This window comes from Alteraurantiacibacter aestuarii (genome assembly GCF_039523595.1).
GTDB lineage: Bacteria > Pseudomonadota > Alphaproteobacteria > Sphingomonadales > Sphingomonadaceae > Alteraurantiacibacter > Alteraurantiacibacter aestuarii.
The window spans coordinates 1-54,031 of the sequence record NZ_BAAAFP010000002.1 but is presented as its reverse complement, the minus strand read 5'-3'; the positions used below and the strand labels follow the sequence as shown (position 1 = coordinate 54,031).

62 protein-coding genes (1 of these 62 cut by a window edge) are annotated in these 54,031 nt (G+C 62.8%); 32 read left to right on the top strand and 30 right to left on the bottom strand.

All coding sequences use genetic code 11. The features are described from left to right. Nucleotides 1-730 carry the 5' portion of a histidine--tRNA ligase gene (gene hisS, locus ABDZ98_RS03965; RefSeq protein ID WP_160589148.1) on the bottom strand. It extends 554 nt beyond the left edge of the window, so the window shows 730 of its 1,284 coding nt (coding positions 1-730); the start codon lies at nt 728-730; the stop codon falls past the left edge of the window. Between the two features lie 49 nt (nt 731-779). After that, nucleotides 780-1,889 carry an LLM class flavin-dependent oxidoreductase gene (locus ABDZ98_RS03960; protein WP_160589147.1) on the bottom strand — a complete coding sequence of 370 codons (1,110 nt, stop codon included), beginning with the start codon at nt 1,887-1,889 and terminating at the stop codon, nt 780-782. A 211-nt stretch (nt 1,890-2,100) separates the two neighbouring features. On the opposite strand from ABDZ98_RS03960, the gene ppa reads away from it, so the two are divergent. Next, nucleotides 2,101-2,673 carry an inorganic diphosphatase gene (gene ppa, locus ABDZ98_RS03955; protein WP_160589146.1) on the top strand — a complete coding sequence of 191 codons (573 nt, stop codon included), beginning with the start codon at nt 2,101-2,103 and terminating at the stop codon, nt 2,671-2,673. A gap of 3 nt (nt 2,674-2,676) precedes the next feature. Here the strand turns inward: ppa and ABDZ98_RS03950 are convergent, their stop codons facing one another. Further along, nucleotides 2,677-4,086, bottom strand: a complete 1,410-nt coding sequence (locus ABDZ98_RS03950) for a mechanosensitive ion channel family protein (RefSeq protein WP_160589145.1) — start codon at nt 4,084-4,086, stop codon at nt 2,677-2,679. A 162-nt stretch (nt 4,087-4,248) separates the two neighbouring features. Further along, nucleotides 4,249-4,644 (bottom strand): hypothetical protein, encoded by a 396-nt coding sequence (locus ABDZ98_RS03945; protein WP_160589144.1) that lies wholly within the window; start codon nt 4,642-4,644, stop codon nt 4,249-4,251. A 223-nt stretch (nt 4,645-4,867) separates the two neighbouring features. Here ABDZ98_RS03945 and lptB point away from each other — a divergent pair, with 223 nt between their 5' ends. The 5 genes from lptB to ABDZ98_RS03920 all read left to right on the top strand — a co-directional run bounded on the left by lptB (nt 4,868) and on the right by ABDZ98_RS03920 (nt 9,792). Then, entirely contained in the window at nt 4,868-5,629 is a 762-nt protein-coding gene (gene lptB, locus ABDZ98_RS03940; RefSeq protein WP_160589540.1) for an LPS export ABC transporter ATP-binding protein, read from the top strand. 23 nt (nt 5,630-5,652) lie between these two features. Then, nucleotides 5,653-7,125 (top strand): RNA polymerase factor sigma-54, encoded by a 1,473-nt coding sequence (rpoN, locus tag ABDZ98_RS03935; RefSeq protein WP_160589143.1) that lies wholly within the window; start codon nt 5,653-5,655, stop codon nt 7,123-7,125. 235 nt (nt 7,126-7,360) lie between these two features. After that, nucleotides 7,361-8,062 (top strand): response regulator transcription factor CtrA, encoded by a 702-nt coding sequence (ctrA, locus tag ABDZ98_RS03930; protein ID WP_160589142.1) that lies wholly within the window; start codon nt 7,361-7,363, stop codon nt 8,060-8,062. A gap of 157 nt (nt 8,063-8,219) precedes the next feature. Next, entirely contained in the window at nt 8,220-8,921 is a 702-nt protein-coding gene (gene trmB, locus ABDZ98_RS03925) for a tRNA (guanine(46)-N(7))-methyltransferase TrmB (RefSeq protein WP_160589141.1), read from the top strand. 109 nt (nt 8,922-9,030) lie between these two features. Then, complete coding sequence (locus tag ABDZ98_RS03920) at nt 9,031-9,792, top strand: sulfite exporter TauE/SafE family protein (protein WP_160589140.1); 762 nt, start codon at nt 9,031-9,033, stop codon at nt 9,790-9,792. 120 nt (nt 9,793-9,912) lie between these two features. On the opposite strand, the gene ABDZ98_RS03915 is transcribed toward ABDZ98_RS03920, so the two are convergent. Beyond that, nucleotides 9,913-12,186 carry an NADP-dependent malic enzyme gene (locus ABDZ98_RS03915; protein ID WP_202385874.1) on the bottom strand — a complete coding sequence of 758 codons (2,274 nt, stop codon included), beginning with the start codon at nt 12,184-12,186 and terminating at the stop codon, nt 9,913-9,915. A gap of 280 nt (nt 12,187-12,466) precedes the next feature. Between ABDZ98_RS03915 and mutS the strand changes: the two genes are divergently transcribed. Together mutS and ABDZ98_RS03905 are read left to right on the top strand one after the other, a co-directional pair. Further along, nucleotides 12,467-15,073 carry a DNA mismatch repair protein MutS gene (gene mutS / locus ABDZ98_RS03910; protein ID WP_160589138.1) on the top strand — a complete coding sequence of 869 codons (2,607 nt, stop codon included), beginning with the start codon at nt 12,467-12,469 and terminating at the stop codon, nt 15,071-15,073. A 17-nt stretch (nt 15,074-15,090) separates the two neighbouring features. Then, on the top strand, nt 15,091-15,519 hold the full coding sequence (locus ABDZ98_RS03905) for a YidH family protein (protein WP_160589137.1): 429 nt from the start codon (nt 15,091-15,093) through the stop codon (nt 15,517-15,519). On the opposite strand, the gene ABDZ98_RS03900 is transcribed toward ABDZ98_RS03905, so the two are convergent. Genes ABDZ98_RS03900 through gluQRS form a run of 5 tightly spaced genes read right to left on the bottom strand, consistent with a single transcriptional unit; the run spans nt 15,520 to nt 18,597 of the window. Continuing rightward, the gene (locus ABDZ98_RS03900) at nt 15,520-15,894 is read right to left on the bottom strand and encodes a hypothetical protein (RefSeq protein ID WP_160589136.1); all 375 of its coding nucleotides are present in this window, start codon (nt 15,892-15,894) and stop codon (nt 15,520-15,522) included. A 51-nt stretch (nt 15,895-15,945) separates the two neighbouring features. Further along, nucleotides 15,946-16,851, bottom strand: coding sequence for a 3-hydroxyacyl-CoA dehydrogenase NAD-binding domain-containing protein (locus ABDZ98_RS03895; protein WP_160589135.1), 906 nt, complete (start codon nt 16,849-16,851; stop codon nt 15,946-15,948). 45 nt (nt 16,852-16,896) lie between these two features. Further along, nucleotides 16,897-17,463 carry a cob(I)yrinic acid a,c-diamide adenosyltransferase gene (locus ABDZ98_RS03890; protein ID WP_160589134.1) on the bottom strand — a complete coding sequence of 189 codons (567 nt, stop codon included), beginning with the start codon at nt 17,461-17,463 and terminating at the stop codon, nt 16,897-16,899. A 28-nt stretch (nt 17,464-17,491) separates the two neighbouring features. Continuing rightward, nucleotides 17,492-17,725, bottom strand: a complete 234-nt coding sequence (locus ABDZ98_RS03885) for an HIG1 domain-containing protein (protein WP_160589133.1) — start codon at nt 17,723-17,725, stop codon at nt 17,492-17,494. Beyond that, nucleotides 17,722-18,597, bottom strand: a complete 876-nt coding sequence (gene gluQRS, locus ABDZ98_RS03880) for a tRNA glutamyl-Q(34) synthetase GluQRS (protein WP_160589132.1) — start codon at nt 18,595-18,597, stop codon at nt 17,722-17,724. The genes ABDZ98_RS03885 and gluQRS overlap by 4 nt, the downstream gene beginning before the upstream one ends. Before the next feature lie 122 nt (nt 18,598-18,719). On the opposite strand from gluQRS, the gene ABDZ98_RS03875 reads away from it, so the two are divergent. Further along, entirely contained in the window at nt 18,720-19,328 is a 609-nt protein-coding gene (locus tag ABDZ98_RS03875; RefSeq protein ID WP_160589131.1) for an HNH endonuclease, read from the top strand. 4 nt (nt 19,329-19,332) lie between these two features. Here the strand turns inward: ABDZ98_RS03875 and kynU are convergent, their stop codons facing one another. The 5 genes from kynU to dksA all read right to left on the bottom strand — a co-directional run bounded on the left by kynU (nt 19,333) and on the right by dksA (nt 23,497). Beyond that, nucleotides 19,333-20,553: a kynureninase gene (gene kynU / locus ABDZ98_RS03870; protein ID WP_160589130.1), complete on the bottom strand. Its 1,221-nt coding sequence runs from the start codon at nt 20,551-20,553 to the stop codon at nt 19,333-19,335. Next, complete coding sequence (locus tag ABDZ98_RS03865) at nt 20,550-20,966, bottom strand: DUF4112 domain-containing protein (protein WP_160589129.1); 417 nt, start codon at nt 20,964-20,966, stop codon at nt 20,550-20,552. Before ABDZ98_RS03865 ends, kynU begins: the two co-directional genes overlap by 4 nt. A gap of 23 nt (nt 20,967-20,989) precedes the next feature. Continuing rightward, nucleotides 20,990-22,474, bottom strand: coding sequence for an ABC transporter substrate-binding protein (locus ABDZ98_RS03860; RefSeq protein ID WP_202385872.1), 1,485 nt, complete (start codon nt 22,472-22,474; stop codon nt 20,990-20,992). 64 nt (nt 22,475-22,538) lie between these two features. Continuing rightward, complete coding sequence (locus ABDZ98_RS03855; protein ID WP_160589128.1) at nt 22,539-22,910, bottom strand: PilZ domain-containing protein; 372 nt, start codon at nt 22,908-22,910, stop codon at nt 22,539-22,541. Between the two features lie 128 nt (nt 22,911-23,038). Continuing rightward, nucleotides 23,039-23,497, bottom strand: a complete 459-nt coding sequence (gene dksA / locus ABDZ98_RS03850) for an RNA polymerase-binding protein DksA (RefSeq protein WP_160589127.1) — start codon at nt 23,495-23,497, stop codon at nt 23,039-23,041. 284 nt (nt 23,498-23,781) lie between these two features. On the opposite strand from dksA, the gene ABDZ98_RS03845 reads away from it, so the two are divergent. Beyond that, a complete protein-coding gene (locus ABDZ98_RS03845; RefSeq protein WP_160589126.1) occupies nt 23,782-24,114 on the top strand; it encodes an SEL1-like repeat protein in 333 nt (110 codons plus the stop codon). Here ABDZ98_RS03845 and ABDZ98_RS03840 read toward each other — a convergent pair whose 3' ends face one another. Genes ABDZ98_RS03840 through ABDZ98_RS03820 form a run of 5 tightly spaced genes read right to left on the bottom strand, consistent with a single transcriptional unit; the run spans nt 24,115 to nt 27,342 of the window. Further along, entirely contained in the window at nt 24,115-25,251 is a 1,137-nt protein-coding gene (locus ABDZ98_RS03840; protein WP_160589125.1) for a GNAT family N-acetyltransferase, read from the bottom strand. A gap of 28 nt (nt 25,252-25,279) precedes the next feature. Further along, complete coding sequence (locus ABDZ98_RS03835; protein WP_160589124.1) at nt 25,280-26,053, bottom strand: glycerophosphodiester phosphodiesterase family protein; 774 nt, start codon at nt 26,051-26,053, stop codon at nt 25,280-25,282. After that, nucleotides 26,025-26,486 (bottom strand): RidA family protein, encoded by a 462-nt coding sequence (locus ABDZ98_RS03830; protein ID WP_202385871.1) that lies wholly within the window; start codon nt 26,484-26,486, stop codon nt 26,025-26,027. Before ABDZ98_RS03830 ends, ABDZ98_RS03835 begins: the two co-directional genes overlap by 29 nt. Then, nucleotides 26,486-27,112, bottom strand: coding sequence for a 5'-nucleotidase (locus ABDZ98_RS03825; RefSeq protein WP_160589123.1), 627 nt, complete (start codon nt 27,110-27,112; stop codon nt 26,486-26,488). The genes ABDZ98_RS03830 and ABDZ98_RS03825 overlap by 1 nt, the downstream gene beginning before the upstream one ends. Then, the gene (locus ABDZ98_RS03820) at nt 27,109-27,342 is read right to left on the bottom strand and encodes a DUF3572 family protein (protein ID WP_160589537.1); all 234 of its coding nucleotides are present in this window, start codon (nt 27,340-27,342) and stop codon (nt 27,109-27,111) included. The genes ABDZ98_RS03825 and ABDZ98_RS03820 overlap by 4 nt, the downstream gene beginning before the upstream one ends. A gap of 108 nt (nt 27,343-27,450) precedes the next feature. Here ABDZ98_RS03820 and ABDZ98_RS03815 point away from each other — a divergent pair, with 108 nt between their 5' ends. Then, nucleotides 27,451-27,819 (top strand): response regulator, encoded by a 369-nt coding sequence (locus tag ABDZ98_RS03815; protein WP_160589122.1) that lies wholly within the window; start codon nt 27,451-27,453, stop codon nt 27,817-27,819. A gap of 35 nt (nt 27,820-27,854) precedes the next feature. Here ABDZ98_RS03815 and ABDZ98_RS03810 read toward each other — a convergent pair whose 3' ends face one another. Next, the gene (locus tag ABDZ98_RS03810; RefSeq protein WP_160589121.1) at nt 27,855-28,397 is read right to left on the bottom strand and encodes a Pycsar system effector family protein; all 543 of its coding nucleotides are present in this window, start codon (nt 28,395-28,397) and stop codon (nt 27,855-27,857) included. 155 nt (nt 28,398-28,552) lie between these two features. Between ABDZ98_RS03810 and ABDZ98_RS03805 the strand changes: the two genes are divergently transcribed. Both ABDZ98_RS03805 and spt read left to right on the top strand, forming a co-directional pair. After that, nucleotides 28,553-28,795: an acyl carrier protein gene (locus tag ABDZ98_RS03805; RefSeq protein WP_160589120.1), complete on the top strand. Its 243-nt coding sequence runs from the start codon at nt 28,553-28,555 to the stop codon at nt 28,793-28,795. Nucleotides 28,796-28,802: 7 nt separating this feature from the next. Then, nucleotides 28,803-30,053, top strand: a complete 1,251-nt coding sequence (spt, locus tag ABDZ98_RS03800) for a serine palmitoyltransferase (protein WP_160589119.1) — start codon at nt 28,803-28,805, stop codon at nt 30,051-30,053. On the opposite strand, the gene ABDZ98_RS03795 is transcribed toward spt, so the two are convergent. After that, entirely contained in the window at nt 30,050-30,721 is a 672-nt protein-coding gene (locus ABDZ98_RS03795; RefSeq protein ID WP_160589118.1) for an aquaporin, read from the bottom strand. The two genes, spt and ABDZ98_RS03795, sit on opposite strands and share 4 nt — an antisense overlap. Before the next feature lie 93 nt (nt 30,722-30,814). Then, complete coding sequence (locus ABDZ98_RS03790; protein WP_160589117.1) at nt 30,815-31,471, bottom strand: YqaA family protein; 657 nt, start codon at nt 31,469-31,471, stop codon at nt 30,815-30,817. 213 nt (nt 31,472-31,684) lie between these two features. On the opposite strand from ABDZ98_RS03790, the gene ABDZ98_RS03785 reads away from it, so the two are divergent. The 18 genes from ABDZ98_RS03785 (at nt 31,685) to ABDZ98_RS03700 (ending at nt 46,268) form a co-directional block, all read left to right on the top strand. Beyond that, nucleotides 31,685-32,188, top strand: coding sequence for a hypothetical protein (locus ABDZ98_RS03785; protein WP_160589116.1), 504 nt, complete (start codon nt 31,685-31,687; stop codon nt 32,186-32,188). Continuing rightward, nucleotides 32,175-33,506, top strand: a complete 1,332-nt coding sequence (locus tag ABDZ98_RS03780) for a DNA-packaging protein (RefSeq protein ID WP_160589115.1) — start codon at nt 32,175-32,177, stop codon at nt 33,504-33,506. The genes ABDZ98_RS03785 and ABDZ98_RS03780 overlap by 14 nt, the downstream gene beginning before the upstream one ends. 23 nt (nt 33,507-33,529) lie before the next feature. Next, the gene (locus ABDZ98_RS03775) at nt 33,530-34,693 is read left to right on the top strand and encodes a phage portal protein (RefSeq protein WP_160589114.1); all 1,164 of its coding nucleotides are present in this window, start codon (nt 33,530-33,532) and stop codon (nt 34,691-34,693) included. Beyond that, nucleotides 34,690-34,998 carry a DUF6127 family protein gene (locus ABDZ98_RS03770; protein WP_160589113.1) on the top strand — a complete coding sequence of 103 codons (309 nt, stop codon included), beginning with the start codon at nt 34,690-34,692 and terminating at the stop codon, nt 34,996-34,998. Before ABDZ98_RS03775 ends, ABDZ98_RS03770 begins: the two co-directional genes overlap by 4 nt. 2 nt (nt 34,999-35,000) lie before the next feature. Then, nucleotides 35,001-35,405 carry an HK97 family phage prohead protease gene (locus tag ABDZ98_RS03765; protein ID WP_237437327.1) on the top strand — a complete coding sequence of 135 codons (405 nt, stop codon included), beginning with the start codon at nt 35,001-35,003 and terminating at the stop codon, nt 35,403-35,405. 98 nt (nt 35,406-35,503) lie between these two features. Then, nucleotides 35,504-36,634 (top strand): phage major capsid protein, encoded by a 1,131-nt coding sequence (locus ABDZ98_RS03760; RefSeq protein ID WP_425543028.1) that lies wholly within the window; start codon nt 35,504-35,506, stop codon nt 36,632-36,634. Nucleotides 36,635-36,782: 148 nt separating this feature from the next. Next, nucleotides 36,783-37,331, top strand: coding sequence for a head-tail connector protein (locus ABDZ98_RS03755; RefSeq protein ID WP_160589110.1), 549 nt, complete (start codon nt 36,783-36,785; stop codon nt 37,329-37,331). A 167-nt stretch (nt 37,332-37,498) separates the two neighbouring features. Continuing rightward, nucleotides 37,499-37,891, top strand: a complete 393-nt coding sequence (gene gp17, locus ABDZ98_RS03750; RefSeq protein WP_160589109.1) for a tail completion protein gp17 — start codon at nt 37,499-37,501, stop codon at nt 37,889-37,891. 25 nt (nt 37,892-37,916) lie between these two features. Beyond that, nucleotides 37,917-38,324 (top strand): phage tail tube protein, encoded by a 408-nt coding sequence (locus ABDZ98_RS03745; protein WP_160589108.1) that lies wholly within the window; start codon nt 37,917-37,919, stop codon nt 38,322-38,324. Next, nucleotides 38,321-38,656 (top strand): gene transfer agent family protein, encoded by a 336-nt coding sequence (locus tag ABDZ98_RS03740; protein WP_160589107.1) that lies wholly within the window; start codon nt 38,321-38,323, stop codon nt 38,654-38,656. The genes ABDZ98_RS03745 and ABDZ98_RS03740 overlap by 4 nt, the downstream gene beginning before the upstream one ends. After that, nucleotides 38,653-38,850, top strand: coding sequence for a phage tail assembly chaperone (locus ABDZ98_RS03735; protein WP_160589106.1), 198 nt, complete (start codon nt 38,653-38,655; stop codon nt 38,848-38,850). Before ABDZ98_RS03740 ends, ABDZ98_RS03735 begins: the two co-directional genes overlap by 4 nt. After that, nucleotides 38,843-39,421, top strand: coding sequence for a tail tape measure protein (locus tag ABDZ98_RS03730; protein WP_160589105.1), 579 nt, complete (start codon nt 38,843-38,845; stop codon nt 39,419-39,421). Before ABDZ98_RS03735 ends, ABDZ98_RS03730 begins: the two co-directional genes overlap by 8 nt. 11 nt (nt 39,422-39,432) lie before the next feature. After that, nucleotides 39,433-41,775: a DUF2460 domain-containing protein gene (locus ABDZ98_RS03725; protein ID WP_160589104.1), complete on the top strand. Its 2,343-nt coding sequence runs from the start codon at nt 39,433-39,435 to the stop codon at nt 41,773-41,775. Continuing rightward, a complete protein-coding gene (locus tag ABDZ98_RS03720; protein WP_160589103.1) occupies nt 41,772-42,593 on the top strand; it encodes a DUF2163 domain-containing protein in 822 nt (273 codons plus the stop codon). The genes ABDZ98_RS03725 and ABDZ98_RS03720 overlap by 4 nt, the downstream gene beginning before the upstream one ends. Next, nucleotides 42,497-43,000 carry an NlpC/P60 family protein gene (locus ABDZ98_RS14980; protein ID WP_419866753.1) on the top strand — a complete coding sequence of 168 codons (504 nt, stop codon included), beginning with the start codon at nt 42,497-42,499 and terminating at the stop codon, nt 42,998-43,000. Before ABDZ98_RS03720 ends, ABDZ98_RS14980 begins: the two co-directional genes overlap by 97 nt. Nucleotides 43,001-43,012: 12 nt before the next feature. Next, complete coding sequence (locus ABDZ98_RS03710) at nt 43,013-45,196, top strand: phage tail protein (protein WP_160589101.1); 2,184 nt, start codon at nt 43,013-43,015, stop codon at nt 45,194-45,196. 24 nt (nt 45,197-45,220) lie between these two features. After that, nucleotides 45,221-45,679, top strand: a complete 459-nt coding sequence (locus ABDZ98_RS03705; RefSeq protein WP_160589100.1) for a DUF2793 domain-containing protein — start codon at nt 45,221-45,223, stop codon at nt 45,677-45,679. 58 nt (nt 45,680-45,737) lie between these two features. After that, on the top strand, nt 45,738-46,268 hold the full coding sequence (locus tag ABDZ98_RS03700) for a superoxide dismutase family protein (protein ID WP_160589099.1): 531 nt from the start codon (nt 45,738-45,740) through the stop codon (nt 46,266-46,268). Here the strand turns inward: ABDZ98_RS03700 and ABDZ98_RS03695 are convergent, their stop codons facing one another. The 7 genes from ABDZ98_RS03695 to ABDZ98_RS03665 all read right to left on the bottom strand — a co-directional run bounded on the left by ABDZ98_RS03695 (nt 46,269) and on the right by ABDZ98_RS03665 (nt 53,048). Continuing rightward, nucleotides 46,269-47,840 carry a spinster family MFS transporter gene (locus ABDZ98_RS03695; RefSeq protein WP_160589098.1) on the bottom strand — a complete coding sequence of 524 codons (1,572 nt, stop codon included), beginning with the start codon at nt 47,838-47,840 and terminating at the stop codon, nt 46,269-46,271. It abuts the gene before it with no gap. Next, a complete protein-coding gene (gene queC / locus ABDZ98_RS03690; RefSeq protein ID WP_160589097.1) occupies nt 47,840-48,538 on the bottom strand; it encodes a 7-cyano-7-deazaguanine synthase QueC in 699 nt (232 codons plus the stop codon). The genes ABDZ98_RS03695 and queC overlap by 1 nt, the downstream gene beginning before the upstream one ends. Nucleotides 48,539-48,595: 57 nt before the next feature. Continuing rightward, a complete protein-coding gene (locus ABDZ98_RS03685; RefSeq protein WP_160589096.1) occupies nt 48,596-48,997 on the bottom strand; it encodes a DUF3617 domain-containing protein in 402 nt (133 codons plus the stop codon). Between the two features lie 83 nt (nt 48,998-49,080). After that, nucleotides 49,081-49,986: an Hsp33 family molecular chaperone HslO gene (hslO, locus tag ABDZ98_RS03680; RefSeq protein WP_160589095.1), complete on the bottom strand. Its 906-nt coding sequence runs from the start codon at nt 49,984-49,986 to the stop codon at nt 49,081-49,083. Nucleotides 49,987-50,018: 32 nt separating this feature from the next. Continuing rightward, on the bottom strand, nt 50,019-50,966 hold the full coding sequence (argF, locus tag ABDZ98_RS03675; RefSeq protein ID WP_160589094.1) for an ornithine carbamoyltransferase: 948 nt from the start codon (nt 50,964-50,966) through the stop codon (nt 50,019-50,021). Then, nucleotides 50,963-52,153, bottom strand: coding sequence for an aspartate aminotransferase family protein (locus tag ABDZ98_RS03670; RefSeq protein WP_160589093.1), 1,191 nt, complete (start codon nt 52,151-52,153; stop codon nt 50,963-50,965). The genes argF and ABDZ98_RS03670 overlap by 4 nt, the downstream gene beginning before the upstream one ends. A gap of 130 nt (nt 52,154-52,283) precedes the next feature. After that, entirely contained in the window at nt 52,284-53,048 is a 765-nt protein-coding gene (locus ABDZ98_RS03665) for a cold-shock protein (RefSeq protein ID WP_160589092.1), read from the bottom strand. Nucleotides 53,049-53,349: 301 nt separating this feature from the next. Here ABDZ98_RS03665 and ABDZ98_RS03660 point away from each other — a divergent pair, with 301 nt between their 5' ends. Then, nucleotides 53,350-53,796, top strand: coding sequence for a protein tyrosine phosphatase family protein (locus ABDZ98_RS03660; RefSeq protein WP_160589091.1), 447 nt, complete (start codon nt 53,350-53,352; stop codon nt 53,794-53,796). Nucleotides 53,797-54,031 lie beyond the last annotated feature (235 nt).

Here is a 54,031-nt window from a genome sequence, read left to right as displayed (position 1 = left end):
CGGTGACTGCGCTGAAGAAATCCTCCGCCTCTGGCGTCAGATAATCGTCAATCCGCGGCGCATCGGCCACGAACACCTTGTCACGCGGGTCCTTGGAGTCGAGGATGCGCAGCGGATTGCGTTCCAGCCGGTCCTGCGAATCTTCGGACAATTCGTGGCGGCAGGACTGGAAATAGGCGACCAGCGCCACGCGCCAGCTGTCGCGGCTGTCGGCATCGCCCAGCGTGTTGAGTTGTAGCGTCACGCCGTCTGCGATGCCCAGTTCCTTCAGCAGCTGATCGGCCATGCACAGCAGCTCCACATCGGCCTGCGGCTCGCCCGCGCCGATGATCTCCGCATCGATCTGGTGGAACTGGCGATAGCGGCCCTTCTGCGGGCGCTCGTAACGGAACAGCGGGCCGTGCGTGGCCACCTTCAGCGGCGAATATTGCTGCCAGCCATCGGTAAGGTAGGCGCGCGCGATTCCGGCGGTGAACTCCGGGCGCAGCGTCAGGCTTTCCCCGCCACGATCATCGAAGGAGTACATTTCCTTCGACACCACGTCGGTCGTCTCGCCCAGCGAGCGGGCGAAAACCTCGGTCTTTTCGAACACCGGCATTTCCACGCGGCGGAAGCGGTAAAGCTTGCGCACGCGCTCGAATGTTTCGACCACGAATGCGAAGGCCTCGGCCTCGGCGCCGAAGATGTCCTGTGTGCCGCGGATCGGGCGGGGGGTTTCTTGCCTGCTCATAGGGTGCAGCCCTTAAGCCGCACCCGGCAAAGCCGCAACTACTCCCCCATCATTCCGCCGCCTCCAGAAAACGCTCATCAATGCTGGTCTCGGCCTGCCAGCTCTTCACCTCGGGCAGGATCTTGTCGGCGAACAGGTGGATGGAGCGCACCGCGTCCTTCTGCGGCATGCCGCCAAAATACACATGCGGGAAGAAGCCCTGCGGGTTGTAGATTTCCTTCAGTTCCCACATCCGGTCCAGGATCATCTGCGGCGTGCCGGTAACCGCGCCCTTGCCGAATTCCTCGCAATAGGCGTCGATCCCCTCGGGCGGGATCATCATCTTCTCATATTGTTCATAGCCGGTCACGTTGGCGAAGGTGCCGGGCTTGTCGAGACTGTAGTTCCTGATCGCCGCGCGCATGGTGTTGGCAAGGTATCTGTGCCCCTGCTCGGCAGCGAAACCGGCGTCTTCATGAATGTAGAAATTGCCGCTGAGCATCGGCGGCGGCGGCAGGCTGTCATCGCCGTGCACCTCCTGCCACACCGCCTTGTACTGGTCTGGCGGAGCCTCCTTGCCGCGCTGGGGCAGCATCAGCACCATGTTGCCAAAGCCGTGGCGGGCGGCGGCGACCATGGAATTGCCGGACAGCGATCCGCAGAACTTGCGGCCGACAAAGCTCTTGATAGGGCGCGGGCGCAATTCGTTGCGCGGGATCGATCCGAAGGCGCCCTCGCCTTCGATGAAGCCCGTCTCCAGCGCCGGGATCAGCACGTCCAGCGTATCATTATACAAGGCGCGGGACTTGCTCTGATCCACCCCCAGCCCGGCAAATTCATGCGGGGCCAGCCCGCCGCCAAAGCCAAGAATCGCCCGGCCACCCGACATGATGTCCAGGTTGATGATCTTTTCCGCCAGCCGCGCGGGATTATGCCACGGCACGATGATGCACTGCGTGCCCAGCTTCACCCGCTTGGTGCGGCCCGCCAGATAGGTGAGCAGCTGCAACGGATCGTTGGACATCGAATAATCGGAAAAGTGATGCTCGGTGATCCACACCGAATCGAATCCCAGCTCATCCGCCAGGACCAGATTGTCCAGCTCCTCCCGCACGAACTGTGCATCGTTATAGCTGTCGCCGCGCTGGTGGGCAAAGCCGGTGGCAAGACCAATATGCATCTCTCTGGCTCCTCTGTGCACTGGCGGGGATCTCTGCCGGTCCCCTGCCTGCTATCTTCACGGTCGTTATGATGACCCAGAATTGCTTCGCTGGCAATTCGGCAGTGGCAATGCGGGCGCGCTTGTTCTAACCGGACGCGCGAGTATTGGGAGGGGATGCACAAAATCCACCGCCGTCAACGAACGGCATCAGAAAATGGAACCTGCATCCATGCGTATTGAACATATTCCGGTAGGCGATAATCCGCCCGAAAGCCTGAATGTCATCATCGAAGTGCCCACCGGCGGTGAACCGGTGAAGTATGAATTCGACAAGGCCAGCGGCGCGCTGTTCGTCGATCGCATCCTGCACACGCCGATGCGCTATCCGGCCAATTACGGCTTCGTGCCGCACACGCTTTCACCCGATGGCGATCCGCTGGATGCGCTGGTGATTGCCCGTTCGCCCTTCATTGCCGGCTGCGTTGTCCGGGCGCGCCCGATTGGCGTGCTCAATCTGGAAGACGAGCATGGCGGCGATGAAAAGCTGATCTGCGTGCCGGTGGACACCACCTTCCCCTATTATTCGGACGTTGGGGAAACCAAGGATCTGCCGTCGATCATCTTCCAGCAGATCGAGCACTTCTTCACCCACTACAAGGATCTGGAAGCCGAAAAGTGGGTCCGTATCGGTGCCTGGGGCGATGCCGCCGAAGCACGGCGCGTGACCCGCGAGGCGATTGAGCGTTACGACGCCGACAAGGCAAAGACCAAGGCCGAGGCCGAGGCCAAGACCGAGGACTAAGCCCTACTCGACGGGTCGTTTGGGATCGAGCAGGTCCTTCTCGCCTGCATCCCGGTCGGCGCGCTCGGCATCGACCATGCGCGCCACCTCCTCATCTGGGGCGACATCATGCGCGGCGCGGGCTGCGGCAGCGGCGCCATTGGCCTGCGTAGCAGGCGCGGGGGATGGCGGCGGTGATGGCGGCGGCGCAGCATGCGCCTGCTCCTCGATATTCTCGAACTGCAGGGGCGTGGTCCGCGCATCGAAGCGCAGGCGATAGATCGGCTCTGGCAAGGCAAAGCCGCCCGCTTCCAGCGCCCGCTTGCAGGCCGCAATGGCGCGGCTGCGGGCCTTGGCGTGATCGGCCTCGCGCTGGTCTATCCAGGCCAGGAAGCTGAGCACGATGTTGGAATCGCCCACCCGGTCCACGATCACTTCGGGCGCCGGGTCCTGCAGCACATAAGGCAGGGCGGACAGGACATCGCGGCCCAGTGCGCGGGCGGCATCGGGATCGTCATCGGCATCGATACCCAGTTCGAAATCGAAGCGGCGCTGCGGATTGCGGGTGTAGTTGAGGATCACCGCCCGGAAGACCGCACCATTGGGAATGCGCAGGTGATTGCCATCCATCGTCATCAGCACGGTGGCGCGGCTGGTCAGGCGGATCACCCGCCCCTCATGCGTATCGATCACCACGTGATCATTGGCGCGGAACGGCTGGCGCACGCTGAGCATCAGCGAAGCGACGTAGTTCTCCACCGTCTCTCGCATGGCAAAGCCCAGCGCTATGCCGACCACACCGGCCCCGCCCAGCACCGCGCCCAGCAATGTTCCCGCACCGATCATGTCGAGCGCGATCACGATCCCGCCGATCACGAACACAAAGCGGATGGCGCTGGCGATCAGCTCCGCCAAAAAGGAATTGGGGGCTACCCGCTGCCAGAAGCCGGTGAGCGAGGCGAGCGCATAGCCGGTGCCGGCAATCAGCAGCGCCACCAGCAGCGCCGCCCCTATCAGCGGCAGCATGCGGGTGAATTCAGTCAGTTTCTCACCCAGCGGACCAAGCCCCAGCCCGCCGTCCACCGAGACATCGCGCTCGACATTGTTCTCCACCGTCACCACGCCGCTGACCCGGCTGGCAATGGCCTCTGCACGGTCAGCCGCCGACAGATCGGCAACCGTGCCGTTCAGCGTGACCACCCCGGCATCGGCCTCCACCGACACATTGGCGAGGCTGGGCACCTGCGCGAAAATGCCTGCGATGCGCTGCGTGATTGCCGCATCCTGATTGGCGGAGCTCCCGGCCTCGATCAGCGGCGGCGCTGTATAGGCCGGCGAAGGTGCGGGTGGCGGCGCCTGGTCTTGCACCAGCGCAGCATGGCCGGGCACCGCGAACAGCAGGGCCAGCGCCAGCAGCAGGAACGCTTGCTTCATAATCCGCATTGCTCCGCAAACCTTTCCCGCGAGCGTTAAGAACCAATCGCCCAACGCTTTATGAGCCAGCTGGCACAAATGAAAAGCGCGCCGGAACCCCGCAGGTTCCAGACACGCCAAATGTGAAACCGGTCAACCCTGAGCCATACAGCCTGGAACAGCCTAGCTGAGAAGAATGCCCATGCCCTTGAAAAATGCGGTCAGCGCAAAGGGCAGGCCGATGGCAAACAGCCAGATTGCCAGCCGGTCACGCGAGAAGGCGCGGGCAAGATCGGGATTGGCGGCTTCTTCATCGGAAAGCTCGGACCAGCGCTTTTCAAACATCCGGCAGCCCGGAATGATCGCCAGCACCAGCACCACCAGCGCCAGATAGGGCAGAATGGTGTTGTTGGTTGCCTTGAGCACCGTCGCCGTGACGAAGATATGCAGCCCGGTATAAGTCAGCAGCGCAAAAGCGACATGATCGCTCATCTTGCGGCGCCAATCGAGCTTTGCCTTTTCGACGTTGGCCGTGCGCGTTTGCGCTTGTGCGGCCGTATGTTCGAGCGCCTGTGCCATGTGCATGCTCCTCTTCCAGTCCCGATACACTTTATTACAATTAGTGCGCTCTCTGGCAAGAGCGGTAACCATATGTTCAAATTGGCCGTTCAAAGGCTCCGAACATGCCGGTCATGCATGAATCTTGCCAATTGTCCTTCAAAGCGCGGCGAAGCGTGCTATCTGGCACCTCATGACCACGTTGGAAGATAGTGTGATCGACAACAAGGCTCTGGCTGACGCCATGGAGCATGCGCACAACAATGCCGCCCCTCCGCTTCAGGGGGAAGGGCTGGAAGTGATCTCGATCGCCAAGAGCTATGACAAGCGCGCCGTGCTCAGCGATATCTCGCTGACCGTGGCCAAGGGCGAAGTGCTGGGCCTGCTGGGCCCCAATGGCGCGGGCAAGACCACCTGTTTCTATTCGATCATGGGACTGGTCCGCCCCGACAGCGGCCGCATCCTGATGGATGGCGAGGACGTGACCAAACTGCCGATGTATCGCCGCGCGATCCTGGGCCTGGGCTATCTGCCGCAGGAGACCAGCATCTTTCGCGGCATGACGGTGGAACAGAACATCAATTGCGTGCTCGAAATGGTCGAGCCGGACAAGCAGGTGCGCGCGGCCGAGCTGGAGCGGCTGCTGGAAGAATTCCACATCACCCGCCTGCGTGACAGTGCCGCCATGGCCCTGTCCGGCGGTGAACGCCGCCGCTGCGAAATTGCCCGCGCGCTGGCTGCCAAGCCTTCGATCATGCTGCTGGACGAGCCCTTTGCCGGGATCGATCCGCTGTCCATCAGCGACATTCGCGAACTGGTGATCGATCTGAAGCGGCGCGGCATTGGCGTGCTGATTACCGACCACAATGTTCGCGAAACGCTCGATATCGTTGACCGCGCCTGCATCATCTATGGCGGCCAGGTCCTGTTTGCCGGCAGCCCGGAAGAGCTGGTGGCCGATGAGAATGTACGCCGCCTCTATCTGGGCGAATCCTTCACGCTGTGATGTTTGCCGAGGGGGGTTGAACAATGGCGCTGGGCCCAAGGCTAGACCTCAGGCAATCCCAGTCGCTGGTGATGACGCCACAGTTGCAGCAGGCGATCAAGCTGCTGGCGCTGTCCAACCTGGAGATCGAAGCCTTCATCGGCGATGCGCTGGAAAACAATCCGCTGCTCGATGCAGGCGAGGTCTCACGCGAAAACGAATCGGGCAATGGCGACACGCCAGACAGCGATTCTATGTCAGACGGCTCGACGTCCGATGAGCTGATGCGGGCCGGGGCGGGAGAGGCCGATTCGCCGCTCGATATCGATCCCGAAAGCCTCGACCGCGATCGCGACACCGGAGACTGGTCGGCCAGCCATGTGACGGGCGGGGGCGAGGAAGGCCCGGACATCACCGAGCACGGCGAAGCTGCGCCCAGCCTGGCCGATCATCTGGAAGCACAGATCGGTCCGGCATCGCCCGATGCGCGCACCGCCTTCATCGCCCGCCATATCATCGGCCTGCTTGACGAGGCGGGATATCTGCCGGTGCACCTGCGCGAGGTCACGCTGGACCTGGGCATCGCCATGGCCGAGGCGGAGGCAGCGCTGGATCTGGTGCAGACGCTCGATCCCACCGGCGTGGGCGCGCGCAGCCTGGGGGAATGCCTGGCGCTGCAGGCAAAGGAGGCGGATCGCTATGACCCCTGCATGCAGGTGCTGATCGCCAATCTGGACCTGCTGGCCAAGGGCAGCTTCGCCCAGCTGAAGCGCATCTGCGACGTCGATGACGAGGATTTCGCCGACATGCTGGGCGAATTGCGCGGCTATGATCCCAAGCCGGGCCTGAAGTTTGGCGGCGGAGAGCGCGCGCCCGTTGTGCCCGACATCCTGATCACTGCGGCCAGGGACGGCGGCTGGGACATTGCCCTCAATCAGGCGACGCTGCCGCGGCTGGTGATCAATCGCGACTATTACGTGCAGTTGCGCGGCGGCTGCACCGACAAGAGATCGAAAGGCTGGCTGAGCGAGAAGCTGGCCGATGCCAACTGGCTGGTGAAGGCGCTGGACCAGCGCCAGCGAACCATCCTGAAAGTCGCCGCCGAAGTGGTGAAGCAGCAGGACGGCTTCTTCCGCAAGGGCGTGTCCGAACTCAGGCCGCTGACCTTGCGGACCGTGGCCGATGCCATCGAGATGCACGAATCGACCGTCAGCCGTGTGACCAGCAACAAATATCTCAACTGCGACCGCGGCACGTTCGAACTCAAATATTTCTTCACCAGCGGCGTGGGCAGCGCCGATGGCGAAGGGGCCAGCGCGGAAACGATCAAGGCGCGCATCAAATCGCTCACCGATGCAGAGGATGCCAGGAAGATCCTGTCTGACGATGCACTGGTGGATCTGCTCAAGGCCGAAGGCTTTGATCTGGCCCGCCGCACCGTGGCCAAGTATCGCGAAGCCATCGGCATCGGCTCTTCCGTGCAACGGCGCAGGCAGAAGAAGCTGGCGGGGGTCTGAACCTGCGAAGGCCAGCCTGCTGGCCGATAGCGAGGAAAAGGCACGCGCGGATGCGCGGGACGCACCCCAAAAAATGGGTGTGACTCAAAAGACTCAGCCGCAAATCGTTAACGGCTTTACCAAGAATTAACCTTTTTTGGTGAGAAGTTGCGTGGTTAATTCAGGGCAACCTCTCCTACCGAAGGATTAAATCGGGACGGGGGATTGCCGCGAGGGACTTCAAGGGGACACCCAAATGCGCGTTCTGCTGATCGAAGACGAGCCGACAACCGCCAAGGCTATCGAGCTGATGCTCACTACCGAAGGCTTTAATGTCTACTCCACGGATCTGGGCGAGGAAGGCCTCGATCTGGGCAAGCTGTATGATTACGACATCATCCTGCTCGACCTCAACCTGCCCGACATGCATGGTTATGACGTGCTCAAGAAGCTGCGCGTGGCCAAGGTGCAGACGCCGGTCCTGATCCTTTCGGGCATTTCCGAAATGGACAGCAAAATCCGCAGCTTCGGCTTTGGTGCCGACGATTACGTGACCAAGCCGTTCCACCGTGACGAGCTGGTTGCCCGCATCCATGCGGTTGTGCGCCGTTCGAAGGGCCACAGCCAGTCCGTGATCCGCACCGGCAAGCTGGCGGTGAACCTTGATGCCAAGACCGTTGAAGTCGATGGCGCCCGCGTCCACCTGACCGGCAAGGAATATGCGATGCTGGAGCTGCTCTCGCTGCGCAAGGGCACCACTCTGACCAAGGAAATGTTCCTCAACCACCTGTATGGCGGCATGGACGAGCCTGAACTCAAGATCATCGACGTGTTCATCTGCAAGCTGCGCAAGAAGCTTTCCAGCGCATGCGGCGGAGAGAACTACATCGAAACCGTATGGGGCCGCGGCTATGTGCTGCGCGATCCGGATGCCGTGGAAGAAACCGAAGCGGCCTGAAAGAATACCGACACATCATCCGTCTCCTGACGGGGGGACAACACGCTCCGGCGCCTCACGGCTCCGGGGCGTTGTTGTATCGGCCATCCGCGCCCGATCAGCCCGGCGCTGCCCGGCCAGCGCTTGAGGCGGGGCGAAAAAACTGTATGCGGCGCGCATGAGTGCACACAAGCCCGGCGATCCGACCACGATCAAGCGCCTGTACGGCCGTTCCATCGGCAAGCCCCTGCGCGCGTACCAGCAGGACCTGGTCGATAATTTCCTGCCCAGCATTGCGGTGCCGCTGGAAGGCCCGGTCACGGCCCAGCGCCTGTTTGGCTTTGACCGCCCGCTGCATTTCGAAATCGGCTTTGGCGGCGGCGAGCACACCACTTTCCGCGCCGACCTGCTGCCCGATCACGGTTTCATCGGCGCGGAGCCGTTCGTGAACGGCGTGGCCAGCGCGCTGGTGCAGATAAAGGATCAGGCGCTGGGCAATGTGCGCATCCATCATGGCGATGCGCTGCAGGTGCTGGAACGCATTCCCGATGGCGCGCTGACGATGTGTTACCTGCTGCATCCCGATCCCTGGCCCAAGGCCAAGCATGCCAAGCGCCGGATGATGAACGATGGTCCGGTGCGGATGATCGCCGACAAGCTGAAACCCGGAGGTGAATTCCGCTTTGGCACCGATCACGCGGTCTATCTGCGCCATGCGCTGATGGTGATGCGGCGCTTCACGGACGAGTTCGAATGGCTGGTGACCGGCCCGGCAGACTGGCAGAACCGCCCCTCCGGCTGGCCCGAAACGCGCTATGAAGCCAAGGCCCGCAACGTCTTTGGCCACGAGGTCTGGTACTTCCGCTTTCGCCGGAAGTGAGGCGCAAGGCCGCGCATCGGAAACACCCGATCCAGCAAAGAAAATCTTGCTTTCCCGGCGGCGGATTCCGGCGCACTGGCGATGATATCAACGACTGGGATTGCCGCCGATGCTTGGCGACTTCGATTTAACTGCCCTGCTTCCCTACATTGCCGTCGGATTCGCTGCCCAGCTTGTGGATGGCGCGCTGGGCATGGCATTCGGGGTGATTTCCAATGCCCTGATGGTGGGGTTGATGGGCGTGCCGCCTGCCCTCGCCTCGCAGCGCGTGCATGTGGTGGAATGCTTCACCACCGCCACATCGGGCATCAGCCATCTGCTCCACGGCAATATCGACAGAAAGCTGTTCTTCCGCCTGCTGCTGCCGGGCATAGTGGGCGGCGTGCTGGGCGCATATGTGCTGACCAGCATCGATGCCAGCGTGATCAAGCCGGTGGTGCTGGTCTATCTGACCGGCATTGGCGTGTACCTGCTCTATCGCGGCCTGACCTATCCGCCCGTCGCGCGCACGCCCAAAAGGGTGGCGGCGCTGGGTCTGCTGGGCGGCTTCCTTGACGCGGCTGGCGGTGGCGGCTGGGGGCCGGTGGTGACGTCCAACCTGCTGGTGCAAGGGGCCGAGCCGCGAAAGGTGGTGGGCACGGTCAATGCGGTGGAATTCTTCCTCACGCTGACGATTTCCGCAGCTTTCATCGTGCAGGTGGGGTTTGCCGATCTGGCCGGAGCCACATTGGGCTTCCTGATCGGTGGTGTGGCTGCCGCGCCCATCGGCGCCTTTGCCGCCAAGCGCTTCTCCACCCGAATGATGCTGATCTTCGTGGGCATCGTGCTGACGCTGACCAGCTCCTTCGGGATCTGGAACGCGCTGCAGTAACGCTGCGGTAACGGCGCGGTAACGGTGCGGCCTGAAGGGGCGGGGCGGAGCGCGTCCACACCCCGCCCGTTTCTCACCCGGCCCGTTTCATGCCCGGCCCGTCTCAGGCCAACAGGCTGATCAGCCCACCACGCCGGCGCTGGCCAGCACTGCCAGTGTCAGCACATCTGGCGCAATTGCCGTCATCGGAGCCACCTGAACCGGCTTTTCCATGCCGATCAGCATCGGGCCGATGGTGGTGTTGCCGCCCAGTTCGCGCAGCAGCTTGGCCGAAAGATTGGCCGATTGCAGGCCGGGCATGACCAGCACGTTGGCCGGGCCGGACAGGCGGCTGAACGGATAGAGGCGCATGACCTTGCTGTTGAGCGCGGCATCGGGCGCCATTTCGCCTTCATATTCGAAGCCCGGATCCTCGGCATCGAGAATGGCCACGGCATCGCGGATATTCTCCAGCCACTTGCCCGGAGGGTTGCCGAAGGTGGAATAGGACAGGAAGGCCACGCGCGGTTCATGCCCCAGCCGACGCGCCACTGCCGCGGTTTCCCGGGCGATATGGGCCAGCTGCTCGGCAGTGGGGCGCTCATTAATGGTGGTGTCGGCCATGAAGATCGTGTCGTTCTTGCCGATCATCATGTGAATGCCGAAAGGCACCGCGCCGGGCTTTGGCCCGATCACCTGGCTGATCTCGCGCATGGTCTGGGCGAAGGTCCGGGTCAGGCCCGAAATCATCGCATCGCCATGACCCAGCGCCAGCAGCAGGCAGGCAAAAGTGTTGCGGTTCTGATTGACCATGCGGCGCACATCGCGCTCCGTCTGGCCCTTGCGCTTGAGCTTGTCATACAGGTAATCGACCATTTGCGGGACAAGCTCGCTGTCGATCGAGTTCTGGATCTCGAAGCTCTCGGGATCATCCGCGTTAAGCTCGACCAGCATGTCGCGCACCGCTTGCGTGCGGCCCACCAGCACCGGCGTGCCATATCCGAAATCGCGGAACTGGATGGCAGCGCGCAGCACCACTTCTTCCTCCGCCTCGGCAAAGATCACCCGCTTGGGATTGTTCTTGGCCTCGGCATAGACCGTGGTCAGCACCGAAGTGGTGGGATTCATGCGGCTCTTCAGCGCATGGCGATAAGCGTCGAAATCCTCAATCTGGAACTGCGCCACGCCGCTGTCCATCGCCGCCTTGGCGACGGCGGCAGAGACGGTTTCCATCAGCCGCGGATCGAACGGCGCGGGGATGATGTAGTCGCGCCCGAACTGGTGGTTCTTGCCATAGGCTGCCGCCACTTCCTCGGGCACCGGCAGCCGTGCCAGCTCGGCAATGGCCTGCGCCGCGGCGATCTTCATTTCCTCGTTGATGGCGGTTGCCCGCACATCCAGCGCGCCGCGGAAGATGAAGGGGAAGCCCAGCACGTTGTTGACCTGGTTGGGATAATCGGACCGACCGGTGGCGACGATGGCATCGGGGCGCACCGCCATGGCCGCATCGGGCGTGATTTCCGGATCGGGATTGGCCATCGCGAAGATGATCGGCTGATCGGCCATCTTGACCACCCATTCAGGCTTCAGCGCATCCTTGGCGGACAGGCCGAGGAAAATATCCGCGCCCACCAGCGCTTCCTCCAGCGTACGGCGATCGGTATCCACCGCATGCGCGCTCTTCCACTGGTCGACATTGTCGCGGCCAATATAGATCACGCCCGAACGGTCGCACATCAGCACATTCTCGTGCCGCACGCCCATCGACTTGATCAGCGAGGTACAGGCGATGGCCGCGGCGCCTGCGCCGTTGACCACGACCTTGACGTCTTCCAGCTTGCGCCCGGTGATGTGGCAGGCATTGAGCAGGCCGGCGGCAGAGATGATCGCGGTGCCATGCTGGTCATCATGCATGACCGGAATCTTCAGCTTGTCGCGCAGCGCCTGTTCAATGATGAAGCATTCGGGTGCCTTGATATCTTCCAGGTTGATGCCGCCAAAGGTCGGCTCCATCAGGGCAACCGCATCGATAAAGGCCTGCGGGTCCTCGGTATCCAGCTCGATATCGATCGCGTCGACATCGGCGAAGCGCTTGAACAGAACCGCCTTGCCTTCCATCACCGGCTTGGACGCCAGCGCGCCCAGATTGCCCATCCCCAGGATGGCGGTGCCGTTGGAAATCACCGCCACCAGGTTGGACTTGGCCGTATAGCGCGCGGCATTCGCCGGATCGTCGGCAATCGCCTGCACCGGCACTGCGACGCCGGGCGAATAGGCCAGGGAGAGATCGCGCTGCGTAGCCATCGGCTTGCTGGCGATGATCTCGATCTTACCCGGTCGAATCGTCTCGTGATAGAACAGCGCTTCGCGCGCGGTGAAGTCGTTCGTCTTGTCAGCCAAAAGGTGATCCCCCATCGCAATGTCAGGTCTGTGCCCTATCGATATATAGGGCTGTGGCATAGCGCCAATTCCGGCCTGCATGTGCCTGCATCTTCAATCGGGCCGCTGTAACACATCAGGCGCGGCTGTGGCCCCAAAGTTCATCTGCCTGACCGGCTTTTACCGGTCTGCGCACCAGCGGTAACAGCGAGAATCCTCTGCAAGACCGCTGAAACCCGTCCCGATTGGGTGGTTTTCAACAGTCGGAAACGCCAGAACCATGACCTGAGCGGCTGGCCGGGCTAAATCCGCCGGCATGGCAGGCTCCGCAACACCGATGATGCAGCAATATCACCAGCTCAAGGCAGAGGCCGGGGACTGCCTGCTGTTCTACCGCATGGGTGATTTCTTCGAGCTGTTCTTCGATGATGCCAAGACCGCCGCCAGCGTGCTCGACATCGCGCTGACCAGCCGCGGGGAACATGACGGCCAGCCCGTGCCCATGTGCGGCGTGCCGGTGCATGCGGCGGAAAACTATCTCGCCCGGCTGATTCGCGCCGGATGCCGCGTGGCGATTGCCGAGCAGGTGGAAACGCCAGAGGAAGCGAAGAAGCGCGGCGGGTCCAAAGCGCTGGTCAGGCGCGACATCGTGCGCTTTGTCACCGCCGGAACGCTGACCGAGGAAGCTCTGCTGGAGCCGCGCCGCGCCAATATCCTGGCCGCCGTGGCAGAGCTGCGCGGGACCTGCGCCATTGCCAGCTGCGATATCTCCACCGGTCGGATGGAGCTGGAGGAATGCGATCCGGGCCAGCTGGGCGCATCGCTGGCGCGCATCGGGGCGAGCGAGCTGGTGGTGCCCGATGACTGGAGCGACTGCCCGCCAGATGCCATCACCCGGCCCCGGCAGGACTTTGCCAGCGACGATGGCGAGGCTCAGCTCAGGCGCATCCATTCGGTCTCCACGCTCGACGGGTTTGGCCAGTTCAGCCGCGCCATGCTGGCAGCAGCAGGCGGGCTGATCGCCTATCTCGATCATGCCGGTCGCGGAAAACTGCCGCTGCTGCTGCCGCCGGTCGCGCGGTCGGGCAGTGAGCGGCTGGCGATGGATGAGGCGACCCGCGCCAGCCTGGAAATCGTGGCGGCGCAAAATGGCGGCCGCGCCGGATCGCTGCTGGCCGAGGTCGATCGCTGCGTCACCGGCGCAGGTGCGCGCATGCTGGCAGAGGACCTGTCCGCCCCGCTGACCAGCCGCGCCGCAATCGAGCGGCGGCTGGCGCTGGTGCATGAGATTCACCATGACCCGCTGCTGCGCGCCGATATGCGTGAGCTGATGCGCGCAATTCCCGATCTTGGCCGCGCGCTGGGCCGGATCATGGCGGGTCGCGGCAGCCCGCGCGATCTTGGCCAGGTTCGCGACGGACTGATCGAGGCGCGGCGGCTGCATGGCCTGCTGTCGGCGCGCAAGGACCGGCCAGAGCTGCTGGATGCCCTGCTGCCGGACCTCACCGGCCACGGCGCACTGACCGATCTGCTGGCGCGCGCGCTGGTCCCCTCCCCGCCCACGGAGCGCAGCCAGGGCGGGTTTATCGCGGCGGCCTATGACGAAGGGCTGGACGAACTGCGCGAGATATCGGGCAATGGCAGGCGCGCGATTGCGGCGCTGGAAAGCCGCTATCGCCGCGAGACCGACATCGCCTCGCTCAAGATCCGCCACAATGGCGTGCTCGGCTATTTCATCGAAGTGCCCGCCAGGCATGGCGATGCGCTGATGGCGCCCGACAGCGGCTTCATCCACCGCCAGACGATGGCCAATGCGGTGCGCTTCAATTCGCTCACCCTGCATGAGGAAGCCAACCGCATTTCCGAGGCGGGCGGTCGCGCGATTGCGGCAGAAGAAGCCCATTTCGAGGAGCTTGTGGCCGAGGTGGCCAGGGGCTGCGAGCGGATCGCTGCCACCGCCGCCGCTCTGGCACGGCTCGACGTATCCGCCAGTCAGGCCGAGCGCGCGGCCGAGGGCGACTGGTGCCGCCCGCACATCAGCGATGACACCGGCCTTGCCATCACCGGCGGCAGGCACCCGGTGGTGGAAGCCGCATTGGCGAAGCAGGGCGAGCGCTTTGTCGCCAATGACTGCGCCTTGTCTCAGGCGGACCGGCTGTGGCTGGTGGGCGGCCCCAACATGGGCGGCAAATCCACCTTCCTGCGGCAGAACGCGCTGATCGTGCTGCTGGCGCAGGCGGGCGGCTATGTTCCTGCCGAGGCGGCGCGGATCGGGCTGGTGGACCGCCTGTTCAGCCGTGTGGGCGCATCAGACAATCTGGCGCGCGGACGCTCCACCTTCATGGTCGAAATGGTCGAAACCGCCGCGATCCTGAGTCAGGCAAGCGAACGCAGTTACGTCATTCTGGACGAAGTGGGCCGCGGCACATCAACCTATGATGGGCTGGCGCTGGCATGGGCGGTGGCCGAGGCGATCCATGAGCGCAACAGGTGCCGCTGCCTGTTTGCCACCCATTATCACGAGCTGGCGCGGCTGGCGGAGACATGCCCCGCCCTCTCGCTCCACCACGTGCGCGCCAAGGAATGGAAGGGCGATCTGGTGCTGCTGCACGAACTGGCGGAGGGCGCGGCAGACCGGTCCTATGGTCTTGCGGTGGCGCGGCTGGCGGGCGTGCCAAAGGACGTGGTCGCCCGCGCGAAATCCGTGCTCGACAGGCTGGAGAAAGGCCGCGCGCAAACGGGCGGACTGGCGGCGGGCCTCGGCGAATTGCCGCTGTTCGCCGCTGCGGCAGAGGCCGAGGAAGAGGAATGCGATGCCTTGCGCGAGGAGTTGCAGGCCATCGATGTCGATGCGCTGAGCCCACGTGAAGCGCTGGAGATTCTCTACCGCCTCAAGCAGGAAGCGGGAACGCCGGAGCGCTGACACCCGTTATTGAAGGCATGAGCGACAAACATGCCTATGATAATGGCGAAAACTGCCCCGAGGACAAGACCAGCCAGGGCCTTGCGCAGGATCGCACCCACATGGCCGAGGACCGCACGATCATGGCGGTCGAGCGAACATTCGCCGGGTGGATCCGCACCGCCTTTGCCGCCATCGGCATCGGCCTCGCCTTCCGCGTGCTGTTTGGCGAATTGCAGCCGCCGTGGCTGGCCAAGGCGATTGCCAGCATGTTCATCGGCTTTGCCATCTTCCTCGCGCTCAACGCCGAGAGACGCGCCTGCCGGTCATTGCAGAGGATGAAGGCCCACGCCGTCGATGGCCTCGACCTGCCCCGGTTCAAACTGCTCGCCTATGGCGTGGCATTCGGGGCAGCGGTGCTCATCGCCGGGCTGTGGGTTCTCAATGACGGGCAGATCGGCGGCTGATCAGGACTCGTCGAGGTCCTCGCCATCGGGGCCCTCCCCTTCGGCGACGTCGTCTCCGGGCTTGTGGCCCTTGCCGTATTTGTCTTCGTCATCGTCGAAATTGGGCTCGCCGCGATAGGCGCTCATGTCGATCCGGCCCGAGCTTTCCATGTCGCGCATATGGTCGACCAGGTCCTGCGTCGAATCGCCCATGATGCCGCTCTTGTTCGGCCCCTTGGTGCTCTCGGTCGGGCTTTCGGTATCCTCGGTCAGCAGCCGCGCATCTTCGGCGATTACCTGCGCCTGCGAGCTTTCATCGTCCTGCTCGTCATTGAATGTTTCGGGCGCAGATGCAGACGGGTGCTGCCGGGGTGAGGTGGTCTTCTTGTCGGCCATGAGAATATCTCCTTTGCCAGATCAACGGCGGGAGGAGGCCGCCAGTTCCCGCTATCGCGTAGGCACTGGCTCATCACCGGAATACTCGTAAAAGCCCTTACCCGTCTTGCGGCCAAGCCAGCCCGCCTCGACATATTTCACCAGCAGCGGCGCGGCGCGATATTTGGAATCGCCGGTTCCGGCATGGATCACGCGCATGATCTCCAGGCAGGTGTCAAGCCCGATGAAGTCGGCCAGCTCCAGCGGTCCCATCGGATGGGCCAGACCAAGGCGACAGGCCTTGTCGATATCGGCGATGGCGGCAGTGCCGCTGCCCAGCACGAAGACGGCTTCATTGATCATCGGCAGCAGGATGCGGTTGACCACGAAGCCCGGCTCATCCTCGCTCAGCACCACTTCCTTGCCCAGACTTTCGGCAAAGGCGCGGGTCCGGTCGCGCACGTCAGTGCTGGTGGCGAGGCCGGGGATGACTTCCACCAGCTTCATCACCGGCACCGGATTGAAGAAATGCAGGCCGACGAAGCGCGAAGGATCGGGCACGCCTGCGGCCATGCGGGTGATGGAAATGGAGCTGGTGTTGCTGGCCAGGATCGCATCGGTGGCGAGCACCTTGGCTGCCTCGGCGAAGATCATCGCCTTGACCTGCTCATTCTCGGTCGCCGCTTCGATGATGAAGGCCGCATCGGCCATAGGGGCATATTCATTGCCGGTCCTGATTCGCGCCAGCGCCGCATCGGCATCTGCCAGGGCGATCTTTTCCTTCTCCACCAGCCGCGCGAGGCGCTTGGTTATACCGGCCTTGGCCTTCTCGGCGATTGCCGGTTCACGGTCGACCAGAATGACCTTGTGCCCGCTCGCAGCCGCCACTTGCGCAATCCCTGCGCCCATCTGACCCGCGCCAATAATGCCGATTGTCTTGCTCAAAGCCTGCTCCTTCGCATGTGCAACATCAGCCATAGAGAAGTGCAGCGCCCGATTCCAGCGGCATCCAGCGGCCCGTTGTCAGCGATTGGCGCCCGGCTGCCACAATATGTCACCGCCCGCATCCGCGTTGACCGCGCGCGAAAGCACGAACAGGTAATCGGACAGGCGGTTGATATAGGCTGCGGCGGCGGGATTGACCGGCTCGCCTGCGGCCAGCGCCGTCACCGCGCGTTCGGCGCGCCTTGTGGCCGTGCGCGCCAGATGCAGCCGCGCCGCCGCCTCACTGCCGCCGGGCAGGATGAAGCTGGTCAGCGGGGCGAGATGTTCGTTCAGCGAATCGATCCGCTGCTCCAGCCATTGGGCCTGCGCGGGCACGATCCGCAGGACCATTTCCGAAGGGGCAAAATCGTCACCCGGGGTGGCCAGATCGGCGCCAAGGTCGAACATGTCGTTCTGGATGCGCTGCACATGCGCGGCGGCTTCCCCGGTCAGCGCAACCAGCGCGAAGCCCAGCGCGGCATTGGCCTCATCCACCGCGCCCACCGCTTCCATGCGCGGCGCGTGCTTGGGCAGGCGCAGGCCGCCTACCAGGCCGGTGGTGCCATCATCGCCGGTGCGTGTGTAAATGCGGTTGAGCCTGACCATGATCGTGCCCCCCGTGCCAGCCGATCGCTCAGCTGTTGACCGCCAGCAGCACCGCAATCACCAGCACGGCCAGCGCCTGATACTTGATGCGGTTGAACATCATCTTGTTCTGCACTTCCTGCATGCGGCCGGCGCGCGCATCATCCTCCTCGCTTTCAAGATCGAGCTTGGTCGATTGCAGAAAGGCAATGATCCCGCGCACGAGCGACACGACCACGAGGATCGCAAGGATGACGATGATGATGACCAGGATAGCGTTCATGGAGCCTCATTTAGGGTTTCAGACAAGGTAATACCACCCGGCATTTGGCCCATGCGCAATTGCCGGGCCAGCGCCAGCCCATCCTCCCCCGCAGCCCGCCTGTCAGCCAGCGAGGGCGACCCGCGCCGCTTGGCCAGTTTCCGGCCGTCCTCATCCAGCAGCAGCGCGTGGTGGTGCCAGCGCGGTACGGGCAGGCCCAGCAAGGCCTGCAACAGGCGGTGGACATGGGTGGCGGCGAACAGGTCCGCGCCGCGGGTGACCAGGGTCACGCCGTCGCGCGCATCATCCAGCGTTACCGCCAGATGATAGGAGGCGGGCGTGTCTTCATCCTTGCGCACCAGCACCACGTCGCCCGCCAGTTCCGGCCGCGCCAGTTGCTCTCCTGCCAGCTCGTCAAACCAGTGGAGCGGGCCGGTGCGGCTGATCGCTTCATCGATATCCAGCCGCCAGGCCAGCGCCTGCCCGGGGGCGGGCGGGTCCAGCTTGCAGGTGCCGGGATAGACCGGGCCGTCCGGTCCGTGCCGCGTGGCCGCAGCGGCAATGTCTGCGCGGGTGCATTTGCACGGATAGAGCACGCCCATCGCCGCCAGCGTGGCTGCGGCCACTTCATATTCATCCACCCGGCTGCTTTGCGCGGGCACTTCTTCCCAGCTCAGCCCCAGCCAGGCGAGGTCGGCGCGAAACTCCTCCGCCAGTTCGATTCTGGAACGCGCGCCGTCGATATCCTCGATCCTGAGCAGGAAGCGCCCAGCCTCGCCTGCGCCTTCTTCCACGCCTGACGCATGCGCCAGATCATGCGCGACAATCGCCGAAAAGGCGTGGCCGAGATGCAGGGATCCGTTGGGGCTGGGGGCAAATCTGGTCACGATCATGACTCAATCCGGGCACGGCTCCCCTTGCGACTCGTGAAAATTCCTGTGGATTGGCGTTTTGTAACAGGCTTGACGCTTTTTGGCGCAAATGCTCCACCAGTACGCATCAGGGAGGACACATAGTGTTCAAAGCCGAACTGATCGAACGCGCCGCGCAATTCCGGAGCGCGCATGACGATCCCACGCGGAAGCTGGAAAGCTGCCCCGCACTCGTGCTCAACGCCGATTACACGCCGCTGTCCTATTACCCGCTCAGCCTGTGGCCGTGGCAGACCGCCATCAAGGCGATCTTCCTTGAGCGGGTGGACGTTGTGGCGAGTTACGACAGGCAGGTGCATTCGCCCTCGCTGGACATGAAAATCCCTTCGGTGATCGCGCTGCGGCAATATGTGAAGCCGAGCGAATTTCCCGCCTTCACGCGCTTCAACCTGTTCCTGCGCGATCGCTTTTCCTGCCAGTATTGCGGCAGCCAGAGCCACCTTACCTTCGACCATGTGATCCCCCGTCGGCTGGGTGGGAAAACCACGTGGGAGAATATCTCCACCGCCTGCGCCCCGTGCAACATGAAGAAGGGCGGACGCACACCGCAACAGGCGAACATGCAGCTGCAATATGATCCCATCCGGCCCACCAGCTGGCAGTTGCAGCAACAGGGAAAAAGCTTCCCGCCCAACTATTTGCACGAAACCTGGCGCGACTGGCTGTATTGGGACATCGAACTGGAGGAGTAATCCGTCAGGTCACCCTGCCGCGGCGGTTGAATTCCTCCCGCTGCCATTCCCCGCTGTCCAGCACTGCGCGCAACTGCTCCAGCGCATGCCAGCAATCGGCGAAGGAATTATAGGCCGGGGCAAAGCCGAAACGCAAAACATCGGGCGTGCGGAAATCGCCGATAACGCCGCGCGCAATCAGCGCCTGTGACAGTGCAAAGGCACTATCATGCCGCCACGAAAGCTGGCTGCCCCGCGCTGCCGGATCGGCAGGACTGATGCACGGCAATTCGGGAATGATCCGCGCCGCAGCCTGCCGCGTGAATTCTGACAGCGCGCGCGATTTTGCCACCAGTGCTGCAACGCCAATGTCGGCAATCAACTCCGCCCCATGTTCCAGCGCCGCCAGCGCCAGGATCGACGGGGTGCCCGCCAGCAGTTTTTCAATTCCAGGTGCGGCCTCATAATCATCGCGGAAGCTGAACGGGTCTGAATGGCCCATCCACCCCGTCAGAGGCTGTTCAAGCGCTTTGAGGTGCCTTTGTGCGACATAGGCAAAACCCGGCGCGCCCGGTCCGCCGTTGAGGTATTTATACCCGCAGCCCACGGCGAAATCGGCCTCGCAAGACGCCAGATCAACCGGCACCGCACCCGCCGAATGCGAAAGGTCCCACAGCACCAGCGCTCCTGCATCATGCGCCGCGCGGGTCAGCCGTGCCAGGTCATGCATGGCGCCGGTCTGGTAATGAACATGGGGCAGCAGCAGCAAGGCGACATCGCTGTCCAGCGCCTGCTCCAGCATGTCCGCCGCAGCCAGCCTTGGCACGGCCAGTCCGCGCCCGGCCAGGCCATTTAACATATAGATATCAGTGGGAAAATTGCCCGGTTCGGACAGCACGGTCTTGCGTTCAGGACGCATGCAAAGCGCTGCCCAGATCAGCTTGAACAGGTTCACCGATACGCTGTCACAGGCGATCACTTCCCCGGCCTCGGCGCCGATCAGCGGGGCGATCTTCGTGCCCACGCGGCGCGGCATGTCGATCCAGCCGGCATCGTTCCAGCTGCGCACCAGACCCTCGCCCCACTCGCGCTCCACCACGCCGGAAATATGCGCGGGAGCACCATCGGGAAGCGCGCCCAGCGAATTGCCATCAAGATAGGTGATGCCCTCGGGCAGGCGGAAATGCGCGCGCCGGGCGCGCAAGGGATCGGCTGCGTCGAGGCGCTGTGCCTCGGCCAGACTCACCCCTCGATGATCCGCGACGACGGGTGGTGCTTGTCCAGATGGGCCTTGATAATCCGCAGGTTGCGCGTGTTCGAGCGGAAGAAGAAGTCGAAGAAATCGCCCGCCAGCGGCACTGCGCCCACGGCGCTGTCAAACAGGACATTGCCTGCCATGCGCGCCAGCTTCCACTTGGGCAGGCCCAGATTGCGCGCTTCCCACACGATATAGCCGCCCATGGCCGCCGCCAGGATATCTCCCAGCACGGGCACCAGTCCCATGATTGCATCCAGACCCACGGCCCGGTTGATGCCGGGTATCACGAAGGACCGCTCCAGCACCTGCTCCATCGCTTCCACCCGGCGGCGGATCGAAAGCGGATCCTTGCCCAGCGGCAATTGCGCCTGAAGCGGAACGGGACGTTGCGGCTGATCCATCGGCGTAATTCTCCTTAGGTGCCTTATCTGGGTATGACAGCCATGTCCGGCAAGGGATGGAAGCCCCAGCGGTTGGCCATGAAGCCATCCACATTGCCGCGCACCAGCGACCAGCGCACCGGAGAACCGAAGGGAATATAGACATTGGCGAACTGCAAACCGGCCTCTGCATCGGACAGCAACCGCGATCGCTGCGCTGCATCCTGTTCGTCCAGCGCCTCTGCCACCAGGAAGTCCGCATCCTCGCTGCACAGCCCGCGGTCCAGCGAGCAGCTGAACTGGTTGAGGAACCACAAGGGCGCCCCATAGCGGGCCACGCGGTCAATCAGGGACAGATCGGCCTCCTCCCCGCTCTCGGCTCGCACCAGCGCCACGCCAATCCTGGCCAGTTGCGACTTCAGCTCATCAAACAGAATGGCCAGCCCCGGATCGTCACCGATTTGCAGCGACACGGTGAGATCCTCTGCATCCGCCTCGCCCCCCTGAGCCGCCCGCCAGCGGGCGATCCTGCCAGCCGCGGTTTGCCGCAGCTCATCGATCGAATTATCCGTCCATCTTTCCTGAATATACCCCGGATCGTTGAGCAGGCCGGGAGCAACCACGCGCGTGGTGGGCACCCAGCCGCCGATATTAAACCGGGATGCAAGCGCGGGACGATCAATCGCCATGGCAATGGCTTCGCGCAGTTCGGGTGTCTCCAGCACGCCCCGGGCGCGGCGCACCTGCAGGCCGAACAGGCCAATGGTCGGGTCCAGCCGCACAGTCCCGCGCGACAAGGGGCCGGTATCGGCCAGCGGCAGCGAACCGATGCGCCCACCCAGCACAACCTCGATCTCTCCGGCCTCGAAGCGATCGATGGCTTCCTGCGCGCCAAGGGCATGAATGTGCACGTCGCGCACATAGTCACGCCAGTCTTCTGTCATGGGCAGTCCGCGTTCCGGCGGGGACTTGAGCGAAAGCACCGCCCCGTCATCATCGCGCACAAGGTTCATGGCGCCTGTGCCGCCGCCGGGATTGGACAGGCTCAGCTCTGGCTGGGCCAGCAATTGCAGCAGATCGGGCATCTCGCTCGACAGGCGAATTTCCACCACGCGTCCGGCCATGGCGCGCACTTCATCGATACGGGCCAGATCGAGGCCGAGCGAAGAACCGCGCAGATTGCGAATCGCTTTGGTCAGCGCCTGGCGCACGCTTTCGGCCGTCATCTCGCTGCCGTCAGGCCAGCTGCCATCGCGCAGGCGAAACACGAAAATGCGCCCGCCTTCGGTAACATTCCACCGGTCTGCAATGGCCGGAACCACCTCGCCCTGCGGGTCGAGCGCCACCAGCCCACCCTGTGTTGCAGCGCGGATATGCTGGCCGCCCAGCGAAAGCCGATCCGAATCGGAAAACAGATTCTGTTCGCTGTCCATGAAGGCGACATCGAACGTGCCATCATCATTGCCGCCGCAACCGGCCAGAAAGGCCGCCAGCAGCAGGATGGGAAGAGCACGAAAGCGGTTTGCCATACCTTGGATTAGGCGCGGCAGTGGCGCGCTTCAACCGCGCGTTTTGGCCAATGGCCGGAAGCGGTCAGATCTTGCGCAGTTTGTCGCTGTCAACCGGCTTACCTGCAGCAGGCGGGCGGTGAGCTGTGCTGAGCCAGCTATTATCGGGCGCATTCAACGGTGCGCGCGCCTTCCTGGGGTCAATCTCATCTATGAAGGCGATCCCGAAGCGATCTTCCTGAACCCATGCCACAGAGCCTTCAACCCAGCCAAGATTGCGCAGTTCGACCGATACCAGCTTGCCGCGAGACACGTTGACCTTGCCTTCCGCCATCATGCCGCCAGCCGACAGATTGCGAACCTTCACCCGATGGATGGCGTCCTGCCCGTCCACGCGCAACTGCGCGAGCAGGAACAGGCTGTCACGGTTGACCTGGCGGGTATCGACATTGCTCATCGTACTATGGCAACCCTCGGCTTGGCCCCTGTGTCCAGGTGCCCGAAAACACGCCAATGCAGATGCATCAGGATTGGCTAACTGCCAGTTAACGGGGCGGCACCTATCAAGAACCGTCCCGAAATGGGTCAATCGTCGCGCGAAATCTTTTCACGCCGTTCATGCGCCTGCTGCGCCTCCACGGTCATGGTGGCGATCGGGCGGGCGATGAGCCGGTTGATCCCGATCGGGTCCCCGGTAACCTCACACCAGCCATATTCGCCCGCCTCGATCCGTCGCAATGCGGAATCTATCTTGGCGATGAGCTTGCGCTGGCGATCACGTGTCCGCAGCTCAATCCCCCAATCGGTTTCAGAGGATGCGCGATCATTCAGATCGGGCTCGCGGATCGGTCCGTCCTGAAGGCTTTGCAGCGTGCCGACAGAGGCCGCGAGGATGGATTTTTTCCACTCAAGCAGAAGAACCCGGAAATAGTTCAACTGCGCTGGGCTCATATATTCCTCATCCTCGCTCGGCGAATAGTCGCTGGGCAAGGCGCGCTTGGCCTTGGTGAGAATATCGATGTCGTCCCGAGGAACCGACGCCATTGAAGTACTCCGCATCCTGATCCTTCCCGGCCTGCCCTGCGTCGAGAAGCGCCTGCCCTATGGGGTCTGTCGGCTACCTGAACCAGGCGGGATTTGAGGCGGGCCTATAGTGTGCACGCCCCAGCGGCACAAGCGGCAATTGGGAAGAAGCCCTGCTGATTGCCCCGGGCCCAATGCATTCAGTTGGCCCACTGTTAACCAATTCTTGACCATGTTCGTCAAAACCCTGGCTTATCGAAGCCCGGGCAGATCAGATGCACGGGCATTAATGGGGGTAAACGATCATGGAACTTGCCAAGATCGAGACGTTCGTAAAAATCCAGCCGGCCGATATTGGCGGCGCAGACATGATGGTGGCGCGCTGTCTGGCAGCTGCTGCCGACGGTGACGAAACAGCCTATTTCGACCTGGGCGTGATCTATTCGACAGGCAGCCACGGCGTGGATAGCGACCTGATCGAAGCGCACAAGTGGTTCAACCTGGCGGCATCGCGCGGACATGAGGAAGCATCATGGTGCCGGGCCGACATTTCCGACGAGATGACCGCTCGCGAGATTGCCGAAGCCCAGCGCCGGGCCCGCGAATGGCTCTCCATCGGAACACGCTACGCGGCCTGATCACGATTTGCGGAAGGGTGTGTGCGCACCCAGATGCAACCGGTCCATGGCAATGCCGCGCCGTTCCTGTTCGAGGTAATCGGACACGGCAGCGCGGAATCCCGGATCGGCGATGTAGTGCATCGAAGTGGTCGCCACCGGCTCATAGCCGCGGGCCAGCTTGTGCCCGCCCTGTGCACCAGCCTCCACCCGCTCAAGTCCTCTGGCGATCGCCACGTCGATCGCCTGATAATAACACAGTTCAAAATGCAGGAAGGGCTTGTCGACCAGGCAGCCCCAATAGCGGCCATAGAGCGCCTGTGAGCCAATGAAGTTGAGCGCTCCGGCAATCGGCATGCCGTCCTGATAAGCGAGCATCAGCAGCACGCTATCCCCCATGCGCTGGCCAAACAGATCGAACGCCTCCCGCGTCAGATAGGGCGTGCCCCATTTGCGCGCGCCGGTATCCTGGTAGAACAGCCAGAAGGCATCCCAGTGCTGCGGCCTGATATCCGCGCCTGTGAAGTGGCGAATCTCCACACCCTCGCACGCCGCTGCGCGTTCCTTGCGGATCGCCTTGCGCTTGCGCGATGCGAGTACGGCGAGGAAATCGTCAAAGCTGGCATAGTTGCGGTTTTCCCAGTGGAACTGGATGTCCTCGCGCCGAAGCCAGCCGGCCTTTTCGAACAGCGCATGCTGGGCAGGCTCGACAAAACTTGCATGGGCAGAAGACAACTCGCTCTGGCGGCACAGGCTCTCGGCCGCGCGCAGCAGCGGCAGGGCATATTTTTCATCGCTCAGCAGCAGGCGCGGTCCCGTGGCGGGCGTGAACGGAGCGGCGATCTGCAACTTGGGATAATAGCTCCCCCCGGCCCGGTGCCAGGCGTCCGCCCAGGCATGGTCGAACACATATTCGCCCTGACTGTGGCTTTTGCCATAGGCCGGCAGGGCCGCCAGCAGCGTGCCATTTTCATCTTCGATCACGATCGGCAGGCTTTGCCAGCCGGTCCCCTCCCCCACACTGCCCGAATCCTCCAGCGCGCTGAGGAAACCATGGGTCATGAAGGGATTGCCGCCGCCGGACAGCGCATCCCACTGCGCCGCGTCCAGAGTGCTGACGCTGGGTGCGATGCGGGCTGTAAGGTCGCCTTGGGCCATTACCGCCTATTTAGGGACGGTGCAGCCATCATGCGAGGCCTTCGCCTTCGGCAATCGGGGCATCGGCGTGATTTTGCGCCCGCTCGCGCAGGGCACGGCTCGAAACGGTCCAGCTCAGCACCGGCAGACCCCTGGCCCGCTGGCGCGCGGCAAAGGAGCTGGGCAGGTCGCGAATATCATAGGCGAGGAACTGCGCGCGCGCCGTCCACAGGTCACGGTGGCGGCGGATGGTCCCTGAATAGGTCCGGTGCTCCTGTTCGGTCACCACCAGGCCGCGCAGGACCTGCGGCATCTTGCGGGCAAACCATTGGCCAATGCGCGGGTCGAACGACATCACCGCAATGTCACCCTGATACCCTTCCAGATCGCGCCGCACCGCGCGGCATAATGTGTTCACCTGCCTGTCCGGATCGCTTTTCAGCTCCAGCAGGATTGGAACCTTGCCTGCCACCAGTTCCAGCATGTCGCGCAAGGTCGGGATGGTCTCTCCACCCACGGACAGCGCAACATGCGTCAATTCGCCAATGACCATGCGGTCAACTTCGCCCGTGCTGCCTGTCAGCCGCTCCAGCGTGGCATCGTGGAACACGACCGCGCGCCCGTCGCGGCTGCGCCTGACATCGCATTCTATCCCCAGGCCTGCGTCCATCGCCGCGCGAAAGGCAGCCGGGGAATTTTCCGCCCGTCCCTCGCCATGCAGGGCGCGGTGGGCAAAGACGTGGCGCAGCATCCAGCCGACCCGGTCCGGGTCAGGCGCGGGAGCGCGCAGCCTGTCAATCAGCCGCCAGGGCAATGATCGCATCCACTTCAACCGCCGCACCCAGCGGCAATACAGGCACGCCCACGGCGCTGCGGGCATGGCGGCCAAGGTCGCCGAACACCTCGAACATCAGCTCCGAAGCGCCATTGGCGACCTTTGGCTGATCGGTGAAATCGGGTGTGGAGTTGATGAAGGCACCCAGCTTGACCACCCGCGCCACATTATCGAGCGCAATGCCCGCGGCCCTGATCTGGGCAATGATCATCAGCCCGCAGGCCCGCGCCGCATCATATCCCTGTTCCAGCGAGACATCTTCCCCCAGTCGCCCCTTGACCAGTTCTCCTGCCACAAATGGCAACTGCCCGGAAATGTGGGCGAGGCCATTGGCGACGACCACCGGCTGGTAGCTGGCGACCGGCGCCGCTGCCTGGGGCAGGACTATGCCGAGTTCGGCAAGGCGCGCTTCAATTGTCATCAGGCCTCTCCATGCAATGTTCCAAGGATCCACGGCAAAGCCTGGTCCCAGCTGTCTATCCGTGCGTGGGCGTGTCCCGCCTCAAGCGCACAGGGCACGTGCGGAGCGATAGCAGGTTCACCGCAGAAATGCAGGCGGTGGACCTGCGGCACCACGTCCGCCGCAGATTGGTGATGATTGGCAATGTCATCGATAAAGACAGAGCGGGACGGGCCATATTCCCGGACGATCCGGCCCAACGCCTCACCCTTTGGACCCTGATTGGTGAAAACCCGCGCCTCGATCCCGAAGTCGCGCAATTGCTGCGTGCGCGCGGCGTTGCGCTTGTCGACCAGATTGGTCAGCACCACCACGTCCGCCTCACGCTGCAATTCGGCAATCGCCTGCACCGATCCGGCAATCTGGGTCTGGCGTCCCATTTCTGTATCGAAAAACAGGCCAAGCAATTCCCACACCTCGTCCTCGGTCATCGGCCTGTCCGAATCGCGGCGCTTCATCGCGTGCAGGAAATTATTGCCCGCCAGTTCAAAATCCACGCCGTGCTGCTCGCCCAGCCAATCGCGGAAATGACGCACCATGTGCAGCAGCACTTCATCGCAATCGGTAATCACCAGCGGTCGGCTCATCGGGCAAGTCTTTCCTTGGCTGCAACCAGCTGCGCAGGCTGGATGCCCAGCGCATCGGCAGCGCCCAGCAAATCCGGTTCATGGGCACATAGAAAATCGAAAATGGCGCGGTGCGTTCCCGCTTCGGTGATTGTAGCACGCAGGCCTTCGGGTGTCAGGCCCGTCAAATCCATGAACCGGTGCGCGCGCCGATCATCCGTCAATATCCAGCCGAGGGCGGAAAGCGCCAGAGCGGCCGAATCGGCAGGAGTGTCTTTACGTATATGAATTGTCAGCGATCCGTTGAAGCGTTAGACAGAAGGCGAACAGCTTCCAGTAAAAGGAAGCCCGGGGGCGCAATGACGAAACGAATCCTCGTTGTCGAGGACAACGATCTCAATCGGAAACTTTTCTGCGATGTGCTGCTGGCCGGCGGATTCGATGTGGAGCCGGTGGCCGATGGCAATATGGCGCTGGAGCGTGCACGCGGTTTCGCCCCCAATCTGGTGGTGATGGATATCCAGCTGCAGGACGTTTCCGGCCTTGACTTGATTGCCAGCATGAAGGGCGATGCACAGCTGTGCGAAGTGCCGGTGCTGGCGGTGACAGCCTATGCCGGCAAGGGCGATGAGGAGCGTATTCGCGAGCTGGGTGCCGAAGGATATCTTTCCAAGCCGGTGTCGATCGGCCCGTTCATGGCGGCGGTAAGGGGTCTGGTCGGCTCCTGACCGTCAGGGCGCGGCCCTCTTGGAGTTCGGCATTCTCAGGAAGCAGCAAGCTCCACCACGAAGGCCGCGAGCGTGACGAAAAGTCCGCCCACAAACACGCGGTAAGCATACGAAAGATAGCGGTATTTGCGGCGCTGCAGGACCTGGCCGTTCTGGTAGATATCGTGCAGCATCATGCGAAACACGTGTTCATCGTGATGCAGTTCATCGAGCACTTTCTGAGTCCATATTTCCTCCTCCATTTCGCTGAAATGGCCGAAGAACATCAGGTTGGGCTTCACGCCCTGTGGCGCTTTGCCCACCGATGGCAGCACGGCCATCACTGCACAGAGCGAGCTCAGGAAGGCGAACACCGCCAGAATCGCCAGCGAATAGGGAAGGTGGCCAGCCAGCGACCGGCTGACCGATATCGAGAAAACCAGAAAAGTCGCGCCCATCAGGATGGAGGCTTTCTGGTCCGCCATTTGCGACAGGACCAGCGAATTTACCTGCACGGTGCGCAGCATCTGCACTGCGTTGGGTGTATATTCCGGCAAGTCGGATTTGAGCGCATTCTGCGTGTCGGACGGTTGTGACATAATGCCCCCACACCCTGTCTGTTGCATCAAATGCAAGGCTTGCCAGTGCGCGCAGTGCTTGACAAGCGATAGCAAGAGCCGCTTTTCCGCCGCAATGGTTTGGCAGCACATGGCCACCAGGGACTTTGCCCCTAACGTAGATTGGAAATACCATCATGGATCGCGCCGCAGTCGACAGCACAATCCGGTCGCTCATCGAACCCTTCAACAAGAAGGCGGTGGCAGTCGAGGATAGCACCACTTTCGCCGGGGACCTTGAATTTGACAGCCTGACGGTGATGGACTTCGTGGCCGCGATCGAAGACGAATTCGACATCATCATCTCGATGAACCAGCAGGCCGAGATCGAGAGCTATGGCCAGCTTGTCGATGCCGTTACCAAGTTGCAGGGCGAGTAATCCCATCATGAGTGAAGCCGTAACCCAGGCCGACAAGCCACCGGTTGTCGACAACGGACCGCGCGATCTGTTCTCGAAGTTCGATGATACGATCAGGATGCGGGAGACCCTGCTGGCCAGCGGTGTGGAAGATCCTTTCTCACTGGTGATGGAAAAGGTCCTCTCGCCCACGCGGGCGATCTGCAACGGGCGCGATACCATCCTGCTGGGCACCTATAATTACATGGGCATGACCTTCGATCCTGACGTGATCCAGGCGGGCAAGGATGCGCTGGACAATTTCGGCGCAGGCACCACCGGCAGCCGCGTTCTGAACGGCACGTATCAGGGTCATAAGGAATGCGAGCAGGCGTTGATGGATTTTTACGCCATGGATCATGCCATGGTGTTCTCCACCGGCTACCAGGCCAATCTCGGGATCATCTCGACCATCGCCGGCAAGGGCGATTATGTCGTCCTGGATATCGATAGCCACGCCAGCATCTGGGATGGCTGTGCGATGGGCAATGCCGAGATCGTGCCGTTCAAGCACAATGATATCGATGCGATGGAAAAGCGCCTGCGCCGCATTCCTGAAGGGGCGGGCAAGCTGGTGGTCCTCGAAGGCGTCTATTCGATGATGGGCGATGTCGCCCCGCTGAAGGAAATGGTCGCGGTGGCCAAGAAGTGCGGCGCCATGGTGCTGGTGGATGAAGCGCATTCGATGGGCTTCATCGGTGAGCATGGCCGCGGGGTGGCCGAGGAACAGGGCGTTATCGACGACGTCGATTTCATCATCGGAACATTCTCCAAGAGCGTGGGCACGGTGGGCGGCTTCTGCGTGTCCAACCACCCCAAGTTCGAAATCATGCGGCTGGTCTGTCGGCCCTATGTATTCACCGCTTCGCTGCCACCCAGCGTGGTGGCCACGGCGGCCACATCGATCCGCAAGCTGATGCACGGTTCCAACAAGCGCGCGCATCTGTGGGAGAATTCCCGGCGCCTGCATGGCGGTTTGAAGGAACTTGGTTTCACACTGGGCACGGACAGTCCGCAAAGCGCCATCGTGGCCGTCATCATGCCAGATCTGGAACGCGGTGCGGGCATGTGGGAAGCGCTGCTGAGCGAAGGTCTGTACGTCAATCTGGCGCGCCCACCGGCAACGCCTGCAAACATGACGCTGCTGCGCTGTTCGCTGTGCGCCGAACACAGCGAAGCGCAGGTCGAGACGATTCTGGGTATGTTCGAACGAGCCGGAAAGGCCGTGGGGATTATCTAGCTCTCGCTCCTGCCCAGCAGCAGCCTTGCACAGCCCACCGCCAGCAGCATGCCTGCCAGTTGCGCGGCGATAAATCCGGGCACGTCAGCGGGTGCAATGCCCGCAAACGTGTCTGACAGGCTGCGCACGATAGTGATGGCGGGGTTGGCGAAGCTGGTCGATGAGGTGAACCAGTAGGCCGCGCCAATATACAGCGCCACCACCGCCGGAACCACGCCGGGCCGGTGGCGCAGCATCACCAGTATCGCCAGCACCAGCCCGAAGGTGGCCACCAGCTCGCCCGTCCACTGGCCAATGCCTGCGCGTTCCCTGCCGGAGAATTGCAGGATCGGCAGATCGAACATCAGATGCACCGCAAAGGCGCCGATCGCTCCGGCGGCTATCTGCACCAGCACATAGGGTGCCACATCGCGCCAGGCGAATTCGCGGCGGATGGCGAAGGCCAGTGTCACCGCCGGGTTGAAATGCGCACCCGAGATCGGGCCGAACATCTCGATCAGCACATAGAGTATGGCCGATGTCGCCACCGTGTTGGCCAGCAGCGCCACCGCCAGATTTCCGCCTGCCAGAGTCTGCGCCATCACGCCCGATCCCAGCACGCCTGCAAACAGGAAGAAGCTGCCCAACGCCTCTGCCGACAGGCGATGGCTGAGGGCGTGCTTATTCATGCCAGCAGCCCGCCCGATCGGACAGAATTGGCAGTGCACAAGAACAGAATGTTTTGCATGGCTCCCTCCAATTCCCCGTCTGCACCCGGCAAGTTACATTGGCGATACAGCAGTTACCTGATCGCAAGGCCCGGTGCCGCCTTCCTCACCACCGCCGGAAAGCAGGCCGATCAACAGGAAACCGCCGATCACCAGTGCCACGAAACCGGCAGTGACCAGCAACAGGTACTTGTCGATGAAGCGCTTGATCGGCGCTCCGAACAGGCGGAACAGCACGCCCACGATCATGAAGCTGATTGAGCGCGAAAGCAGGCTGGCGATCAGGAACAGCCAGATCGGCAGATGCACGAAGCCGGCGGTGATCGTCAGCAGCTTGAAGGGGATGGGCGTAACCCCCTTGGCCACGAAGATGGAGAATACCGCCCACGGCTCCTGCGTCAGGTAACATTGCGCGACCGGGAAGCTTTCGGTCAGCCCCAACGCCTCTATCATCCATTCGCCGACCAGATCGTAGACACCCCAGCCAATCGCATAGCCGAGCAGGCCGCCCGCGACAGAGGCAATGGTGGCGATGGCGGCGAAGCGCACAGCCTTCTTCGGCTCTGCCAGGCACATAAGGCCCAGCAGCGGGTGCGGCGGGATGGGGAAGAAACTCGCCTCTACGAATGCGAACAGCGCCAGCCACCATTCGGCACGCGGATCAGCCGCCTTGCGCATCGTCCAGTCATACAAGCCGTGCAGCCAGGTCATAGGCGCTCCGTTCAGCGATGAATTGCGGCGGTTAGGGCACAGCGCGAACCCATGCAAGTGCGATTATATAACCTATTTGGCACTTTTATATTGACATCGTGACACTCTTTGGTTAGAGAAACGGAACATCGAGATAAGGCGATTCGAAAGGGCGGCCCCGCAGGGCTGCCCTTTTTCGTTCGCGCTCCGCAGCTCATGAATGAAGCGAGTCATATGGCAGGACAGGCAAGAACGGCAGCGACCAAGGCAACCAAGATCAAACCGCAGTTCAAGGTCGGCGAGAAGGACAATCTCAACCGACACTGGCGCGGCCTGTTCCTCGATACGCTGGCCGAAACATCGAACGTCAGCGCCGCCGCGCGCATGGCCGGGATCAACCCCAGCCGCGCCTACAAGGTGCGCCGGGAAGAACCGGCCTTTGCCGCAAGTTGGTATGATGCGCTGCTCGAAGGATATGCGCATCTGGAAATGGAAACGCTCCACCGCCTGCGCGCTGGCACAGGCAAGGATGACAACAAGTTCGATATCGCCAATGCCCTGCGCCTGCTGACGCATCACCGGGAAACGGTGGCACATGAACGGTCCATCCGTTCGCACCAGGATGAAGAGAGCATTCTCGCCTCACTCAACGAAAAGATCGACGCGATCCGGGCGCGCGAGGCGCAGGTGAAGATCCTGCTGGCGGACGGCGAACAGGCGACCAATGGGCTCGATTGAGCGGCTGCGCTGGCTGATTACCCGCGATCCTGCGCAGCGTGCCGATTTCCTGGCTGGTCTTGAGGAAGGCGAACGCAAACAACTGTTCTCGCACTGGTCCTATTGGGCCAGGCCCGAACAACTGCCCCCGGATGGGGATTGGCGAATCTGGCTGATCTGTGCCGGGCGCGGTTTCGGCAAGACGCGAGCAGGATCGGAATGGGTCGGCAAGATCGCCCGCTCCGATCCCGATGCCCGCATCGCGCTGGTCGGGTCCTCCATCGGCGAAGCGCGCGCTGTCATGGTGGAGGGCGAAAGCGGTATCCTGGCCTGCCACGGTGATGGGCCGCCGCCACGATTTGAATCGTCGCTGCGACGACTGACATGGGCCAACGGGGCGCAGGCTTTCCTCTATTCGGCTGCCGAGCCGGAGAGCCTGCGCGGCCCGCAGCACAGCCATGCATGGTGTGACGAGATCGCCAAATGGGACAATGCTTCCGACCGCGCGGTGCAGGCGTGGGACAATCTGCTGCTGGGCATGCGGCTGAGCGAGAGGCCGCGCCTGTTGGCCACCACCACGCCGCGCGCGGTGCCGCTGATGCGCCGCCTGATGGATGAAGCCAGGGACGGCAGCATCGCCGTTACCAAGGGCAGAACGTGGGACAACGGGGCAAACCTGCCCACGCGCTTTTTGAAAGCCATGCGCAAGCAGTTTGGCCGCACCGCACTGGGGCGGCAGGAACTCGAAGGTGAACTGCTGGAGGATATCGAAGGCGCATTGTGGAGCCGCTCGCTGCTCGACCGCTGCCGCGAGGTGGCCCCGGGCGAGGACATCACCCGCATCGTGGTGGGGGTCGATCCGCCTGCCTCGGCGCGGGGTGATGAATGCGGCATCATTGTCGCCGGAGTTACGGCAGGCGGCAATGGCAAGGTGCTGGCCGATTGCTCGGTTGCAAAGGCCAGTCCGGAACGCTGGGCACAGGCCGTGGCCGCCGCAATGCAGGCGTGGAACGCCGACCGCGTGGTAGCAGAGGCCAATCAGGGCGGGCAGATGGTGGAAAGCGTGCTGCGCGCAGCGAACTGCCAGATGCCGATCCGCCTGGTTCATGCCAGCCGCGGCAAATCCGCCCGGGCAGAGCCTGTCGCCGCTTTGTATGAAGCAGGCCGCGTGCACCACATCGGCCAGTTCGCCCGGCTGGAAGACCAGCTGTGCGGACTGATGGCCGGGGGCAGTTACGAAGGCCCCGGACGAAGCCCGGACCGCGCCGATGCGCTGGTCTGGGCACTTAGCGAATTAATGCTGACCACGCGCAGTGATCCGCGCGTGCTGCGCGTGTGACTTCACAGAACAAGGAAAATCATATGTCCTTCATCGACAGCCTGCGCTCTGCCTTCAAGGGCGGGGGCGCGGGCCACGTTCCGCTTGCCCGCAGCTTCGCCTCGCCCTGGTCGTGGGCGCATGAGCCGGGCGGCGCGCGGGCGCCATTCGATTACTGCCGCGACGTGGGCCGGGCCTTCCTGGACAATCCGGTGGCGCAGCGCGCGGTTCGCATCGTTTCGGAAAGCGTCGGCAGCGTTCCGCTCCAGCAAACCGATGATGCGGTGCTGCGGCTGGTCCGCGCCACCAGTGCGGGCCAGTCCCTGCTGGAAACGTTGGCTGCCCATCTGCTGCTGCACGGCAATGGCTTTATCCAGATCATCCGCGATGGTGCGGGCGATCCGGTCGAACTGTTCGCCCTGCGGCCCGAGCGGGTGACGGTGGTGCCGGGCGACAATGGCTGGCCAGCTTCCTACCGCTACAAGGTGGGTGACCGCGCCATCACCATTCCCGCGGAAGACGAGAATGGCTGGCCCTGCCTGATCCACCTCAAGGCCTTCCATCCGGCAGACGATCATTATGGCGCAGGCTGCCTGACCGCGGCGGCGCAGGCGGTGGCGATCCACAATGCCTCTGCCGAATGGAACCGCGCCCTGCTGGAAAACGCGGCCCGTCCGTCTGGCGCGCTGGTCTATGATGGCGGCGCCGATGCCGGCGGATTGACCAGCGACCAGTTTGACCGGCTGAAGGCCGAACTGAGCCAGGCCTATGCCGGGGGCGGCAATGCCGGCCGCCCGATGCTGCTCGAAGGTGGCCTCAAATGGCAGAGCCTCTCGCTTTCCCCGGCGGACATGGACTTTGCCGAGCTGAAAGCGGCGGCTGCGCGCGACATCGCGCTGGCATTTGGCGTGCCGCCGATGCTGCTGGGCCTGCCGGGTGACAATACCTACTCCAATTACCGCGAGGCCAATCGCGCCTTGTGGAGGCTCACCCTGTTGCCGCTGACCGGCAAGATCCTCTCCGGTCTGGAGGAGGGGCTGCGCGCCTCCTTCCCCGGCATGCAGCTGGCCGTCGATCTCGACCGTGTTCCGGCCCTGTCCGAAGATCGCGAGAAATTGTGGTCGCAGGTGTCCGCCGCGGACTTCCTCGAAGATGGTGAAAAACGTGAAATGCTTGGTCTGGCCAAGCCGGCGAAAGGAAAATCATGACCAATGAAGACATGCTCGCGAAGCTGATGGCGCAGGCCTCCAGCCAGGGCACAGACCTCGTCACGCTGCGCGCGGTTGTCGAGGAGGCGAGCGAGATGGGTGCCGACCGGGTGCTCTATCGCCTCGGCCTGGAGGATGAGAACGCGCAGGACGATCTTGATGAACTGCGCGATCTGCTGGCCGCCTGGCGGGCAGCCAAGGCCAGTGCATCCAAGGCAGTGATCGAATGGGCCGTACGCGGCGTGATGGCGCTGCTGCTGATTGGCATTGCCTTCCGCCTGGGCGCAACGGACCTGTTGCGGTGAGCCTGTCCATCGCAGGCTATGCCGCCTTGTTCGACATTCCCGATGGCGCCCGCGACGTGATTGTGCGCGGCGCCTTTTCGCGCAGTCTGGCGCAGAGGCGGGAACCCATTCCGCTCTATTGGCAGCACCGGCCCGAACAGCGCATCGGCACTGTCAGCCTGATCGAGGAGGATGACCGCGGACTGCGGGTGATCGCCACGATCGACAATCCCGGCAGCCGGGCAGTGGCCGCGCTGCTGGCCCGCGAAACCAACGGGCTGAGCTTTGGCTACCGCGCCCGCGGATATCGCCCCATGCCGGACACCGGATCGGGCGCTGGCCGCGTGCTGGAAGACATCGACCTGTTCGAAATCAGCCTGGTCACCCACCCCCTGCAACACGGCGCGCGCGTGCACATGGTGCAGTGACAAGCGCCGCCACAACCCTTCGACCGGCCGCCAATGGGGCGGCCTTTTTTGTGCCCCCCAACCAACCTCCCCAAGAAAAGGTGAATGCCCAAATGGATATGCAAAACGAAACCGACGCGATGGCCGCCAGCTTCGATCTGGTCACCCGCCAGGATGAAGCCGAAAAGGCCATCACGGTGCTGCGTTCCGATGTCGACGAAGTGAAGGCCCGGCTCGACAAGGTCAGCCGCGCTGCCGCGCGTCCCGCTATCGAAGGTGCCAGCAGCAACAGTGCCGAAGTCAAAGGCTTCATCGATGGCTATCTGCGCCGCGGCTCGGAAGCGGAGATCAAGTCCATCTCTGGCGTAACGCCGTCTGATGGCGGCTATGCCGTCCCGCGTGAAATCGATGCGATGATCGCCAGCGAGCTGAAGGAAATCTCCCCGATCCGCCAGCTCGCCCAGGTCGTCCAGGTCGGCAGCGCCGGCTATCGCAAGCTTGTCACCACCGGTGGCACGGCATCTGGCTGGGTTGGCGAAACTGCCGGACGTCCCGGCACCGAAGCGCCCGACTTTGCCGAGATCGCCCCGCCGACCGGTGAGCTGTACGCCAATCCGGCCGCAAGCCAGTCCATGCTGGATGATGCCGCTTTCGATCTGGAAGGCTGGCTGGCCAGCGAAATCGCGATGGAATTTGCCCGCGCTGAAGGTGCTGCCTTTGTCGGCGGCAGCGGTGTGGATCAGCCGCTCGGCTTCCTTTCCTCGCCAGTCTCGCTGGCTGGCGATGCCGTGCGCCCCTTCGGCTCGCTGCAATATATCGGTTCGGGTGATGCGGCAGGCTTCGCCACCAATCCGGAAAGCCGCCTGATCGATCTGGTCCACACGATGAAGGCCGGCCACCGTCAGGGCGCCAGCTGGGTGATGAATTCCTCGACCTTGTCCGAAGTGCGCAAGCTCAAGACCACCGATGGTGCCTTCCTGTGGCAGCCGGGCATGGTCGAAGGCCAGCCGGACCGCCTGCTGGGCTATCCGGTGATCGAAGCCGAGGACATGCCCGATGTGGCCGCTGGCGAATTCCCGATCGCATTCGGCAATTTCAAGGCCGGTTACCTGATCGCGGAACGCAGCGCCACGCAGATCCTGCGCGATCCCTTCACCAACAAGCCCTTCGTCCACTTCTACGCCACCAAGCGTGTGGGCGGACAGGTGCTCGATAGCGCGGCGATCAAGCTGCTGCGCATCGAAGCGTAGTTCGTTTGCGCCCCCAGGCGCCTGGCGCGGCCCTACGGGCCATCGCCGGTGTCTGGGGATAGCAAACATCCGCACCCACGCCGCGACCTGGATCCCCTCTCCCCGCGGCGTGGGTGCGACCTTTTTAACCTGTAGATAGGAGGCCGCCATGATGCGGGTAATCCTTGCCCCGGCGATCCTGGCTCCCGGCGCTCTAGACGAGCTGAAGTCCTGGCTCGCAATAACCACGCCGCAAGACGATACATCGCTGATCGGCCTGCTGCGCGCCGCGCTCGACATGTGCGAGGCCTTTACCCGGCAGATGCCGATCGACACGCTGTGCGAGGAAGTGATCCCCGCACGGTCGGACTGGCAGAAGCTGGCAACCTATCCGGTTCAGTCGATCACCGGGGTCGACATGATTGATGTGGCAGGCAACCGCACCCCGCTCGACCTTGATAGCTATGAGATAGAGCTTGAGGGCGACGGCGGCGCCTGCATCCGCATGCGCAGTCGAACGCCTCGTGGCCGGGTTGCCGTCCGTTTCACCGCTGGCCTTGCGCCGGACTGGCAGAGCCTGCCCGAGGCACTGCGCCACGGCATTATTCGCCTGGCAGCGCACAACTACCGCCAGCGAGACATGGATGCGGCGCGGCCGGTTCCGCCAGCCGCCATCGCCGCATTGTGGAGCCCGTGGCGCCGGTTGCGCCTGATATGATTGCGGCGCGAATTACCGACACCAGCGGGTTTGCGAAAGCTCTGGTCGAAAAGGCCACCGCGCTGGCCCGGGCACATGCGCAGAACCAGCTTCGTGCCAGCAGGGCCGACCCCGCCCGGTGGCGCAATCCCCGGCTGCTCTGGCCGCTATTCACCAAGGATCGATAGATGTTCGAAACCCGCCTGCGCGCCGCGCTGGTCGATTGGCTGCGCGCTGACGCATTCCTCTCCTCCACGCTGAATTCCATCACCGAGGAGGCCCCGTCGCGCATAGCCGTGCCGTGGCTTGGCATTGTCGCCAGTGCCAGCGCCGACTGGAGCGTGAAGGACAAGAAGGGCCGCGAGATCCGCATCGCGATCGAACTGCACATGCGCGGCGATGCGCCTGACACCGGCGCATCGCTGGTCCCGCAGATCGAGAGCCGGGTCGAGAGCCTGCCTGCGGTGCAGGACGGCTTCAGGATCGTGAACACCACTTTCCTGCGCGCACGCGCCGAACAACGCGCGCTCAATCAGCGTGCGGTGCTGCTCGAATACCGCTTCCGCCTGCTCGAAGACTGATTTCAACCCATACGGAGAATTTGCCATGACAGCCCAGAAAGGCTCCGCCTTCCTCCTCAAGATCGGCGACGGCGCACAGCCGCCCTTCTACCAGACCGTGGCCGGTCTGCGCACCACACAGATGTCCATCAATGGTGACAGCGTCGTCATTACTCACAAGGAATCGGGTGGCTGGCGCGATCTGCTCTCCGGTGCCGGGACGCGCTCCGTCTCGGTCAGCGCAGCCGGGATTTTCCTGGGCAGCGATGCCGAAAACACCATCCGCGCCCATGCGCTGGCCGGCACGATCGACAATTATGAACTGTCTTTCGAGGACGGTGCCAAACTGCAGGGTCGCTTCCTTGTCCAGCGGCTGGACTATGCCGGCGATTTCAACGGCGAGCGCAATTATACCATGCAGCTGGAAAGCTCGGGCGCGGTCCTGCCGGCATGACGGCTGGCGGTCCCACCCCCAATGCGCAGCCCAACTCCCAACGTGGCGAAGCCTCGATCATCATCGGTGGGCGCAGCCATATTCTGCGCCCGACGTTCGCCGCGCTGGTTGCTGCGGAGGAGCAGCTCGGGCCGCTGTTCGCACTGGTTGAACGTGCAGGCGAAGGCCGTCTGGCCTTGCAGGAAATTGCCACGCTGTTCTGGCATTGCTGTCAGGACCGGGGCGATATCAGCCAGGTGCAGATGGGCGATGCGGTCATGGAAACTGGCCTGGCGGCCTGCTCCACACCGCTGCGCAGCCTGCTGCAGCAGATCCTGCAAGGAAGCGCATGAGCCAGACACTGGCCACCAGCGCATTGTTCCTGGCCGGTCTGACCACCCGCATGTTCGGCTGGAAACCCGATGACTTCTGGAACGTAACCCCGGCCGAGCTGACGGCCATTTTCACAATCGAAGAGGGCCAGGCCGACACGGGTTTGAACCGCAACGAGCTTGAAGCCCTGCTGGAGCGCGACGCAAATGGATGATGAAATCGACACGCTGATGGTGGAAGTGCGGGCGGGAACGCAAGGCTTCAATGCCGATGTTCAGGCCATGCGCAACACCCTCGATACCAACCTGGTCGATGGGTTTTCCCGCGCGGCCAATGTCATGGAACGCGGCCTGCTGTCCGCTCTTCGGCGCGGCAGTCTGGGGTTCGACGATCTGAAACGCGTGGCCATGCAGACCTTGAATGAAATCGCCTCGCAGGCGCTGACCTCGGGCATTAGCAATCTGTTCGGATCATCGCAGCAAGGCGGGGGATTGGCCGGAGGGTTGTCAGGCCTGTTTGGCTCTCTGCTTGGCCTGCCCGGCCGCGCCACTGGCGGTCCTGTCGGGCCCGGCAGTGCCTATCTGGTGGGCGAGAGAGGCCCCGAAGTATTCGTTCCGACAAGTTCCGGAAGGATCGAGACGGGAACTGACGCTGCGTCCGCTTCGCGCAATGTGCGCGTGGCCATCAACCTTTCCGCACCGCGGGGCACAGACACGCCCACCGCCCTGCAACGTTCATCGCGCCAGGTGGCAAGTTCCGTGCGCCGCGCACTGATGCAAGCCTGAGGGAACAGATCATGGCATTCTGGCTGGCCCGTCAACGCGACGGGCAGAATTCAGACTTTATCCAGCGGTTCGATCCGCGCTTCTGGACCATCGATTTCCCGCGTCCGATGATGGCTTGCGTCTATGTCACCGGGCCGGATTCGCTGCGCGTGGATCTGGAGATTCACCACCGCGATGCGCTGGCAGGGCTGATCTGGGAAAGCGAAGACACGCTGGATCACCCGCTGCTCGCCTATGATACTGACCGCGATTATTCGCGCACCACGCTGCGCTTTCGCTGGAAGTCGGAAGGCGTGCTGCCGCTGGATGCAGTGCATGGCCCCACGCTGACTATCGAAGGGGAGGACGCAGCCGGCAATCCGCGCAGCTGGTATGTGCGGCTGTGGAACTATGCCGAAGGCTCGCCCACGGATGCGCTCGTCACCCTGCCCTTTTCCCAGCTTGCGGGAGGCTGGGATATCGCCGCTGCGCCCGACCCGGTGGAGCCCTCGCGCATAGATCGCATGTTCATCTCGCTGGTTCCGCCCGCTTATGATCCTGCCGATCCGGGCTTGCTGGCATCAAGGGTGAATGGCTGGGTGGAACTGAGCGAAATCGCCTGCGAGGGTGACCGGCCCATGCTGCCGATCGGCGATATCATGATCCCGCCGCACGATACGCGCATCGCGACGGCCTATGACGACAGTTACAACCAGACACCGACGCGCCTGATGCGCAATATCCGCGGCCTGGGATATCGAGACGAGATCCTCCACTATCTGGGGATGAGCCATTACTATCGGCTCAAGCGTCAGGCCGATGGCACCCTGCTGGCTAACCACCCCCGGCTGACGTGCGTCCCCGCGATCAACTGGCTGCGCGCCCTTTTCATCAGCGGGAGGGAGCAGGGATACGATGTCATCCTGTCCTATTCCTATGAATTGCTGGCGCAGCACTGCCCACCAGACTGGATGCAGCGGGCGCATGATGGCTCTCCGGCGCTGACCGGATGGGAACCGCCTTCTGCGCTGCTGAGCCCGGTCAACAGCGCGGTGGATACGCATCTTCGAGAGCTTGGGCTGCAACTTGCGCGCCTGCAGGTCGAAGCTGGACTGCCGGTGAAAATCCAGATCGGGGAGCCGTGGTGGTGGGTGAATTCCGACTTTGAACCCTGCATCTATGACGCGAACATGCGCAGTATCCTCGATCCGGCAGTACCGGACATCACCGATATGCGCGCCGATCTGAGTGAAGCCCAGAAAGCTGCACTGAGCCTGGCCGGTGCGAGGCTTGGCACTTCGACAGAAAGCATCAGGAACGACATTAAGGACGCACAGGGTCCGGAGGCAGAGTTGCTGCTGCTGGCCTTCACCCCTACGATCCTGCACCTCGAAATGCCCGACATGCCTCTGCTGAACCTGCCGGACGTCTGGCAGCATCCGCAATTCGACCGCCTTCAGCTTGAGGATTACGACTGGCTCACCTCGGGGGCGGAGGCGCTGCGCAGGCAGGCTTACGAGACCATGCAGGCAACCCTGCAATATCCGCTCGAGAATCAGGACTATCTGGCCGGTTTCGTTCTCAACGCCGAGGATGCCGAGAGCCATTGGCAATTGATTGATGCCGGGCTGGATGAAGCCATTGCCCGCGGTGTGCCGCGCCGGTTTGTCTGGGCCCTGCCCCAGGTCTGCCGCGATGGATACACCCGCCTCCCAACCCCGCCGCCCGACGAGGAAGAAGACGATATGGAAGCGTTCGACGATGTGATCTATCCGCTGGCGCTGGGGCGCGATGCCGCAGTCAGCCCGGAATTCTCAACTGCCATCGTGCTCACCGCATCGGGGCATGAAAGGCGCAACAGCCAGTGGAGCGATGCCCGGCTGCGCTTCGATGTCGGCCCGGGCATCCGGTCTGAAAACGAGCTCGGCACGTTGATCCGCTTCTTCCGCGCGCGACGCGGTGCGGCGCGCGGTTTCCGCCTTTCCGATCCGTTTGATTTCAGCTCAAACGTGATGACGGGAACGCCCGGAATGCTCGATCAGAACATCGGTACGGGGGATGGGCTGACTGCCAGCTTCCAGCTCACCAAGTCCTATGGCGAAGTCGCCGATCCGCAGATCCGCCCGATTACCCGGCCGCGCGCCGAGACAATCCAGGTCGCGATCGATGGCGTTGCAAGCAGCGCCTGGCTTCTCGATCAGGGCGGCAAGATCGTGTTTATTATCGCGCCGCCTGCCGGTTCAACGATAACCGCCGGCTTCCTGTTCGACGTACCCGTGCGCTTTGCCGAAGACAGGCTGGATGTGGCGGGTGCAAATTTTGCTGCCGGTGAGGCACCGTCGGTTCCGCTGATAGAAATACGAGAGGCCGTATGAGCCGGGTATTCTTCCGTCAGGAGCTGGAAGGTGTCGCCACCTTCTGGCGTATCAAGCGGCGCGACGGATACACGCTGGGGTTCACCAGCCATGATCGCGATCTTTGGTTTGACGGGCTGCTTCATCGGGCCGCCCCCGGCATGGTGCCATCCGCAATCAGTCGCTCTGCCAGCATCGAGAATGACAGTGCCGAAGTGCAGGGTGCGCTGGCGCATGATGCGATCAGATCGAGCGACCTCGCTGCCGGACGGTATGACGGGGCGCGCATTTCGATTGGCCTTGTCGATTGGGAAACGCGCGATTTTTCAGTCCTCTATCACGGCGAGGCCGGCTCCATCTCCGAAGAGGACGGCGGCTTCCGGGTGGAATTGCAATCTGCCAAGGCCGCGCTTCAGGCTGATCTGGTCCCGCGCACCAGCCCGACTTGCCGTGCACAGTTTTGTGGGCCCGGCTGCAACCTAAGCGCCGAACGCTTCTCCCATGAAGTGCTGTGCAACATGGTTGACCATGATGTGAACCTTGTCGGCTTCGCAGCCTCCCCGGCCGCGAGCGTCTTGCGGGATGGCTCCCTGCGCTGGTTGGACGGCCCGCATGCAGGGATCACGATGCAGATCATCCGGTCCGATGCGGACGGTCTGCTGCTCGATCAGGAACTGCATGCCGATCTCTTGGTGGGCGCGCGTGCGGTCCTGCGCGAGGGCTGTGATCACACGATTGCGACATGCGCGGGCCGCTTCTCGAACGCGGCCAATTTTCAGGGAGAGCCATTCATGCCGGGCAACGATCTTCTGTCGCGCTATCCCACCAGTGCATCGTGACTTGCGGCGCTGCGGACTTTGCCCGGGCCGCGCAGGAACTAACGGGCAGCCCCTTCCTGTTGCACGGCCGCGATCCGGCAACGGGCCTCGATTGCATCGGGCTGGTCACAAGCGCCCTGCGCAAGATCGGGCGCCGGATTTCTGTCTGCACCGATTACCGCCTGCGCAATCTGGATATCAGTCATCTGCTGCCGGCCATTGATCAGGCTGGTTTCATGTCGGCCCACGGACCTTGCCAGCCGGGCGACCTGGTCCTGCTCAAGACTGCCCCGGGTCAGTTCCATCTGGCAGTCGCCGCCCTCGAAGGCGGCTTCGTTCACGCACATGCCGGGCTTGGCCGAGTGGTTCACACACCGGCCCCGCTCGCATGGCCAACCATCGGCCATTGGCGCCTTCCCCAAAGCTAGAGGTCAAAAATCATGGCAACCATATTGTTTTCCGCCGTCGGTACCGCGATTGGCGGCCCGATTGGCGGCACGATCGGTGCGCTGCTGGGCAATGCCTTCGATCAGAAGGTTTCTGGCTCCGGTCGCCGCGAAGGCCCCAGGCTGCAGGAACTGCGCGTCACCACCTCCAGCTATGGCACGCCCATCGCGCGCCACTATGGCAAGGTCCGGACCCCCGGCAGCGTGATCTGGGCGACCGATCTTGTCGAAAACAGTGAGAAGAGTGGTGGTGGGAAGGGACGCCCTTCAACCACGACCTACAACTATTCCGTGTCATTCGCCGTCGCCCTGGCAAGCCGGCCTATCAAGGATATCGGCAGGATCTGGGCGGATGGCAATCTCTTGCGGGGCGCTGGCGGTGATCTGAAATTCGGCGGCGAGTTGCGCATCTATCGCGGCCATGGCGACCAGCAGCCAGACCCTCTGATCGATTCGGCCCTGGGCGGATCCTGCCCGGCATTTCGCGGCCTTGCCTATTGTGTGTTCGAGAGCCTGCAACTGGCGGACTTTGGCAATCGCATACCAACGCTGACTTTTGAGATCATCGCCGATGATGGCGATGTCTCGCTCTCGCGAATGATGCCCAGAATGGATCGTCCGGCCAATGTCGAACGTCCTCTGCACACCTTGCAGGGCTTCAGCGAAGATGGCGGATCATTTGCCTCCAGCCTTGCTGTGATCGATGAGGTCTACCCGCTCATCTGCAATGCAAGCGGCAACAACCTCACAATTGGCGATGCCGAAGCCATTCCAGCCAACCCGCCACTGCTCCCCGAAGCTGCCGCAGATCCGCGGTCCGAAAGCTTCGCTTCCGTTTCCGGAGAAAGCTCGCGGCGGCAGCCTGACTTGCGCGATATTCCTGAAGGCATTCGCTATTACGATACCACGCGGGATTTTCAGGCAGGTTTGCAACGCGCCGGTGGCCGCGCCAGGGCCGGGCGCAGTCGCATCATAGAATTTCCCGGAGCGCTTGAGGCCGAAAATGCGCGCGATCTCGCCAGCAAGGCGGCCGAGCGGGCCAGTTGGGCGCGCGAAAGCCTGTCATGGCGCGTTGCCGAACTGGACCCGGGCCTCGAGCCGGGTCAGGTCGTGCGCGTGCCCGGCAGGAAAGGCTATTGGCGCATCATCAATTGGGAGTGGCGCGAGAGCGGGGTCGAGCTGGAGCTCCAGCGCATGCCTCATGGACCCGCACGATCTACCATTGCCGATGCCGGCCAGAGCCTGACTACGCCCGATATGATGGCCACGCCCACGGTCCTGCGGGCCTATGAATTGCCCTGGGACGGCAAAGGTCCGGCTGAACAACGCCAGGTTTTTGCCGCCGCATCGTCCAGCACTGCGGGCTGGACCGGCTCTGCCCTGTATGCGGTTGAAGAGGGTTCGCTGGCTCCCATCGGTCAGAGCGGCAGGCAGCGGAGTGTCATCGGCCAGCTGGAAAGCGATCTTCCGCCATCGGACGCATCGCTCTTGGATCGCGGCATTGAAGTGGATGTCACTCTGCTCTCTGCCGATTTCCAGCTGCCCGAAGCGACAATTGCCGGGCTGGCCAAGGGTGCCAATCGTGCGTTGATTGGTGAAGAGATCGTGCAGTTCGCCAGCGCCACCAGGCTGGACGAAGTGACGTGGCGGCTGAGTCATTTCCTTCGCGGCAGAGGCGGCACCGAAGGCTATGCCCTTGCACCAAAGCCCGCCGGAACCCCATTCATCCTGCTTGGCGACGAACCCGTACCGCTCGATGATGCAAAACTGGGTCTGTCCACTGCGGTGGCAGCCACCGGACTGGTGGATGCGGACCCCGTCGTCGCCCAGATTGCAGGCCTTGGCGCATCCTTGCGCCCACTTTGCCCGGTCCATCCGCGTATGCAGCTGAAGACGGATGGATCAATTGCGCTGTCGTGGACCCGCCGGGCACGCGGCGCATGGGAATGGCGAGACGGGGTCGAGGTTCCCATCAACGAACAGGCCGAGAAGTACCTTGTCGGGATCGGCGATACGGCCAGCCCCGCAGTGAGGTGGGAAGTGACCGAGCCCTGCCTCAATCTTTCGGTTCCGGACTTCGAAGCGCTGCAATCGAGCCACGCGGGTCAGGTGCTCTGGGTCAGGCAGGTCGGCAATCATGCATCGTCCGCCGCCCTGCACCTCCTCACCATTTCCTGATCTGCCTTTCCAAAGGACCACCCCATGACCGACCCGATTAGTTTCACCTCATCCTCTCCGCGATTCGGCCTGCCTTTTCTGTTCGCTGCCCAGGCGCAGAAGGAATTTTTCGTAAATGAAGCCCATGCGCTGACAGACATGTTGCTGCACGCAGTCGTTGAAGGCGAGGCGCAGGACCCGCCAGCTGCTCCGGTGGACGGCGAGTGCTGGCTTGTGGGCGATCTGCCCACGGCAGATTGGGCAGGCCAGGCTGGAAAACTGGCCGGATATCAATCTGGGAACTGGCTGTTCGCCTCACCTCATGATGGCATGCGCGTTTTCAACAAGGCGGCTTCCCGGCACCTGCATTACCTTGGCGGCTGGCAGGCCGCGACCGATGTGGCAGAGCCAGCGGGCGGGTCAGTGATCGACAGTGAGGCGCGAAATGCGATAATCGGGCTTATTGGCGCCTTGGCGTCTGCCGGAATCATTTCAGCAATCTGATCCGGACCTTTCGGCAGGCTCCTTCGTTCGGTGAAGTGGAACGCTGAAAGGATCTGACATGAAGCTTGCTGTTACTGCGATCACAATTGCCTTGCTGCCGCTGTTGACCGCCTGCCAGACCGTGACGGAGCTACCCAGTGAGCTGGTCGCTTCAGCCCAGTTGCGGCATGCCAATGGCAATCCGGCCGGCAGCGCAATGCTTTACCGGACCGGCGGGGACATGACCTTGACCGTGGCCCTCACCGGCTTCGATCAGGGCATTCATGCGGTGCATCTTCATCAGACCGGCAATTGTGAAGCGTCCGATTTCACGTCTGCTGGCGGCCATCTCAACCCGCTGGGAAAAGCGCATGGCTCGCTCAATCCCGGCGGTTCCCATCTGGGCGATCTGCCAAATGCCATGATCGGCGCAAATGGGCTGGGAACAATCAGTTCGACCTTGCGGGGCGATGCCACGCAAGTTTCAGCATGGTTGTTCGACGATGATGGCACGGCGATCGTGGTTCATGCAGGCCTCGACGATTATCGAACCGATCCGGCGGGAGCTGCAGGTGGCAGGATCGCTTGCGGTGTGCTCACCCCCAGCTGATCAACCGCCCTGTGTCGTCAGCTTCTGCAACGACTGGCCGTAGAACCTGACGGCAATTGCAAGGGCGATCAGGCCCGGCACCACGGCGACAAGCGCAGCCATTACTCCATTGGCAAGGTTGCCGGTGCTTTCAGAGATGTAGCCGGCCATGAACGGCCCGAATGCCAGACCTATCAGGGTCGCGCCCAGCAGGAACACTGCGGTTGCGGTCCCGCGCATCCGCGGATGGACCAGCGCCTGCGTTGCCGCTGCACAGGCGCCCAAAGCAGAGGCCGTCACCATCTGTCCCAGAAAGTTGCAGACGATGAAGACGGTGCTTGAACTGGTGGTATAGCCGATCAGCAGCAAGGGTATCGACCCCAGCAGAGCTATCGCCGCCACCATGACGCGGCCACTTTCAATGCGGCGCGCAAGGAAGTCTGCCAGCCAGCCCCCCAGGATCACCCCCACGAACCCGCCCAGCGCATTCGGCGCGCCAATCAGCCAGCCAAGCTCCGTCTTGCTCAAGGCAAATGTTCGCTCGGCATATGGGGCCGCCCAATAGGTGATCGAATATCCGATATAGCAATCGGCGCTATAGACGATGACGATCCCCATGAAGGCCGGTGCCCGCCAGGTCATATTGAAAGTCTCGGGGTCCTGCGCCCGCAGATTGGCTGCCCAGCTGAACACCGCATAATAGCCCACGGCCACGAACCAGAATTGCTGTGCGTTCCCGAATGTTCGGGAGGCCAGCATCGCGCAAAGTGCCAGCACGAGCGCTGCTGCCACATTGACCAGCAGCGACCTTGGTCCGCGCCGGGCCGCTCCCAAAAAGGTGAAAGGCGGCACGATCTGCGCCACCTGATTGAAGAAATCCCTCCACGCATGCGGATTTTCCGGCGACTTGAGGCCATCGATGCCCCCGCGCTCAGGCTCCCGCAGGAACAAGACCCATACCGCCAGGATCAGGCCCGGCATGCCGACCATGACAAAGGCGGCTTGCCATCCCGCAAGGCCCAGCGGCCCTCCACTGGGAAATGCCGCGTTCCAGCGTTCCACTATCGTCCCGCCGATCAGCAGCGACAGGCCGCTGCCGACAAACAGGCCGGAAGAATAGAGGGACAGCGCAGTGGCCCGCAGCCGCTTGGGAAACCAGTCCGAAATGAGCGAATAGGCGCAAGGATTGGCAGATGCCTCGCCCACGCCAACGCCGATCCGGGCGATTGTGAGCGTGGTCATGTTCTTCGCCAGGCCGGACAGCACCGTCATGAACGACCACAGCGTCAGGCCCAGGCTGAGCAGCTTTGTGCGCGATGAGCCATCGGCTAGCCGGCCGAGCGGTATGCCAAACACCGCATAGAAAATGGCGAAGGCCGTTCCGTAGAGGAACCCCAGTTGGGCATCGTCAATCCCCAGGTCAGCGCGAATGTCATTGGCCAGGATTGACAGGATCTGGCGATCGACGAAATTGACCAGATAGACCAGAAACAGGACGCCAAGCGCGTACCAGCTGTAGGCCGGAACCTTCTGGTCCTGGACTGACTGGTTCTGAACTTCTTGGTCCTGAACTTCCTCCCCCCCGGCCTGCATCAATCCGTCCCTGACCGTGCAGCGTAGGGTGTGCGGTCCACCAGGCCTGCCTCGCGGAAGCCCTTCTGCCGCAATCGGCAGCTGTCGCACAATCCACAGGCCCGCCCGTCTTCTGCCGGATCATAGCAGGACCAGCTCATCTCCGGAGCGAGATCCAGCCGCGCGGCCTCCTTCGCTATTTGTGCCTTGCCCCAAAATTGCAGCGGCGTGTGGATGGTGAAGGGTTTGCCCTCCACGCCATCGCGCGTGGCCAGTCGCGCCGTCTCGGTAAAGCTCTTTATGAAATCCGGACGGCAATCGGGATAGCCCGAATAATCGAGCGCATTGACGCCGATGAAGATGTCATGCGCGCCGATTGCCTCCGCCCAGGCCAGCGTCAGCGACAGAAACACCAGATTGCGCGCCGGGACATAGGTCACCGGTATGCCGGGTTCGACCCCGGACTTGGGCACAGCGATATCATCCGTCAAAGCCGATCCGCCGAACTGCGTCAGGTCGAGCGGCAGCACCACGTGGCGCTCCGCCCCGATATGCGCGGCAATCACCCGGGCCGATTCGATTTCCTTGCGGTGACGCTGGTTGTAATCAATCGTCAGGGCGTTGATCGCAAAGCCGCTTTCGCGCGCGATACCCGCCGCGACCATCGAATCGAGGCCGCCCGACAAGAGAACAACAGCGCGGGGAGAATGTCCTGCCATCAGCAACGGCTAGGCAGGTGAAAGGCAATCGGCAAGGGGCAGCCGCGAAAAGCCCGTTCAGCAGGCGCCGGTGTGGCGGGCTTCGCCTTCAATCGAAAACGGTGCGCCGCCCTGAATGCCCTGGCTGCGAATCTGCACCAGGCCATTGCCTTCGCGCCTGATTGTGGTGCGGCCATAGCCATCACCGCGGCAGGTATATTGCACCGTTACCTGATTGGCCTGATCGTCCACGACAAAGCGCGAGCAACCGCCCTGGCGGTGTTGCAGCTGGATGAATTCACGCCCGTTGCGCACGCAGATGCTGCGGCGACCGCCGTCACCGCGGAAATTCAGTTCCCAGCCGCCACGGTTCAACTGATCGAGCATGGCCAGTTCAGGAGCCTGAGCGACAGCGGGAACGGATAGCGCAAACACAGCCGTAGCCAGCGCTGTTAGCCGCAATGTCCTTTCCTTCGTCATGTCAAAGCTCCAATCACAAAATACTGGATGAGTATACCACGGACCAGATGAACGACCAATTGACCTCTACGTACGACGAGTCGCTAGTCCTGGATGGGGAATTGTTTCGAACAGAACGCACAGTCTACCATTATGATCCCCCCATCATCGGCCATTTCGCGCCGCTCCTGCTTGGGGAAGCGGGCCAGTACTTCCTCAAAATGCGTAACCGAGCAGCGGCATCCACGAGACAGGGTTGAGCCCCGCTCGACCCTGACCTCACGTTCTTCATGGTACAGCCGCCAGACGATGGCTTCCAATGACAATGTCTGTTCGATTAGCTCGCCATGCCTGAGCGAACCGGCCATCACGGCCACATGTTCCCATTCGGGATGGTCGAGCCGTGCATGCAGGCGCTCGCGGCCTTCCTCGCCTTCCGGCAGGTGCTGGATCAGCATGCCCGCAGCGGTGCATCCCGCCGGGCCGGCGCTGACTGCGGTCCTGATCAATGTCGGCACCTGTTCGCTCTGGGCAAAATAGCCTTCGACCGATTCTGCCAGCGATGCGCCTTCAAGCGGGACCACGCCCTGATAGCGCTGCGCCGTCCTGGCAATATCGAAGGTAATGGCGAGGTAGCCCTTGCCAAACAACGCCGAAAGCGGGGGATTGGCGCCCAGCGCGGCAAACCGGTCCCGGTCATGCTGCACGTAGCCGCGCAGCTCTCCATTGCGATAATCGCAAACCAGCAGGCTGACGACGCCGTCGCTCGTTTGCGCCTGCATGGTCAGCTGATCGTCCTCATCCTTCAGCAGCGCGCCCATAAGCGCGGTGACCACCAGCGCCTCTGCCAGCAAGTGCTTGATCGCAGGGGGGTAATCATGAGCGGCGAGGATTTCTCCAAGCACCGGACCAAGCCGCACGATCCGGCCGCGGCAATCGCGGTCGGGGATGGTGAAGGTCAGGATCTGGTCGAAGCCGGTTTCCGGCTGGCTGGAATCGTTTTGTGCCATTGGCGCGAATATGGGGACGGCAGCGGCGAAAGTTAACCCGCTTCCGAACCCAAAAGGCCAAGGCTCCACAGCAGGATCGATTTCTGCGCATGAATGCGGTTTTCCGCTTCATCGAAGACAACCGACTGCGGCCCCTCGAAAACCTCCTCGCTCACTTCCTCGCCCACATGGGCAGGAAGGCAATGCAGGAAAATGGCATTGGGCTTTGCCCGCGCCATCAGCTGCGCATTGACCTGATAGGGTGCCAGCTCGGCCAGCTTTTCCTCTGCATGGTCCTGACCCATCGATATCCACGTATCGGTCACCACCACGTCTGCACCCTGTGCCGTCTCGGCCGCGTCATGGGTGACTGTGATCGCAGAGCCCTGCGCGCGCGCACGATCCACGTAAAAGGCATCGGGCACATAGCCCGCAGGCGTGCCCAGGCGCATGTCGAACTTCGTCAGCCCGGCAGCCTCAACCAGCGAATTCATCACATTGTTGCAATCGCCCAGCCAGGCCATCTGCAGTCCGGGCAAGGGCTTGCCATGCTCGATAATGGTCAGGAGGTCGGCCACGATCTGGCACGGGTGGGACTGATCTGTAAGCCCGTTGATCACCGGCACGCCCGCATGGCGACCCATTTCCTCGACCTTGGCGTGATCGTCGGTGCGCACCATTATGGCATCGCACATGCGGCCCAGAACGCGCGCCGTATCGGCCACGGTTTCCCCGCGCCCCAGCTGTGACGTGCCCGAATCGAGGATCAGCGGAGTGCCGCCCAGCTGGCGAATGGCGATGTCGAAGCTCACCCGCGTCCTGGTGGAGTTCTTTTCGAACACCATGGCCAGCACCCGCCCGGCCAGCGGCGCGTCGGCATCGGGCCGGCCCTTGGGCCAGCCCTGCCTTGCAGCCTTGCGATCAATCGCGTCGGCGATCATTGCCGCAATGGCATTACCGCCCGCATCGGACAGATCGAGGAAGTTGCGCCCTGCCATCATGCAGTTTCCGGCAACTTGAAATCTGCCGCACCGGCGGAAAGCTTGTCGAAGAACTCGTCAATCTCCGCATCGCCAATCACCAGCGGCGGCAGCACCCGCAGCGTGCCATCGCCGGCGGCAACGGTCAGCAGCTGATGATTGTCGCGCAGGTGCACCATGAAGGGCCGCGGCTCGACAGTCATCTTGAGGCCCAGCATCAGGCCCATCCCGCGCACGCCTTCGAACAGATCGGGATAATTGCCGATGAACTGCTCCAGCCGGGCACGGATGCGATCGCCCTTGTCGCGCACTTCGGCGAGGAATTCCTCATTGGCCACGGCGTCCATCACGGCCATGCCCGCCGCCATCGCCAGCGGGTTGCCGCCATAGGTGGAGCCATGCGTGCCGAAGGTCATGCCGCGCGCGGCCTTTTCCGTCGCCAGGCAGGCACCCAGCGGGAAGCCGCCGCCAAGGCCCTTGGCCGTGGCAAGGATATCGGGATCGATGCCATATTGCTCATGCGCATAGAACGTGCCGGTGCGCGCCACGCCGGTCTGCACCTCGTCCAGAACCAGCATCAGATCATGCTCATCTGCCAGCGCCCGCAGGCCCTTGAGGAATTCGGGAGTGCCTACGCGGATGCCGCCCTCGCCCTGAATCGGCTCCACCAGGAAGCCCGCCGTGTGCGGACCGATGGCAGCCCTGGCAGCTTCCAGATCGTTGAATTCGACATATTTGAAGCCGTTCAGCAGGGGCGCGAAACCCTTGTGCATCTTCTCCTGGCTCGATGCGCTGATCGTGGCCATCGTCCGTCCGTGGAAGGCGTTGTTGAAGGTGATCAGCTCATAGCGGCTCGTATCGCCTTCCGCCTGGTGATAGGCGCGCGCGGTCTTGATCGCGGCTTCCACTGCCTCTGCGCCGGAATTGGTGAAGAACACGGTATCGGCGAAAGTCGTATCGACCAGACGCTGAGCCAGGGCTTCACCCTGCGGGCTGCCATACAGGTTGGAAACATGCATCAGCGTTTCAGCCTGACGCTGGATGGCACCGATCAGCCCGGGGTGGGAGTGGCCCAGCAGGTTGACCGCGATGCCCGATGCGAAGTCGAGATAGCGCGTCCCGTTCTCGTCAATCAGGTGGCAATGTTCGCCTTTGACAGGCCGCACGCCGCACCGCGGATAAACCGGCATCAGGGGAGAAATAGACATGGAAGAGATCCTTGGAGATGAAATCTGAAACGACAAATGGCGGCCAGTTGGCCGCCGCGTGATATATCCATCTATGACGGGGGCGGCGGCCGGTCAAACTCGGCCGCCGATCCCTGGCAATTCCGTGCTGCTATTCCTGCACGGGCACCAGATTGACAGCCGAGTATTTGCCTCGTCGATCCACTTCGAGATCGAATTCGAAGCGGTCGCCCTCTTCGATCCCCTGGATGCCGGAACGCTCAACTGCGCTGATATGGACAAAGGCGTCTTCCTTGCCGTCATCACGCGTGATGAAGCCGAAGCCCTTCATTGCATTGAAGAACTTGACAGTGCCAACGGCCTTTTCGCCGGTGAGTTCGCGCTGGGGAGCCTTGGGCGCCACGGCGATCACATCGCCGACAACCTGCAGATCGGCAGCGGACACCTTGCCACCGCGATCGACCAGGTTGAACTGCAGCTCCTGCCCTTCAGCCAGACCTTCCAGCCCGGCACGTTCCACCTGGCTGATATGCACGAACACGTCTTCACCGCCCTCATCACGCTGGATGAAGCCGAATCCCTTCTGGGTATTGAAGAATTTTACCTTGCCTGTGCCTGCGCCGACAACCTGTGCGGGCATGCCGCCACCGCCGCCGCCTGCACCGCCGCGCGGTGCACCGCCGGAACCGCCACGCGAACCGCCACGGTCATCGCCAAAGCTGCGACCACCACCGCCGCCGCCGCCGAACCGGTCGCCGCCACCGCCGAAACGATCGCCGCCCGAGCTTCCGCCGCCGCGCCAGTCATTGCCGCCCATCGGCGCGCCACCCGGCTCACCAAAGGGATCGAAACTATCTTCGCCAAAGCTGTCCCGCTTGTCGCGCCCCCGGCCGCGACGACCTCGATCGTAACCCATGAATTCAACTAACCTTCAATACCGCCCTTTTCAGTCGCCCGGCGGCTCGGACGTATTCCGGCCAGGCGGAAGTGAAGGACCTGCCCACCACTTCAGGGCCCGTTATATAACCGAGAATCGCTTCACTTGCGAATGTTTTAAGAATTGCAGATTGTTACCGCGATGCTGTTGCAATTCTGCCTGCCCGCCGACTGGCGAACCTGTTGGCAAATTCCTTGCGTCACGGTGGCGCAGCAGTGCAGACATGGTGGGCATCGGCCCACCAGAGCCAGTGAAGATTTTGTATCCAGGAGAATGCGAGATGAGCGATTTCAGGCAATTGTCCGACACGGTATGGGCAAGCCCGCAAATTGGATCTGACGATATTGCCGCGGCCAAGGCGCTGGGCATCACCATGATCGTCAACAACCGTCCCGACGGTGAGAGCGACGATCAGCCCGAAGGCGCCACAATCGCGGCGGAGGCCGCAGCTGCAGGCATGGCCTACCGGGCGATTCCGGTGACGCACGCGGGTATCCAGCCTTCGCAGGTGGGGGAGATGGCGCAGGCGCTGGCGGAAGCGGAAGGCCCGGTACTGGCCTTCTGCCGCTCGGGCACGCGCTCCACTTTCCTGTGGTCACTGGTACAGGCCAGCAAGGGCATGGACCCTGACCAGATTGCCGCTGCCGCTGCCGGTGCCGGCTATGACGTCGGCTCGATTCGCCCGGCTATCGAGATGTTCGCGCAGCAGGCAAAAGCCGAAGACTGATCCGGCTGGCCGACATTCCGGCAGCAAGGATGCAGGCGCCATCGACAGGGGCAAGGCTTGACCCGAGTCCCCGTGAATTCACGATGGTGTCGCCATCACAAAGTCTGATCTCAATGACACATGAAAAAAGGGGCCGGAGGTTTCCCTCCGGCCCCTTTTTTGTGACCTTGCGGTCTTCGCTTAGCGACCCGAACCCGGACCGTAAGTGATTTCCACGCGGCGGTTCTGCAGTTCG

Excerpts from the sequence above, each read along its gene's own strand:
- ABDZ98_RS03960 (WP_160589147.1), bottom strand. The coding sequence starts at position 1,889 with ATGCATATTGGTCTTGCCACCGGCTTTGCCCACCAGCGCGGCGACAGC.
- ppa (WP_160589146.1), top strand. The coding sequence starts at position 2,101 with ATGCGTATTGAACATATTCCGGTAGGCGATAATCCGCCCGAAAGCCTG.
- ABDZ98_RS03950 (WP_160589145.1), bottom strand. The coding sequence starts at position 4,086 with ATGAAGCAAGCGTTCCTGCTGCTGGCGCTGGCCCTGCTGTTCGCGGTG.
- ABDZ98_RS03945 (WP_160589144.1), bottom strand. The coding sequence starts at position 4,644 with ATGGCACAGGCGCTCGAACATACGGCCGCACAAGCGCAAACGCGCACG.
- lptB (WP_160589540.1), top strand. The coding sequence starts at position 4,868 with ATGGAGCATGCGCACAACAATGCCGCCCCTCCGCTTCAGGGGGAAGGG.
- rpoN (WP_160589143.1), top strand. The coding sequence starts at position 5,653 with ATGGCGCTGGGCCCAAGGCTAGACCTCAGGCAATCCCAGTCGCTGGTG.
- ctrA (WP_160589142.1), top strand. The coding sequence starts at position 7,361 with ATGCGCGTTCTGCTGATCGAAGACGAGCCGACAACCGCCAAGGCTATC.
- trmB (WP_160589141.1), top strand. The coding sequence starts at position 8,220 with ATGAGTGCACACAAGCCCGGCGATCCGACCACGATCAAGCGCCTGTAC.
- ABDZ98_RS03920 (WP_160589140.1), top strand. The coding sequence starts at position 9,031 with ATGCTTGGCGACTTCGATTTAACTGCCCTGCTTCCCTACATTGCCGTC.
- ABDZ98_RS03915 (WP_202385874.1), bottom strand. The coding sequence starts at position 12,186 with ATGGGGGATCACCTTTTGGCTGACAAGACGAACGACTTCACCGCGCGC.
- mutS (WP_160589138.1), top strand. The coding sequence starts at position 12,467 with ATGGCAGGCTCCGCAACACCGATGATGCAGCAATATCACCAGCTCAAG.
- ABDZ98_RS03905 (WP_160589137.1), top strand. The coding sequence starts at position 15,091 with ATGAGCGACAAACATGCCTATGATAATGGCGAAAACTGCCCCGAGGAC.
- ABDZ98_RS03900 (WP_160589136.1), bottom strand. The coding sequence starts at position 15,894 with ATGGCCGACAAGAAGACCACCTCACCCCGGCAGCACCCGTCTGCATCT.
- ABDZ98_RS03895 (WP_160589135.1), bottom strand. The coding sequence starts at position 16,851 with ATGGCTGATGTTGCACATGCGAAGGAGCAGGCTTTGAGCAAGACAATC.
- ABDZ98_RS03890 (WP_160589134.1), bottom strand. The coding sequence starts at position 17,463 with ATGGTCAGGCTCAACCGCATTTACACACGCACCGGCGATGATGGCACC.
- ABDZ98_RS03885 (WP_160589133.1), bottom strand. The coding sequence starts at position 17,725 with ATGAACGCTATCCTGGTCATCATCATCGTCATCCTTGCGATCCTCGTG.
- gluQRS (WP_160589132.1), bottom strand. The coding sequence starts at position 18,597 with ATGATCGTGACCAGATTTGCCCCCAGCCCCAACGGATCCCTGCATCTC.
- ABDZ98_RS03865 (WP_160589129.1), bottom strand. The coding sequence starts at position 20,966 with ATGGATCAGCCGCAACGTCCCGTTCCGCTTCAGGCGCAATTGCCGCTG.
- ABDZ98_RS03860 (WP_202385872.1), bottom strand. The coding sequence starts at position 22,474 with ATGGCAAACCGCTTTCGTGCTCTTCCCATCCTGCTGCTGGCGGCCTTT.
- ABDZ98_RS03855 (WP_160589128.1), bottom strand. The coding sequence starts at position 22,910 with ATGAGCAATGTCGATACCCGCCAGGTCAACCGTGACAGCCTGTTCCTG.
- dksA (WP_160589127.1), bottom strand. The coding sequence starts at position 23,497 with ATGGCGTCGGTTCCTCGGGACGACATCGATATTCTCACCAAGGCCAAG.
- ABDZ98_RS03845 (WP_160589126.1), top strand. The coding sequence starts at position 23,782 with ATGGAACTTGCCAAGATCGAGACGTTCGTAAAAATCCAGCCGGCCGAT.
- ABDZ98_RS03840 (WP_160589125.1), bottom strand. The coding sequence starts at position 25,251 with ATGGCCCAAGGCGACCTTACAGCCCGCATCGCACCCAGCGTCAGCACT.
- ABDZ98_RS03835 (WP_160589124.1), bottom strand. The coding sequence starts at position 26,053 with ATGCGATCATTGCCCTGGCGGCTGATTGACAGGCTGCGCGCTCCCGCG.
- ABDZ98_RS03830 (WP_202385871.1), bottom strand. The coding sequence starts at position 26,486 with ATGACAATTGAAGCGCGCCTTGCCGAACTCGGCATAGTCCTGCCCCAG.
- ABDZ98_RS03825 (WP_160589123.1), bottom strand. The coding sequence starts at position 27,112 with ATGAGCCGACCGCTGGTGATTACCGATTGCGATGAAGTGCTGCTGCAC.
- ABDZ98_RS03815 (WP_160589122.1), top strand. The coding sequence starts at position 27,451 with ATGACGAAACGAATCCTCGTTGTCGAGGACAACGATCTCAATCGGAAA.
- ABDZ98_RS03810 (WP_160589121.1), bottom strand. The coding sequence starts at position 28,397 with ATGTCACAACCGTCCGACACGCAGAATGCGCTCAAATCCGACTTGCCG.
- ABDZ98_RS03805 (WP_160589120.1), top strand. The coding sequence starts at position 28,553 with ATGGATCGCGCCGCAGTCGACAGCACAATCCGGTCGCTCATCGAACCC.
- spt (WP_160589119.1), top strand. The coding sequence starts at position 28,803 with ATGAGTGAAGCCGTAACCCAGGCCGACAAGCCACCGGTTGTCGACAAC.
- ABDZ98_RS03795 (WP_160589118.1), bottom strand. The coding sequence starts at position 30,721 with ATGAATAAGCACGCCCTCAGCCATCGCCTGTCGGCAGAGGCGTTGGGC.
- ABDZ98_RS03790 (WP_160589117.1), bottom strand. The coding sequence starts at position 31,471 with ATGACCTGGCTGCACGGCTTGTATGACTGGACGATGCGCAAGGCGGCT.
- ABDZ98_RS03785 (WP_160589116.1), top strand. The coding sequence starts at position 31,685 with ATGGCAGGACAGGCAAGAACGGCAGCGACCAAGGCAACCAAGATCAAA.
- ABDZ98_RS03780 (WP_160589115.1), top strand. The coding sequence starts at position 32,175 with ATGGGCTCGATTGAGCGGCTGCGCTGGCTGATTACCCGCGATCCTGCG.
- ABDZ98_RS03775 (WP_160589114.1), top strand. The coding sequence starts at position 33,530 with ATGTCCTTCATCGACAGCCTGCGCTCTGCCTTCAAGGGCGGGGGCGCG.
- ABDZ98_RS03770 (WP_160589113.1), top strand. The coding sequence starts at position 34,690 with ATGACCAATGAAGACATGCTCGCGAAGCTGATGGCGCAGGCCTCCAGC.
- ABDZ98_RS03760 (WP_425543028.1), top strand. The coding sequence starts at position 35,504 with ATGCAAAACGAAACCGACGCGATGGCCGCCAGCTTCGATCTGGTCACC.
- ABDZ98_RS03755 (WP_160589110.1), top strand. The coding sequence starts at position 36,783 with ATGATGCGGGTAATCCTTGCCCCGGCGATCCTGGCTCCCGGCGCTCTA.
- gp17 (WP_160589109.1), top strand. The coding sequence starts at position 37,499 with ATGTTCGAAACCCGCCTGCGCGCCGCGCTGGTCGATTGGCTGCGCGCT.
- ABDZ98_RS03745 (WP_160589108.1), top strand. The coding sequence starts at position 37,917 with ATGACAGCCCAGAAAGGCTCCGCCTTCCTCCTCAAGATCGGCGACGGC.
- ABDZ98_RS03740 (WP_160589107.1), top strand. The coding sequence starts at position 38,321 with ATGACGGCTGGCGGTCCCACCCCCAATGCGCAGCCCAACTCCCAACGT.
- ABDZ98_RS03735 (WP_160589106.1), top strand. The coding sequence starts at position 38,653 with ATGAGCCAGACACTGGCCACCAGCGCATTGTTCCTGGCCGGTCTGACC.
- ABDZ98_RS03730 (WP_160589105.1), top strand. The coding sequence starts at position 38,843 with ATGGATGATGAAATCGACACGCTGATGGTGGAAGTGCGGGCGGGAACG.
- ABDZ98_RS03725 (WP_160589104.1), top strand. The coding sequence starts at position 39,433 with ATGGCATTCTGGCTGGCCCGTCAACGCGACGGGCAGAATTCAGACTTT.
- ABDZ98_RS03720 (WP_160589103.1), top strand. The coding sequence starts at position 41,772 with ATGAGCCGGGTATTCTTCCGTCAGGAGCTGGAAGGTGTCGCCACCTTC.
- ABDZ98_RS14980 (WP_419866753.1), top strand. The coding sequence starts at position 42,497 with ATGCGCGGGCCGCTTCTCGAACGCGGCCAATTTTCAGGGAGAGCCATT.
- ABDZ98_RS03710 (WP_160589101.1), top strand. The coding sequence starts at position 43,013 with ATGGCAACCATATTGTTTTCCGCCGTCGGTACCGCGATTGGCGGCCCG.
- ABDZ98_RS03705 (WP_160589100.1), top strand. The coding sequence starts at position 45,221 with ATGACCGACCCGATTAGTTTCACCTCATCCTCTCCGCGATTCGGCCTG.
- ABDZ98_RS03700 (WP_160589099.1), top strand. The coding sequence starts at position 45,738 with ATGAAGCTTGCTGTTACTGCGATCACAATTGCCTTGCTGCCGCTGTTG.
- ABDZ98_RS03695 (WP_160589098.1), bottom strand. The coding sequence starts at position 47,840 with ATGCAGGCCGGGGGGGAGGAAGTTCAGGACCAAGAAGTTCAGAACCAG.
- queC (WP_160589097.1), bottom strand. The coding sequence starts at position 48,538 with ATGGCAGGACATTCTCCCCGCGCTGTTGTTCTCTTGTCGGGCGGCCTC.
- ABDZ98_RS03685 (WP_160589096.1), bottom strand. The coding sequence starts at position 48,997 with ATGACGAAGGAAAGGACATTGCGGCTAACAGCGCTGGCTACGGCTGTG.
- hslO (WP_160589095.1), bottom strand. The coding sequence starts at position 49,986 with ATGGCACAAAACGATTCCAGCCAGCCGGAAACCGGCTTCGACCAGATC.
- argF (WP_160589094.1), bottom strand. The coding sequence starts at position 50,966 with ATGATGGCAGGGCGCAACTTCCTCGATCTGTCCGATGCGGGCGGTAAT.
- ABDZ98_RS03670 (WP_160589093.1), bottom strand. The coding sequence starts at position 52,153 with ATGTCTATTTCTCCCCTGATGCCGGTTTATCCGCGGTGCGGCGTGCGG.
- ABDZ98_RS03665 (WP_160589092.1), bottom strand. The coding sequence starts at position 53,048 with ATGGGTTACGATCGAGGTCGTCGCGGCCGGGGGCGCGACAAGCGGGAC.
- ABDZ98_RS03660 (WP_160589091.1), top strand. The coding sequence starts at position 53,350 with ATGAGCGATTTCAGGCAATTGTCCGACACGGTATGGGCAAGCCCGCAA.